Origin of the sequence: Thermodesulfobacterium thermophilum DSM 1276, from assembly GCF_000421605.1 — a bacterium.
Taxonomy (GTDB): domain Bacteria; phylum Desulfobacterota; class Thermodesulfobacteria; order Thermodesulfobacteriales; family Thermodesulfobacteriaceae; genus Thermodesulfobacterium; species Thermodesulfobacterium thermophilum.
Map to the genome: position 1 here is coordinate 57,672 of NZ_ATXI01000006.1, position 53,728 is coordinate 111,399.

Below are 53,728 nucleotides of genomic sequence, written 5' to 3' on the forward strand. Positions count from 1 at the left end.
GATTTAACACCGAAGGATGCTCAAAGGAACTCACCAAAATATGACCCTTTCCTTTTGCAAGGGCTACTCCTAACAAAGCGAGATGGTTAGACTCTGTGCCTCCTGAGGTAAAAATTATTTCTTCAGAGGAGACATTTAAGAGGCTTGCTACCTCTTCTCTAAATTTTTCAAGGGCTAACTTAACCCTTTTACCTAATACATGAGCAGAACTTGGGTTAGCGAACTCTTCTGAAGAATAGATGTTAAACGCATCTAAAACTTCTGGCAAAACTGGAGTAGTAGCGTTATAATCTAAATATATCTCTTTTGAGTATTGCATAAAATTTAGTTTAAACTATTTTATAAGGATTACAACCAAAACAAACCTACCCTTGTTCCGTGTGTTTTTAGTAAATAGCAGTTTAAGAGAAAAATTTTAAGAGGTGAAAAATGCTTTATTTTTTGGAAAATGGGTGCCCTAACTGTAAAGGGATAGTCTCAGATGAAAGACTTGGTAAAGGAATTCCTTGTGAAAACTGTCTTCCCGAAGGAAAAATACCTTCAAATCCCTCGATCTTAAAGATTTGTGAAATTTTAGAGAAAGAAAAAACTTTAAAACAGTTAAAGATCTTTGGAGAAGTAGAAAAACAAGTTTCTAATTTTAGTAAGTTGTTTAAAGAAATCATCGGGGCTAAACCTTCTTCTTTACAGATAAACTGGGCTAAGAGGTTATTTTTAGGGGAATCTTTTGCTATCATCGCCCCTACAGGAACTGGAAAATCAACCTTTGGTCTTATTAGTGCTCTTCTTACCCCCAAAAAAGCCCTTATTATCGTACCTACCAAAATGCTGGTCAATCAGATAGAAACCAAGCTAAACGACTTTATAGATAGAACCTCCTCCCTCGCTTTAAAGAAAAAAAGAATTCTAGCCTATACCGGGCAAAAAAAAGAAAAAGAAATCTTAGAAAAACAGAATTTTGATGTGTTTATCTGTACTTCCGCCTTTATGCATAAAAACTTTGAAATCCTTAAATCTTTAGACTTTTCTCTTATCTTCGTCGATGACGTAGATTCTTTTTTAAAAAGCAGTAAAAACGTAGACAACTTGTTTTTATTACTGGGGTTCTCTGAAGAAGAGATAAAGCTGGCTTTAAAGAGAGATAAAACCGAGGAAGACTATTCTGAGCTTTTAAAAATCAAAAAAAACCATCGAAGTACTCAAAAACAGCTCATCATCTCCTCTGCTACATTAAAACCAAGAACCAACCGAGTCCTTCTTTTTCAAAACTTGCTTGGGTTTGAAATAACACGTTTTGTCTCCACCCTAAGAAAGGTAATCGACACCTATCTTGACGTCGGAGAACCAAGAGATATACAAAGACTTTCTGAAGAAGCGGTAAAATTGATAAAAGCCTTAGGTAAAGGAGGGCTTGTTTTTGTAGAAGAATCTTATGGAAGGACTTACGTAGAGAAGTTTACAGAACAGCTCAGAGAAAACGGTGTAAAAGCGATTTCTTACTTGGAGGTCAGTGAAGAAGACCTTTTAAATAAGTTAAAACAAGGAGAGGTAGAGGTTGCAGTAGGGTTATGTCATCTTGGCAACCCTCTGGTCAGAGGATTGGATTTGCCTGAGATTTTGAGATACGCAATCTTTTTAGGGGTACCTAAGCACGTTTTCCCCCTTACTAAAAACGAAGAAAGTTTTTCCCTCTCTTTCGCCCCCCAATTTTTGTACAGTTTGCTTTTATCTCTTATGCCTCTTTTTAAAGACGACGAACGGATAACCGCCTTATCACATGTAAACTACCTTAGAAGATTTTTAACCTTAAGAGAAGAAGACCTCCCTAAGTATGAAGGGTTGTATAAAAAGGTATTATCGATCAAGGAATTTATAGAAGAACGGCTCAAAAACCCCGAGTTTATAGAAAAACTTAAAACAAACGAAGAAGTCTTTTTAGAACGGGATGAAAACGGAAATTATCATCTTATCGTAGGAAACGCTTCTTCTTACCTCCAGGCTTCAGGAAGGGTTTCAAGGCTTACTACTAAGGGTCTTATGCCAGGTCTTTCAGTTATCTTGGTAGACAGCTTTAAAGCTTTAAACAGCCTTAAAAAAAGGCTAAAGTTCTATTTAGGTGATGAGGTGGAGTTAAATGAGGTGACCTTTGAAAAAATAATCGAGCTTGATACCCGCATAAAACAAGAAAGAGAAAAAATTTCAGCTGAAAAGATAGATTTTAAGAACTACCTTCTTATCGTAGAATCCCCTCATAAAGCCAAAACCATAGCTAGCTTCTTTGGAAAACCCTCGGTTAGAAGGTACACCAACCTATGGGTTTATGAAATACCTATGGAAAACACCCTACTTTCTGTATGTGCTTCTTTAGGACATCTTTATAACCTTTCCAGAAAAAAGGGCATATTTGGGGTTTTAAAGGATAACGGAAATTTTTATCCTGTGTTTAACACCATAAAATTAGACAGAGAAAAAGGAGAACAATATGTGGATGAAGAGGAGATAAAGGATAAAGAAAACATCTTTGACAAAGCTGATATCATAGATGGACTTAGAATCCTTAGTTTTTGTGCAGATCAAACCTTTATTGCCTCAGACCCTGACTCAGAGGGAGAAAAGATTGCCTATGACCTTTACATTAACCTGAAACCCTTTCAAAAAAACATAAAAAGACTTGAGTTTCACGAGGTTACGTCAAGGGCCCTCAAAAAAGCCTTTGAAAATCCTCAAGAAATAAACCTTCCTCGGGTTAAAGCCCAGTTAGCCAGAAGGGTGGCAGATCGTTGGGTAGGGTTTTCTCTTTCTCAGGAATTATGGAAAGTTTTCCACAAAAACTATCTCTCAGCAGGTAGGGTGCAAACCCCGGTTTTAGGATGGGTAATAGAAAGAGAAAAACTAAGTAAGCAACACAAATATCGAATAAACTTTACGATAAATGAATATCCCCTTTTTATCGAGGTAGAAGAAAAAGAAATTGCAGAGAAATTAGAACAACACCTACCTCAGGCTAAAATTACCTTAGAAGGCCAAAAAGAAGATGAACTTTCTCCACCTCCTCCTTATACCACAGACACCATACTGGAAGAAGCCTATAATTTCTTCAGGTTTTCTACCTCCTATACCATGTCTCTTTTGCAAGAACTCTTTGAACTCGGTTTAATCACCTATCATCGAACAGATTCAACTCGAATTTCAGACGTAGGACGGTTTCAGGTAGCTAAACCTTATATCTCAGAACATTTTGGAGAAGAGTTATTCTATCCGAGAGAATGGTTTAGTGAAGGAGCCCATGAAGGTATAAGGCCTACCCGTCCCTGGGATGTAGAAGAGCTAAAACTAAGGGTAGCTCACGGGTTGATTTCTTTTAAAAAATATAGGGATAGTTTCAGACTTTACGATCTTATTTTTAGAAGATTTATAGCAAGTCAGATGAGAAAAACCAAGGTCTTAAAAAAGAACCTTAAGGTAGTTCTTTCCTCTTTAACCTGGGAAGAAGAGGTGATAGTAGCCATACTATCAAACGGTTATGATTTAGTTTGGACCAAGCCCCATCTCTTTCCTGTTTCCTCTTCTTTTACCATAGACAACATTAAGTTACAAAAAATACCTAAAGCTTTTCTTTTTAATCAGGGATCTCTGATACAGGAGATGAAAAAAAGAGGTTTAGGTAGACCATCTACTTATGCAGAAATCGTTTCTACCCTTCTTAATAAATATTATGTTTATGAACTGAAAAACGGAGGACTTGTTCCTACAGCCTTAGGAAAACAGGTATACGAATATCTAAGGTCAAGGTTTGAAAACTATGTATCTGAAGAGTTTACCAGAAAACTTGAAGCCTTTATGGACGAGGTAGAAGAAGGTAAAAAAGATTGGGTAGAAATTTGTTATACCCTTTTGCCTCTTCTAAAAGAATTGAACATCATCTTGTAAAATTTAAAAATGTTATTAGGTTGTTGTTTTTTTTGTTTTTTTAAGTATACTTTTTTTAAACTATAGCTTTCCGGGAGGAGCTTGATGAGATTTAAAAATGTTATTTTTGGTTTTTTGTTAGCCATAATCTTGTATATAGCTATTTTCCGAACTTTACTTCCAGAAAACAGTTTAGTTTTTAGTTTAGCCACTTTTGTCTATTTTGTTGCGGCTTTAATTTATTTTATACATTGGGTTTTTAAGTGGGATTGGGGAGGATTTGTAGGTTCTACCATTGGTTGGGCTGGGTTGTTTTTAAACCTCGCGGCTTTTTTTATTAGATGGTATCAAACCCATCAAGCTGGCTTTGGCTACGTTCCTCTTTCCAACCTTTATGAATCTTTGGTCTTTTTTGGACTATGTATTGCATTAATTTATCTTGTTATGGAGTTTAAATTTCCTTCTAAAGCCTTAGGAAGCATTACCTTTACTTTGACTGCTTTTATCATGGCCTATGCCTCTCTTAAAGCTCCTGCTGAAATCAAGCCACTTCTCCCAGCCCTAAAAAGTAATTGGTTGATAGCCCATGTAGTTACCTGTTTTTTGGGATATGGGGCTTTTGCCGTTACCTTTGGTCTAAGCCTGTTTTATCTCATCGGAGCTAATAAAACTCTCTCAGCCTCTTTGCAAGTTTCTTTAGAACATTTTATATATAGACTGATGCTTTTTGGTTTCTTTTGGCTTTCCTTAGGTATTATCACCGGATCTGTTTGGGCGGAGCAAGCTTGGGGAAGCTACTGGAGCTGGGACCCTAAGGAAACCTGGTCTTTTATCACCTGGCTTATCTATGGCGGAGCCATCCATCTTCGTTTAATAAAAGGTTCTAAAGATTGGGGTGGAAAAAAACTTGCCTGGCTGAACATCATTGGGTTTGCCTCTGTACTTTTTACTTATTTTGGAGTAAACTTTTTATTATCAGGATTACATAGCTATGCAACTCCAGGCTCATAAAACTGGAGGGGATTTAAGATGTTAGTAAAAAAATGGATGACTGAACATGTGATTACTTTAGAAGAAGAGGAACCTATAACCAGGGCTATTCAACTTTTAAAGGAACACCAAATACGAAGGATTCCCATAACCAGAGGAGGAAAACTGGTAGGAATTGTTACCCAAACAGACATAAAAGAAGCCACCCCACCTCAATTTGCAGGGGTTGACCTAAAGGAACTATATGACCTTTTTTTAAGCCTAAAAGTAAAAGACATCATGACCCCAGACCCTATCACCGTATCTCCAGAAGATACCATAGAAAAAGCTTCTGTCCTTATGCTTGAAAACAAAATCTCTGGACTTCCGGTAGTTAATGAAAATAATTATGTTATAGGGATTATCACTCAAACAGACATTTTTAAACTTTTTGTTCAACTAACTGGGGCTTATTTCAGTCCTTATCATGTAGCCCTTTATGTAAGCTCACCCTGTCAACTTCCTGAGATTTTAGAAATTTTTAAGAATTTACAAATAAATATTTATACCATTTTTTGCTGGAGAGACGAACTTTGTATAGATGATACCTGTAAAAAAAGAGTTTTTATTCGTTTCCAAGCGGTTGAAGAGGCTAAAATAAAGGAAGCTTTAGAAAAACTTGGGGCTAAGTTTGAAATAGCTGAGTTTAAAAAGGATGATATAAAAGATATACCCAAAAAACTGAAAGAAGAAAAAGAACTATTGATTTTCTAAATTTTCTAAATTTTCTTGATTTTCTAAATTTTCTTGATTCTGGGGCTCTATATATACAAAGAACCCTTGAGGTTTATGACTGGTTCCTTTCATTACGCTTAACCAAACAGGACAAGCAACCCTTCCTCCTGTTTCCCCTCTTTCTAACGTCTTACCTGAATCATAACCAACCCAAACACCACAAGTATAGGTAGGTGTAAACCCCACAAACCAAGCATCTCTATATTCCTGGGTAGTACCGGTTTTTCCAGCTACCGGCACACCCAATCCCCTGGCACAAGTTCCTGTTCCATAAAGAACTACTGCCTGTAGGAAATCATTCATTATAGAAGCAGTGTAAGGAGAAATTACCGGTTTAGTTACCACATCAGTCTTGTAAATAGGGGTTTTAGCAAACAAACTATCTCTCACTTCTTCTATAAACTTAGGTTTTACCATACGACCTAAGTTAGGGAAAATGGTAAAGCTCCTTGTGAGCTCTATCGGAGTTAATTCATAAGAACCAAGGGCTATACTATAATTAAAATCTTTAGGGATGTTAAGTTCTAACTTCTGGACCATATCATAAATCTTTTCTCTTCCTAACATCAAAGCAAGCCTTACTGCTACTACGTTTCTTGACTTGGCTAAGGCATCCCTTAAGCTTATAGGACCTAAATACTGCCCATCATAATTTCCAGGTGACCAATCTTTGCCCTGGTCGCCTCCAGGAAGAGTTATAGGTTCATCTGGAATTAAATCCTCTGGAGAGACTACTCCATCTTCAATAGCCTTAGCCCAGATAAAAGGCTTAAACGCAGACCCAGGTTGTCTTTTAGCTAGAATAGCTCTATTATAAGGAGAAGCCAAATAGTTTCTTCCTCCGATAAGAACCCTTACTCCTCCGTTTTTGTTTTCCATACAAACTACTGCTATCTCTGGAGGTTCTCTGTTCGTAAACATACGACTAAGAGTGTTCATAAGGTTTTTATATGCCTTCTTTTCCCATTCTAAATCAAGGGTGGTATAGACTATCAGCCCACCCTTATCTAAAACCTCCGATGGGAATAATTTTTTAAGTTCTTCTTTTACCACGTCTAAGAAGTAGGCTGCATAAACAGGAATGTTAACATTTTTAGGGTTTAAATGTATAGGTTGAGATGAAATAGCCTGAGCTTTTTCAGGAGAAATAAAACCTACCTCTGCCATTCTTTTAAGCACATAGTTTCTTCTAGCTATAGAAAGATTATAATTTTGAAGGGGATTATATTTAGAAGGGGCTGCCGGTAAACCTGCCAAAACCGCTGCCTCGTTTAAGTCTAACTCCCAGACATGTTTGTTAAAATAAGTAAGGGCAGCAGCTTCTACTCCATAAGCCCCTCCCCCTAAGTAAATATGATTCAAATATATGGTTAGAATCTGATCTTTGGTTAGATGCTTTTCAATTTGCCAGGCCAAAAACATCTCTTTGATTTTTCTTCTAAGCGTCCTTTCAGGAGAAAGAACAAGGGACTTAACTACCTGTTGAGTAATGGTACTACCGCCTTGGACTACCTTACCATGAACGATATTTTTGTAAAGTGCCCTTAATAAACTCCAAAAATCTATCCCTTTATGTTTATAGAAATTAGCATCTTCTGCAGCTAAAAAAGCTTGGATTACATGAGGAGGGATTTTATCTATAGGTACAAAAACACGCCTTACTGGACCGATAAAACCTACCAGATTTCCGTGAATATCATATACTAAATTTGTTTGTTCTGGTTTGTAGTTTTTAAGTTTAGAAATACTTGGAAGACTAACCTTAAGATAAATAAAACCAACAGCTAAAAATATAGAGAAGGAAAGAAAGATCGATAAAACCAAAATACCTGTCAACTTAAAGACAGAATTCATAAAAATTTATTATACCTTGATTTTTGATTTTGAGAACTTTTTAAAGATTTTTAAAGATGAAATATAGGTATAAAAATAAAAAAAAAATCCCGGGCACCGACCTACTCTCCCAGGGAGGTAACTCCCCAGTACCATCGGCCCTGGAGGGCTTAACTTCCGTGTTCGGAATGGGAACGGGTGTGGCCCCTCCGGTATAGGCACCCGGGAAATTCTAATATTTTTAACAAGTGAATAGGGTATCCTTTGGAACTTTTAAGCTGGTACTGCAGTCAAGCCGCACGGGCGATTAGTACCAGTAGGCTCCACCCATTGCTGGGCTTCCACCTCTGGCCTATCAACCAGGTGTTCTCCCTGGGCCCTTCAGGGGGTGGGTTGCCCCACCCACGGGAGGCCTAATCTTGGGGTGGGCTTCCCGCTTAGATGCTTTCAGCGGTTATCCCTTCCGCACATGGCTACCCGGCTGTGCTCCTGGTGGAACAACCGGGACACCAGAGGTGCGTCCACCCCGGTCCTCTCGTACTAGGGGCGGATCCCCTCAAGCCTCCTACGCCCGCGGTGGATAGGGACCGAACTGTCTCACGACGTTCTGAACCCAGCTCACGTACCCCTTTAACGGGCGAACAGCCCGACCCTTGGGACCTGCTCCAGCCCCAGGATGGGATGAGCCGACATCGAGGTGCCAAACCGCTCCGTCGATATGAACTCTTGGGAGCGATCAGCCTGTTATCCCCGGGGTAACTTTTATCCGATGATCGACGGCCCTTCCACTCAGGACCGCCGGGTCACTAGGCCCGGGTTTCCCCCCTGCTCGGCCTATCGGCCTCGCAGTCAAGCCCCCTTATGCCCTTACACTCAACGGTGGATTTCTATACCACCTGAGGGGACCTTTGGGCGCCTCCGTTACTCTTTAGGAGGCGACCGCCCCAGTCAAACTGCCCGCCAGGCACTGTCCCTCGGAAGGCTTTCTTCCGCAGGTTAGAACCCTGAGGCAGGAAGGGTGGTATCTCACCGGTGGCTCCACAGGGACTGGCGCCCCTGCTTCACAGCCTCCCACCTATCCTGCACATCCTACCCCAAGGTTCAATGCCAAGCTGCAGTAAAGCTCCACGGGGTCTTTCCGTCCCACCGCGGGTACTCGGCATCTTCGCCGAGACTACAGTTTCGCTGGGCCCCTGGCCGAGACAGCGCGGCAGTCGTTACGCCATTCATGCAGGTCGGAACTTACCCGACAAGGAATTTCGCTACCTTAGGACCGTTATAGTTACGGCCGCCGTTTACTGGGGCTTAAGGGCAGAGCTTCGCGGAATTAATTTCCGCTAACCCCACCCCTTCACCTTCCAGCACCGGGCAGGCGTCGGGCCCTATACGTCCTCTTACGAGTTAGCAGAGCCCTGTGTTTTTGGTAAACAGTCGCCACCGCCGTTTCCCTGCAACCCGCCTCGGCTTCGACCGCAAGGATCTACACCTAACGCGGGCACCCCTTCTCCCGAAGTTACGGGGCCAATTTGCCGAGTTCCTTAGCCAGGGTTGCCCCACGCGCCTTGGCAGATTACTGCCCGCCCACCTGTGTCGGTTTGCGGTACGGTCACCAGAGCTTCAACGGCCACGAGGTTATTTCTTGGCAGCGTGGTCCGAGCTCCTTCCCGAGAGCCGTAGCTCTCGGTTACTTACTCCCCCTCACCCTCCGGACCGGGATTTACCTCGGTCCATCATCGGGCTAAAGGTTTGGAGGGCCAACCATACAGCCCCGGAGCCCTTCCCTTCTGCGTCACCCCTTGACCTCCACCCTGGTGGCGGGGGAATATTAACCCCTCTTCCCATCCCCTACGCCTTTCGGCCTCAGGTTAGGGGCCGGCTAACCCTGGGCGGACGACCCTTCCCCAGGAAACCTTGGGCTTACGGCGGGAGGGATTCTCACCCTCCTTATCGCTACTCGTGCCCGGATTCTCTCCTCCAGAACCTCCAGCAGCCCTTACGAGCTACCTTCATCGGCAACTGGAGTGCTCCCCTACCGCTGAAAGACGCAAAGTCTTTCAGCCCGCAGCTTCGGCGCCTGGCTTAAGCCCCGAGTAATTTTCGGCGCACCCCCGCTCGCCCAGTGAGCTGTTACGCACTCTTTAAATGATGGCTGCTTCTAAGCCAACATCCTGGGTGTCAAAGCAGAGGCACATCCTTTCCCACTTAGCCAGGACTTAGGGGCCTTAGCTGGCGGTCTGGGTTCTTGCCCTCTCGTCCTAGGACGTTAGCGCCCTAAGACTCACTCCCGAGCTGCACTTGCCGGTATTCGGAGTTTGCCTGGGTTTGGTAGGCTGGTAAGCCCCCTAGCCCAAACAGTGCTCTACCCCCGGCAGCGACCACTCGAGGCTGCACCTCAATGCATTTCGGGGAGAACCAGCTATCACGGGACTCGATTAGCTTTTCACTCCTACCCACAGCTCATCCGAGGAGTTTTAACCCTCCACCGGTTCGGGCCTCCAGTGGGGATTAGCCCACCTTCACCCTGGCCATGGGTAGATCGTCCCGATTCGGGTCTGCCGCCAGCGACTTAACGCCCTATTCGGACTCGCTTTCGCTCCGGCTCCGCCTCAACGGCTTAGCCTCGCCACTGACGACAACTCCCGGGCTCATTATGCAAAAGGCACGCCGTCAGGAAGGATTGCCCTTCCCTCCGACTGCTTGTAGGCTAGCGGTTTCAGGTTCTATTTCACTCCCCTCCCGGGGTTCTTTTCACCTTTCCCTCACGGTACTAGTGCACTATCGGTGTGCGGGTAGTATTTAGCCTTGGAGGGTGGTCCCCCCTGATTCACACGGGATTCCACGTGTCCCGTGCTACTCGGGATCTACACCCAGGGAGACTACCTTCTTTTCGCCTACGGGGCTTTCACCCTCTATGGCGGGCCATTCCAGGCGCCTTCGGCTAAGAAGGTAGTTTTGTAACTCCCCGAGAGAGTCGTGGCTCTCTCCGGTGTAGTCCCACGACCCCAGACAGGCAACGCCCACGAGCTTTTACACCTGCCTGGTTTAGGCTCCTCCCCTTTCGCTCGCCGCTACTCAGGGAATCTCGGTTGATTTCTTTTCCTCGGGGTACTGAGATGTTTCACTTCCCCCGGTGTCGCCTCCATAGGCTCTTAACCCATGGATGACTGGGTATTACCCCAGCCGGGTTTCCCCATTCGGGCATCCCCGGATCAACGCCTGTTTGCGGCTCCCCGGGGCTTATCGCAGCTTACCACGCCCTTCATCGCCTCCCGCACCCGAGGCATCCACCGCTAGCCCTTAGTAGCTTGACTACAGGAACCAGCTTAAAGATGCCAAAGGATACCCATATTCACTTGTCAAAGATCTAATCTTTCCACCACTTGTCAGTAAGTGGTGGAGGTGAACGGATTCGAACCGTCGACCTCCGGCTTGCAAAGCCGGCGCTCTCCCAACTGAGCTACACCCCCACGCCTTCCTCCTAAACCCATCCTCTAACCAAGAGAATGGGCCTAGGAGGATTCGAACCTCCGACCTCACGCTTATCAGGCGTGCGCTCTAACCTGAGCTGAGCTATAGGCCCGCAATCCGCTCACCAAACTTTTTCAAAGATCTAAAATTTATATAGAATAGCGTCCGCAAGGCACTCCTTAATTCTCCTTAGAAAGGAGGTGATCCACCCCCACCTTCCGGTAGGGGTACCTTGTTACGACTTCACCCCAGTCACCAGCCCCACCGTAGGCGCCCCCCTCCAGGCAAAGCCCGGTTAGGGTAACGACTTCGGGTGGAGCCAGCTTCCGTGGTGTGACGGGCGGTGTGTACAAGGCCCGGGAACGCATTCACGGCGGCATGCTGATCCGCCATTACTAGCGATTCCGGCTTCACGGGGTCGAGTTGCAGACCCCGATCCGAACTGAGGAGGGCTTTCTGGGATTAGCTCCCCCTTGCGGGTTCGCAACCCTCTGTACCCCCCATTGTAGCACGTGTGTAGCCCTGGGCATAAGGGCCATGAGGACTTGACGTCATCCCCTCCTTCCTCCGGGTTATCCCCGGCAGTCCCCTTAGAGTGCCCGGCCGAACCGATGGCAACTAAGGGCAGGGGTTGCGCTCGTTGCGGGACTTAACCCAACATCTCACGACACGAGCTGACGACAGCCATGCAGCACCTGTGCTAGAGCGCGTAGAGATAAACCCTACGCTCCCCCGATGTTTCCACCAGGGTACAACCCTAGCATGTCAAACCCAGGTAAGGTTCTTCGCTTTGCATCGAATTAAACCACGTGCTCCACCGCTTGTGCGGGCCCCCGTCAATTCCTTTGAGTTTCAGCCTTGCGGCCGTACTCCCCAGGCGGGGCGCTTAACGCGTTAGCTACGGCACAGAGGTTTTAACCCCCACACCTAGCGCCCATCGTTTACGGCGTGGACTACCCGGGTATCTAATCCGGTTTGCTCCCCACGCTTTCGTGCCTCAGCGTCAGGATCCGTCCAGCTGGCAGGCTTCCCCACCGGTGTTCCTCCCGATATCTACGGATTTCACCCCTACACCGGGAATTCCGCCAGCCTCTCCGGCCCTCAAGCCAGACAGTATCATAGGCTTTTCCGGAGTTGAGCTCCGGGCTTTAACCTATGACTTATCCGGCCGCCTACGCACCCTTTACGCCCAGTGATTCCGGGCAACGCTCGCCACCTGCGTATTACCGCGGCTGCTGGCACGCAGTTAGCCGTGGCTTTCTCCTGGAGTACCGTCAGTTCAGATAGGCTGTTCACCTATCTGAAGTTCTTCCTCCAGAACAGGGGTTTACGACCCGAAGGCCTTCTTCCCCCACGCGGCGTCGCTGGGTCAGGCTTTCGCCCATTGCCCAAGATTCCCCCCTGCTGCCTCCCGTAGGAGTCGGGCCCGTGTCTCAGTGCCCGCGTGGCCGACCACCCTCTCAGGCCGGCTACCCGTCGTAGCCTTGGTGAGCCGTTACCTCACCAACTAGCTGATGGGCCGCGAGCCCCTCCTCAGGCAGGAGCTTGCTATGCAGAGGCCCCCTTTCATCACCGAACTTGCGTCCGGTGACTTTATCCGGTATTGTCTACCCTTTCGGGTAGTTATCCCAGACCCGAGGACAGGTTACTCACGTGTTACTCACTCGTCTGCCGCGGTACTAGGGCCGAAGCCCTTTCCCGCTCGACTTGCATGGGTTAGGCGCGCCGCTAGCGTTCGCCCTGAGCCAGGATCAAACCCTCAGGGAAAATTTGTCCTGACCTACCTGTTAACCAACAGGCTGGCCGCAATCTTCAATCTAATTTAAAAAGGAATTGCGGAGCCCTTGCGAACGCTATTCAATTTTCAAAGAACACTTCTAATTAAAAAATAAAACAGCTTTTAAATTTGTCAAGAGCTTTAAAAAAGAAATTTTTAAAAGACAAAGCTTATTATATCACTACCTGTCTTTTTGTCAAGAGGCCTAAGAGCCTCCCAAACAACAACTTCTGCCCTTAACCTTTAACAAAGAACAACTTAGCACAAGAGTTAAATTTAACACAGCCCTGTAAATTGTCAAGAGGCTTTTTAAATTTTTATTTTCAATTTTTTCTTATCTCTTTTAACAAAGAACAACCTTAAGCTTGATAAAAAGAATACCCTAATTTTTTGGGTTGTCAACCCCTTATTCAAAAAATTTATATTTTTAAATTACATGGCTTCAAGATTCGACAACTACACAATTTTTACCTTGTTTTTTAGCTTTATAAAGATTGTTGTCTGCGATGATAAGCATCTCTCTTAAACTGCTTTTAAGCTCAAGTGCCCCTCCGATAGAAATGGTATAACTGATGTTTTGACCCTGTAGATTTAAAGGAGTTGAGGCAATTTTTTTCCTGAAATACTCTATAAAATCTAAAAAAGCTCTTTTATCTGAATAAAGGATCAAGGCTACGAATTCTTCCCCGCCAAACCTGGCTACTATGTCTTCTTCTCTTCTAAAGGTTTCTTTTAGTTTTTCAGCCAAATCTTTTAATACTAAATCTCCTACTTCATGACCGTAAGTATCGTTGATTTGTTTAAAGTTGTCTATGTCTATCAACAAACAAGCCAGGTTTAAGTTTTTTCTTTTGGCTATACTTAGAAATTTAGGGGCTTCTTCCATAAAATATCGTCTGTTATAAAGCCCTGTAAGCGGGTCATGATAGGCTAAAAACTCAAGTTCTTGTATTAACTCTATGAGGTCCAAGGTGTTGTGAACTCTTACCATAAATTCTTCTTGACTAAAAGGTTTTCTCAAAAAATCATTGGCTCCTGCCTTTAGTAAAACAGGTATCATCTTGGTTTTTACTATGCCTGAAACGACGATAATCCCTAACGCACTTTTGGAATAAATCCTCCTAATCTCATAAAGAAACTCCAAGGTATCTTCTTCAGGAAAATAATAATCAAGTATCAACAGTTTAATTTGAGGGTCTTCTTTAAGTATTTTTTGAGCTTCCCTAAGGCTTGAGGCTTCTACAACCTGAAAAAGCATATTTTTTAAAATGTTTGAGATAATCTTTCTATCAACAGGCATGTCTTCTACCACTAAAACTTTAGTCTGAGAATTTTTAAAAGCCCTTTTTATAATAAGGATCAATTGTTCGGTAACGTTTGGTGTTCCTTTTACTAAATAGTCTACTACCCCTTTATCCAGAATAGCTTCTCTTAAGTTTTCTTCATATGAAGCGGTTAAAACTATCGTAGGGACCTTATGAGACAACAAAAAATCGATAGCCTCCCCTTTTTCTGCATCTGGGAGATGGTAATCACACACCGCAAGCCCGATGTTTTGCCTTTCCTTTTTCAAGCATTTTTGGGTCTCTGATAGGTTTTCTGCAGTAATTACCGGTAGAGAAAGCCTTTGAGAAATAAGCTTGGAGACAGCCTTTAATATAATCCTATCATCATCTACTAAAAGGATCTTGTTCTTTTGACAAGGCAACGTATCTTGCATCGTATAAGTTTTTTATTATTAATATTTAACAATTTTAAACAACGAAAGGGGGTTGTCAAGTTCGAAAGTTTGTCTTAAAAATTTTAACAAAGAAAAGTTAGGGATATAAACTCTAACCCAAACTTCTTGTTTTTTTATTTCCATCTCTGTGCCTTCTGGAAAGTTAAGAGTAGCAAACCTATTTAACCAGAGTTCTTTTTCTGTTAAAGGTTCGATTTTGTAGACTTTTTCCTCTCTTTTTAAACTTGGTTTTTCTTGTCCTTCTACTACTTTAACGATACGGAGACCTGGGTAAAACTCTAATCCTTGCAATTTGGGAGAAAGACCTGGCTCATACATGGCTAAACCGATGGTTTCCCTCTCAGCAAAAACACCTATAGGTAGGGCATCCTCCACGACTATTTTAGGATGTGGGTGAAAACCTGAGGTATAAACCAAGGGAAATCCAAGTTTGTTTAAGACCAACACAAAGAGCCTTATCACCTCAAGCTGAGAAAGAAAAACAGCCTTATCTTTTTTGGTATAATAAATCTCATACCAACATTCTTTAAGCTCTTTAGATGTAGAGGGAAGTCTGCTCTCCACATCTAAATCTAAATCTTCGAGGTCTTTTTTACTCAATAAATTTGTAATTTCTTTATTACAAACCCCGCACTTACTGCATCGATCAAACCTACAATCTTTAGTAATTTCACCTTGGTAAGCCTTAGTTCTTTCTTTTATTAAAAACTCCTTAGAAATTCTTAGGTCTATATGCTCCCATGGGAGAATTTCTTCTAAAGACCTTTCTCTTAGGTAGGTGTTTAGGTCAACCCCAACCTCTTTAGCAGCCTCAATCCAAAGACTTAAGTTAAAAAAGTCTTTCCAGCTATCAAACCTTGCCCCTTTCTGATAGGCTCTTTCTATCACCAAACCTATGGTTCTATCTCCTCTGGCAATCACTCCCTCGAGAAAACTTTGCTCAGGGTGATGGTACCGAAGGTTCTTCCCTAACCTTCTTTTTAAAAATTTAATTTTCTCATAGGTTTCTTCTAAGGAAATCTGTCTTTCCCATTGAAATGGAGTATGGGGTTTAGGAATAAACGTTGAAACTGAGACAGTTATACTAACTTGGGGGACTTCTTTTCTAAGGGTTCGAAAAAGCTGATAGATGCCTTCTAAATCTTCTTCTTTTTCTGTAGGAAGGCCGATCATAAAATAAAGTTTTACCTTGGTCCAACCATGTTTTTTGGCAAGTTTTATGTCTTCTGTAAGCTGAGCAATATCTATATCTTTATTTATAACCCTTCTCAGCCTTTCTGTTCCTGCTTCTGGGGCAAAGGTAAGGCCGGTTTTTCTTCCAAGTTTTATAAACTCTAACAGTTCGTCATCGATACTACCTACCCTTAAAGAAGGAAGAGAAAATGAATACTTTCTACAAGGTGTGTTTAGATAAAACTCTTCTTTTAGTTTTTTTACCAACGTTTTAAGTGCAGTATAATCTCCAGCAGAAAGGCTCATTAAAGAGGCTTCTGTAATCCCGGTAGTTAGAAAATTTTTCTTTATCTGGTTTATCACATAAAACGGGTCTTTTTCTCTTACAGGGCGATAGTAAAAACTTGCCTCGCAAAAACGACATCCCCTGGTACAACCTCTTGAAATTTCCATCGGGATTCGGTCGTGAGAAAGCTCGATTACAGGGATACCAAACTCCCAACTTAAGGTTTCTAAGTTTAAATCCTTTAAAATCCTTCTTTTCACCTGGTTTCTTATCAGAGGAACATAAACTCCCTCTATTTTGGTTAATTCTTCCCAGAGGGTGGTACGAGGTTTTTTACTATTTTTCCAGTTTTTATAAACCTCAAACACCTCAAAAATAGCCTCTTCTGCGTCTCCTATGATAAAAGCATCAAAAAACTCTGCTACAGGCTCTGGATTCCCACAACTTGGACCTCCCCCTAAAACCAAAGGGGCATCTCTTTTTCTATCTTGAGCCTTTAAAGGAACTCCGGCAAGGTCTAATATCTGTAAGATTCCGGTAGCTGAAAGCTCATAAGCATAGCTTATTCCTATGACGTCAAAATCTCTGAGAGGTTTTCGGTAGTTCCAACTTAATAAAGGATAGCCTTTAGTCTTTAAGGCATTTTCTAAGTCAGGGGCTACAGCAAAACCTAAATCTGCTAAATATTGTTCTTTCTGGTTGACCAGATAAGCTAAAATGTTAATTCCTAAATGGGAACGACCTATTTCATAGAGGTCTGGATAGCAAAAGCAAACCTTTAGAACTGTATTTTCCCAGTCTTTCTTTTTAAAAAAAGGTTCTTCTCCTAAGTACCGAGAAGGTCTTTTAATGTTTATAAGTATTTGATAAGGATAGTCAGTCATTTCCACTTTTCCTATTTAAAGTTTATTTTTAAAACTTACCACAAACTTTTAAAATTAAAAAAAAGTTTTAAAATTTATAAAACTAAATTTAAAGAGGTAAAGGAGATGTTAGCAAAATTTTTTAGTTGGTTTTCTAAAGATATGGCTATAGATTTAGGGACTGCGAACACCCTTATCTACCTAAAAGGCAGAGGGATCATCCTTAGTGAACCCTCTGTAGTAGCGGTTAAAGAAGATGGAAGGTTTAAAAAGGTAATAGCTGTAGGAGAAGAAGCTAAAAAGATGGTGGGAAAAACTCCTGGAAGCATTAAGGCTATAAGGCCTTTAAGAGAAGGGGTTATAGCGGATTTTGAGGTAACAGAAGCGATGATCAGATACTTTATTCAGAAGGTGCACAACAGGGGATATTTTGTAAAACCAAGGATTATCATAAGTGTACCTTCTGGGACCACCCAGGTTGAAAGGAGGGCGGTAAAAGAAAGTGCAGAAACCGCCGGGGCAAGAGAGGTGTATCTGATAGAAGAGCCCATGGCAGCAGCCATAGGGGCAGGACTTCCGGTGACTGAACCGGTGGCTAACATGATAGTAGACATCGGAGGAGGAACAACCGAGGTAGCCGTTATCTCCCTTGGAGGAATAGTGGTCAGCCATTCCCTTAAAGTTGCAGGGGACAAAATAGATGAAGCCATCGCAAGTTATATCAAAAAGAAATATAACCTTTTGATAGGAGAAGCTACAGCAGAACAGATAAAAATCAACGTAGGAGATGTTTTACCTGAAGAACCTTATGCTACGATGGAAATAAAAGGAAGGGATCTGGTAACAGGGATACCCAAAACCATAACTATTACCTCTAAGGAAATACAAGAAGCTATCAAAGAACCTGTAGACATGATAATCCAGGTGATAAAACAGGTGTTAGAAGATACTCCTCCTGAGTTAGCGGCTGACATGGTAGACCGAGGAATTGTTTTAAGCGGAGGGGGAGCTCTTCTTAAAAACTTAGACAAACTTATTCAAAAAGAAACCGGGCTTAACGTAAGTATAGCAGAAAATCCTCTTCATTGTGTAGCCTTAGGAGCAGGCAAAGCCCTTGATGAGATAGACAGGCTAAAAGAGGTGATGATTCAGGCTTAAGAAAGGTTCTTGGTCTTAGCTAAAAACTTTTCTGCACAGGCTTTAGAGCAAAAATAATAGATTTTACCTTGAATCTCTATCTTTAAGGCCTCTTCTTTTTTTACGTAGGTCTGGCAGGCTTCGTCAAAAACCAAGTCTGCCACCTTTTTTTTATCCTTTAAACTTACAGTCTTTTTCCGTTTTTTAAAATAAAGATAATAGACTAACAAAACTAACACTAATATCAAAAAAAGTTTCATTGTAGTACACCTATCTTTTTTACGTTTTTTGCAAAAAGATTTCTTTTTTCTTCAAAAATATCTTCTAAAGTTTTTCTTAACACAGGATGAACCCAATCTGGAACAAGTTCAACCGCTGGTACCATAACAAAATCTCTTAAGTGTGCTAAAGGATGAGGAAGGGTTAAAACGTTTGTCTCTAAGTTTAGGTCTTCATAAAAGATAAGGTCTATGTCGATAAAACGATCCTGGTAATCTCTTTTGGTGACCTTGGGGATCTTTCCCAAAGTGGCCTCGATCTTTTTGACCTCAAAAAGAAGGGCAAAGGGGGATAAAGAGGTTTCTACTAAGGCGATCAGGTTGTAAAAAGAAAAGGGGGTTTTAAACCCCCATGGTGAGGTTTCGTAAATATTTGAAATAGCCTTAATTTTTATCCCTATCTGTTGTAAACAAAATATCGCTTGTTTTAGATTTTCTCGTCGGTTACCTAAATTTGACCCCAAACTAAGAACCGCCTTTTTTAAAACTTGAGGGTAGCTAACCGCTCTGCTGCCTCCTTTAACTTCTGAATATCTACTGTAAGGGCTACTCTAAAATAGCCTTCTCCAGCAGAACCAAAACCTACACCAGGGGTTACCACTATTGCTAAATCCTGTAAAACCTTTTTACAAAACTCTCTTGAATCCATCCCTCCCGGAACTTTTACCCAAAGATAAAAGGTAGCAGAAGGCTTTTTTAACTGATATCCCAGGCGTTCAAGTTCTGCACATAAAAAGTCTCTTCTTTCCTTAAATACTTTTATCAAAGAAGGAGTTATTTTTTCAAGATTGTTTAATGCATAAGCCCCTGCTTCCTGGATGGCTGTAAAGGCTCCTGAATCTATGTTACTTTTTACCTTAGCTAAAGCTGAAACCAAGGTGACATTACCTACCGCAAAACCTATCCTCCAACCTGTCATACAAAAGGTCTTAGATAAACTGTGGAATTCTATAGCTATCTCTTTAGCCCCTTCAACTTCAAAAATGCTTATAGGAGGCTCTTCATAATACATTTCTATATAAGCGGCGTCATGAGCCACGATAAAATTGTATTTTTTAGCAAGGGCTATAACCTCTTTGAAAAACTCCTTAGAAGCCGTGGCACCGGTAGGATTGTTAGGGTAGTTTAACCATAAAATTTTAGTTCTTTCTAAGATCTGTGTAGGAACTTTGGTAAAATCTGGCAAGAAATCGTTTTCCCAGGTAAGAGGAAGAAAAAAAGGTTCTCCGTCGGTAAAAATAGCCCCTAAGTGATAAACCGGATACCCCGGATCTGGGCAGAGGACTATATCACCTGGATTTACAAAGGCTATCGGGAAATGGGCTATACCTTCTTTAGACCCGATAAGGGTGGTTACTTCGGTTTCAGGGTCAAAATCAAGCCCAAAACGTCTTTTCATGTAATCTGCACAGGCTTTACGGTAAAAAAATGCCCCTGCGTTTGAGGGATATTTATGATGCTCTGGTTTTTCCAAAGCTCTTTTGGCTACCTCTACGATTTCAGCTGGAGTAGGTAAGTCAGGGTCTCCTATACCAAGGTCTATCACATCTGCCCCTTCTTTAAGCTTTTCTGATTTCAGGCGATCTATCTCCACAAAAAGATAAGGAGGAACTTTTTTTAGTCTGTTAGAAAGTTCCATTTTAAACCTCCTTTATTGTTCTCTTTTCCCTTCGATAAATTCTAAAACCATCTGTCTGGCTATATGGTCAGGGAACTGTTTAGGAGGATGTTTCATCGTATAAGCAGAGATGGAAAGTAAAGGACCTCCTATACCTCTATCTTTGGCAAGCTTAGCACATCTTATCGCATCTAAGGCAGATCCTGCAGAGTTTGGAGAATCTTCTACCTCTAACTTAACCTCTACAGAAAGAGGAACCCCTCCAAAATGTTCCCCTTCAAGCCTGATATAGGCAATTTTTTTGTCCTTTAACCAGGGAACCCAGTCTGAAGGACCTATATGCACGTTTTCCCACCCTATGTCGTAAGGCAGAAGGCTGGTTACAGCCTCTGTCTTAGAGATCTTTTTAGTTTTTAAACGGTCTCTTTCTAACATGTTTAAAAAATCGGTATTTCCACCAAAATTTAACTGATAGGTCCTTTTTAAAGGAATACCTCTGTCTACAAAGAGCTGAACCAACGTTCTATGTAAGATGGTTGCTCCAAGCTGAGATTTTATGTCATCTCCTACCGCAGGGATGCCTTCTTTTTCAAACTTTGCTCCCCATTCAGGGTCTGAAACTATAAAGGTGGGCATGGCGTTTACAAAAGCAACCCCTGCTTTTAAACAAACCTCGGCATAAAACCTGGCTGCCTGTTCAGACCCTACTGGCACATAGTTTATTAAAACGTCTGCCTGGGTTTCCTTAAGAACAGCCACCATGTCTTCCAAACTGTCTTCTTTTTCTGGAGAAACTTGAAAACTTTTATCTTCAGGGAAATTAGACATATGGTTAGCAACTCCGTCTAAAACCTTACCTTTCCTTACTTTCACGTTAAGCTTGGGAACGTCTCTGTAAAAAATAGCAGTACAATTAGGAAGGCTAAAAATAGCCTCAGATAAATCTTTTCCTACCTTTCTTGCGTCTACATCCCAGGCAGCCACAAATTCTATGTCTGAAGGCTTATAATCTCCTATTTTAGCAAACATGATACCATGAATCTTCGAAAGATCTGCCTCTTTATAATAAAAAACCCCTTGAACTAAAGAACTTGCACAGTTTCCTACCCCAGCGATAGCCACCTTTACAGTCTTAGACATTATATAGTCCTCCTAAAACAATTTTTCGACTTTATAAAAATATCATAAACCATGATAATATCAATCCAACAGTATTTATTCAGTTTAAATTTCTTAAATTTTTTCTTCTATCCTTATCGGAGTTATTCCCATCACTATTTCTCCAGGCAACAACGTTATAATCCTTACTCCTTTGGTAGACCTCCCTTGTTGAGGCACATCTTGCGAAGAAATCCTTATTGCTTTACCAGAACTTGAAAAAACCACAAAGTCTTCTTTTTCAAAAGTAGCTACCCCATCTGCTAAATATCCTGTTTTTTCGTTTACTCCATGAGCTATGATACCCTTTCCTCCTCTTCCTTGTAGCCTGAACTCAGTAAACGGGGTTTTTTTACCAAAACCTTTTTCTGTGATCGTAAAAAGATATCCTTGGGAAGAGGTCTTTATCAATCCTAAAACTTCATCGTTGGCGTCTAACCTAATACCTATTACCCCTTCAGCCTGCCTTTTGGTAACACCAAGTTCCTTTTCCTCAAAATGAAGGCTCATCCCTTTCTTGGTCAAAAAAAGCAGACGATCGTTACCGTTGGTAATCACACCTTTACAAAGTCTATCTCCTTTTTTTAGACTTATCACTATAAGCCCGTTTTTCCTTAGGTTTTTTAGTTCTTCTATCTCAAGTTTTTTAACGATACCTTTGGCTGTTGCCAAAACTAAAAACCCTTCTTCAGCAGGTGGAAGTACAAAAGACACAGGACTTTCCAGGTTAGGGAGCAAATTTTTGATATGAGTTCCTTTAACCGTTTTTCCAGAAAAGGAAAGCTCTCTAAGGTCAAGTGGGTATACCTTCCCGTCTTCTGTAAAAATCCATAAAAACGCTGTAGCCTCTGTTTGTATGGCAACTTTCAACCTCTCTTCAGAGGTAAAAGCCAAACTACCATTCCCCCCTCTTTTTTGAGGGCTAAAAAGGTCTAAAGAAAGCTTCCTCACGTACCCTTCTTCACTTATCAAAAACAAAACTTCTTCCGAAGGTAACTTCTCTTCCTGGCTTACCTCATCCGAGTCATCTTCAAAAATGATCTGAGTTCTTCTTTCATCTCCATATTTTTCTTTTATTTCTTTCAATTCTTCTTCTATTACAGCCAAAAGTGTAGGTTCGTGAGTTAGGATTTTCTCATAATAACTTATGGCCCTTTTGATATCCTCATATTCCAGGAGTATCTTTTCTCTTTCTAAGGCTGTCAGCCTTTGAAGTCTTAGGTTTAAAATCTCTTGAGCTTGTATCTCGCTAAAATCAAACCTTTTTATAAGGGCTTCTTTTGCTTCCTTAGGAGTTTGAGATTTCTTGATAAGTTCTATAATTTCGTCTATATGAGAAAGGGCCTTTAAAAAACCTTCTAAAATATGAAGTCTTTCCTTAGATTTCCTGAGGTCATATTGCGTCCTTCTTATAACAACCGTCTTTCTCCAGTTTAAGAAATTCTGTAAGATATCCTTAAGAGTAAGGACCTCGGGTTTACCGTTAACCAAAGCCAACATGATCACACCAAACGAGGTCTGAAGAGGAGTCATCTCGTAGATCTTTTTTAAGATGGTATAAGGAGCATTTCCCCATTCCTTCTTCAGTTCAATTACAATCCTTATACCCTCTCTGTCAGACTCATCTCTTACTTCTGCGATCCCCTCGATTTTCTTATCTTTAGCCAGCTGAGCTATCTTTTCTACCACCTTAGCTTTGCTAACCTGATAGGGAATTTCGTCAAAAACTATCCTAACTTTATCTTTTTCTCGTTCTATCTTATGCTTAGCCTTAAGTTTTATACTTCCTCTACCTGTAGTATAGGCCTGTTTTATGCCTTCAGTGCCTACGATATAGGCTCCGGTAGGAAAGTCTGGCCCTTTTATATATTGCATCAAATCTTCTACTGATGCCTCAGGATTTCTCAAAAGGAAAAGCAGTCCATCGATTACTTCAGAAAGATTGTGAGGTGGGATGTTGGTTGCCATACCAACCGCTATTCCTGATGAACCGTTTATCAAAAGATTGGGAATTTTGGAAGGTAAAACCAGAGGTTCTTTCAAGGTATTATCATAGTTAGGTGCAAACTCTACCGTTTCTTTTTCTATGTCTGCTAAAAGTTCATGGGCGATCTTAGCAAGCCTTACCTCAGTATATCTCATCGCGGCAGGAGCATCTCCGTCGACAGACCCAAAGTTCCCCTGCCCATCTATAAGAGGATATCTCATGGTAAAATCTTGAGCCATCCTTACTATAGACTCATAAACAGGCATATCTCCATGAGGATGATATTTACCGATAACCTCTCCCACAATTCTTGCACTTTTTTTGTAAGGCTTATTCCAGTCGTTTCCTGTTTCATACATAGCATAAAGAATTCTTCTTTGAACAGGCTTTAAACCATCCCTTACATCAGGAAGAGCTCTACCTACGATAACACTCATCGCATAGTCTAAATAAGCTTCTTTGAGCTCTTCTTCTAAAGAAACTGCTATTACTTCTGACATACCTTACTTAACCCTCCTTCTTAAGGTGCTCTATCCCTTTTAAAATAGATTCTTTTACCTTTTGAGCTAAAACCTGTTTGTCCCTTAAAGACAAACCGGTAGTCTCTATAGGTGCTCCTAAATAAACCCCTACCTTCCTTCTTTTCCCTACCTTTAACCAAAGGGACCCCTTAGGTAAAACCTCTTTCGTCCCCCACAGAGAAACAGGCACTACCTTCACCTGAGCTTTAATCGGGATTAAAAATCCACCAAGCTTAAAAGGTAAAAGATCCCCATCCTTACTTCTTGTACCTTCAGGGAAAACTACCAGAGAAACCCCTTCTTTTAGCCTTTCTACACAGGCTAAGATACTCTTAAACCCCTCCTTAGGGTCTTCTCTTTCCACAGGAACATATCCTAAAGCCCTTAATCCCCATCCAAAAAAAGGGATGTTAAAAAGACTTTTTTTGGCTAAAAACCTTATGTTATAGGCTTCAAGCACCTTTTCTAAAACCGGGATATCGAGCTGACTCTGATGATTACTCATAAAAACATAATTACCCTTAGGTAAATCTATCTCTTGATAAACCTTGATCTCTATCCCTAATACCTTTAACAACCCTTTGCACCAGATTCTTGCCCAAAAATGTTTTCTTATCAATAAAACTAAACTTCCAAAAACAGGAACGGTTACTAAACAATAGACCCAGCACAAAAAGTTTCTTAGAACCTCAGCCGCCCTTTCCATAGCCTCAATAAACGGTAAAGAAGTTTTTTAAAAGTATCACCCCTTCTGGTAGGTCCTCTTTAGAAAAATCCCAATCCTTAGGGGGTAGAGAATACTTCATCCATCTCTCAAGAGAGGTACCGATAGACTCTGGATGGAACTGTACCCCTTCTATAGGATATTCTTTATGCCTTATTCCCATAATCTCACCGTCTTCAGCCCGAGCGGTAACCTCAAAATACTCCAGCAAGGTTCCTGGGTCTATGGCTAAGGAATGATAACGCATAGCCTGAAAAGGATTAGGAAGTCCGGTAAAAACTCCTTTGCCGTCATGATAAATTTGGGAAACTTTTCCATGCATAAGCCTTTTAGCTTTAACTATCTTCGCCCCAAAAGCATACCCTATACTTTGATGCCCTAAACAAACCCCTAAAATCGGGACTTTACCTGCTGCCTTTTTGATAAGTTCCACCGAAATTCCTGCCTCCTTAGGGGTACACGGACCTGGCGAAATCACTAAATAATCTGGCTTTAACTTAAGCACCTCTTCCGTAGACACAACATCATTTCTAAAAACCTTTATCTCTCCTCCCCAAAGTTTTTCGAGCATAATCCCGATAAGTTGAACTAGATTATAGGTAAAAGAATCGTAGTTGTCAATTACGATTATCCTTTTCATTTTTTTAACAAAACTCTCCTAAGGTTTCTATAGCTTTAAAAATAGCTTTAGCCTTGTTTAAAGTTTCCTCATATTCCTTTTCAGGGTCAGAATCAGCCACAATCCCTGCTCCAGCCTGCAAATAACAAACATTCCCTTTTTGAAAAAGAGTTCTTATGGTAATGCAAAAGTCCATGTTACCTGAAAAACCAAAATAACCTACCGCACCTGCATAAGGACCTCTGACCGTTTTTTCAAGCTCAGAGATAATCTCCATCGCCCTTATCTTAGGAGCTCCAGACACAGTACCTGCAGGAAAGGTAGCAGCAAACACGTCAAACATATCTAAACCTGGTAAGACCTCTCCTTTCACCCCAGACACAAGATGCATCACATGAGAATACCTTTCTACCACCATCAACTCATAAACCTCTACACTTCCATACTTACAAACCCTACCCAGGTCGTTTCTCCCAAGGTCAACCAGCATGATATGTTCAGCAAGCTCCTTTTCATCTCTTTTTAAATCCTCTTCTAACTCCTTATCTTCTTTTTCGGTTTTACCTCTTCTTCTTGTCCCAGCAATCGGGCGAGTTTCAACCAAACTACCTTCCATCCTCACTAAAATCTCTGGAGAAGAACCGATAAGCACCTCATCATCAAGCTTTAAAAAGAAAAGATAGGGAGAGGGGTTTATCTTTCTTAACGCCCGATAGAAAAGAAAAGAAGGCCCCTCAGACCTAAACCTAAACCGTTGAGAAAGCACCACCTGAATGATGTCTCCTTCTAAAATATACCTTTTAGCCTGCTCTACCATCGAACAAAATTCTTCTTTTGTGATCTCAGGTTGAGGAGAAGAAACGTTAACTTTTTCAACAGACTGACCGTTTGAGCAAAAACCTGAAAGGCGATGTTTTATTTCACTTAACTTGTGGATAGCTTTTTGATAGACTTCAGAAGGCTCCTCGTTTAAGTCTATCTTTGCGTTATATACAATTTTCAAGGTATGTTTAAACCTATCATAGATTAAAACCACTTCAGGAAACATAAAATGTAGGTCAGAAAAACCAAGCACATCTTCCCCTACAGGGATCTTTTCAAAAAGCCTGACCACTTCATAACCTATAAAACCAACAGCCCCTCCAAAAAACCGGGGTAATCCATCTAAAACAGCACAATCTATCTTTTTGATAAATTTTCTTAATTCATAAAAAGGATTATCACTAAAAAATTCTTGTTTGGAAACTAACCTATCCCCTTGTTTTTCTAAAAGGTTTATCTGATTTCCCTTGCTTTTAAACACTAAGTAAGGGTCTATTCCTATAAAACTATACCTTGCCCACTTTTCTCCTCCTTCTAAACTCTCAAGCAAAAAGGAATAAGGGCCTTCTCCTATTTTATAAAAAAGAGAGATAGGTGTGTCTAAATCACAAGCAACTTCTGTGTAAACGGGAACAAGGTTGTGCTTTTGGGCAAGGTCTATAAAGACCTCTTTCTCTGGAAAAACCTTTAAGCTCATAGACTATCCCTTTATCTCTTTAACCACTTTCGCCACAAGGTCATCTAAACCATCAAAACCTATCTCTTTCTGGGCACTTTTCTTTAAATCTCTAAAAACAGCTCTTTTCTCAGTCCACTCCTTTTCTCCTAAAATCAGGACAAACTTAGCCCCAAGTTTATCCGCATTTTTTAGCTGCGCTTTTAAAGACTTTTCTTCATAAGTGGTCTCACATCTTAGCCCTTTTTCTCTAAACCTCTGAGAAAGGATTACTCCTTGTTTTATCAAAGGTTTACCCAAGAACACCAGATAAAGGTCAGGGCAAAGTTTTTCTGTAAGTGTATTAGGGTCAATAAGCCCCTTATTTTCTTCGTCTCCGAAAAGTGAAATAGCCCATCTTTCAAGACCTATAGCAAACCCTATAGCCGGCAACTCCGGTCCACCAAGTTCTTTAACGAGATAATCATATCTACCGCCAGCACACACCGTATCCTGAGCCCCTAAACCTTTAGCCTTAATCTCAAAGATAGTCCTCACATAATAGTCTAAACCCCTTACCAACCTTGGGTTTAGAGAAAACTCGATGTCTAAGGATTCCAAGGCCTCCTTAAGCTCCTGAAAGTGTGATCTACAGTCTTCGCATAAGAAATCTGTAATCAAAGGACTTCCTGAAACGACCTTTTTACAGCCTTCATTTTTACAATCAAGCACCCTTAAAGGATTTCTCTCGATCCTCTCCTTACAGGTCTCGCAAACCTCATCTTTATGCTCTCTAAGAAAGGATAACAGTGCCTCCCGATATTTAGGTCTACACTCAGGACAACCGAGGGTATTTAATTCTAAAGCATAGAGCTGATCAGATTCTTCAGACAAAGGACTTCTTAAAATCTTTAAGGCAAGAAAGATAACTTCTGCCTCTAAATAAGGATTCAACTCTGAAAAAACCTCAAGGTCTATCTGAAAAAACTCCCTTAATCTTCCCTTTTGAGGGCGTTCGTGACGAAACATCGGGCCTATGGTAAAAAACTTCAGAGGCTTAGGCCTTACATACAAACCATGCTCTATAACCATCCGACAGATCCCTGCTGTAGCCTCAGGACGTAAGGTCAACCAGTCTTTGTTTCTATCTTCAAAAGAATAGGTTTCCTTTTGAACGATATCGGTGACCTCTCCTATGGACCTTACAAAAAGCTCTGTTTTTTCAAGTATAGGAATTTTAATCTCTTTAAAATTAAACAGCTTACACCATAGCCGTGCCTTTTCTATCAAATATTCATACTTTACGAAATCTTCAGGCAACCAATCTTTAAAACCTCTTACTGCCTGCAGCTTCATCTAACATCTTCTCCCCAGGATTTAGCAAGCACAACCCCACCCATAGGCATAAACACCCTGTCATAACCTTCGGCCTTTAACCAGCGGACCACCTCATAAGACCTTGTTCCCACACTGCAAACCACCACTAAGTCCTTATCCTTGGGAAGGGTTTTTATCGCTTCCTTTGCTCCTTGATAGGGAAGGTTAATCCAGTTGGGATACCTCTGTACCATCTCTTTGGCTTCTTCTGGGGTTCTTACGTCTACTATCAACAAATCTCGGTCCCTTTCCCTTAATCTTCTTAAAACCTCCTCCCACTCTATCGGTTTAAACCTTTCAAAAATCAAATTTTCTGCCACATGTCCCACAACGTTAATCGGGTCAAGGGCTGTGTTAAAAGGTGGTGAATAGGCCAACTCAAGCTCTACTAAATCTGCAACCGAAGGCTTTTGTAAAAGCAAGGTAGACATAGCATGCACCCTTGCCAAAGTACCATCAGTATAGGGCCCTACAGACTGAAAACCCAAAACCTTACCTGTCCTTTTATCAAACACTAAGTTATAGTAGGAACAGCCTATAGAAAAGAAATGAGCCCTTTCGTGCTGGATGTTAAGGGCATAGGTTGCATCTCTAAACCCCTCTGCTTTAGCTACCCCTAAACTAATCCCACAGCCACCTATAGACATATCAAAACACTTTAAAATAAAAGCACCGATGGTGCCTTTAAACCTGGCATATCCTCCTGCAAGATTAGTGCCTATAACCCTTCCTTGTTTGTTAGCCAAAGAACCTTGGGGCATGAGCATCCTCTTACCGGTTATCAAATGGACTACCTCTACGCAGTCTCCACCTGCATATATATCTGGGTCTGAGGTTTGCATCCTTTCGTTAACCACGATCCCACCGGTAAGAGGAGAGACCAGAAGACCTGCCTGTTTAGCAAGGTCAGTGTTAGGGATGACTCCTGTAGCTAAGAGAACCAGGTCTGCAGGATAAAACCCATCTTCTGTCCTGACCCCTACTACCTTCCCGTTTCCCCCTACGATTTCTTTAATCCTGGCATTTAAAACTACCTTAACCCCCTTTTTCCTCAAGTGATTTTCTACAATCCTTGAAAGCACAGGATCGATAAGCCTTGGCAACACCTGAGGAAAGTATTCTAAAAGGGTTACAGGAAGCCCCCAGGACTCTCCAAAAGCCTCTACTACCTCAAGCCCTATAAAACCAGCCCCTATAACCAGAGGGTTTTTAACCTCTCCCTTAACAAGTTTTTCTTTAATCCTGATAGCATCATGGAGATTAGAAAGGGTATGCACCCCCTCAAGGTCAACCCCAGGAATAGGAGGAACCTTTGGTTTAGTGCCGGTAGCAAGCACCAGTTTGTCATAACCTATCTCTTCGATCTTACCTGTGTCTAACCATCTAACTTTTACCGTCTTTTTTCTCCTGTCTATCTCTTCTGCCTTAACCCTTGTTAAGACCTCTATGCCTTTAGCTTCTTTAAAAAACCTTTCGTCTCTTATAGCATGAAAGGTAGTTCTTCTTAATTCATCTATGTGAGATACATCTCCAGTAAGATAATAGGGCATACCGCAACCACCATAGGAGATGTACTGATCCTGGTCTATCATCAGGATTTCTGCATCTGGACGCAACCTCTTAAGCCTGCAGGCAGCTCTCGTCCCACAAGCTACAGCCCCTATCACTAAAACTCGCATTTAAGTCTTCCTCCCCAAGAGTGTTCTTATGCATTTTAACATAAGATGAATTATTTTAAACCAACCTGAAAACAAGAAAAGCAAGCACCCAGGCCAAAACAAAACTATACACCAAGAAACCCAACGCAAACCTCACATTACCCTCTCTTGCCATCGTAATAACAGTAGCAGCGCAGGAATTATAGATCAGCACAAAGACCAGCAACGACAGAGCCTGTTTAAAATTCATAAGTCCCTTTATTTTTTCTTTCAAAGAGCCTTCTTCCTCTTCTACAGAAAAAGAAACAGGGAAAAAACTAAACAAAGAGGTAAAACTCTGTTTCAAAGCCTCTCCCAGTTTAAAGAACTCCTCTTTGGCTTTTTCCTTTGGGTCTATCTTTTCTAAACCATCTTCTTTCTCTTCAGACACGATAACCCCTAAGTTACTTAAAATAGCCTCTCTTGCTAAAAAACCTGAGACAAGAGAGGTGCTAATCCTCCAATCTCCAAGCCCGACAGGAGAAAGAACATAACTCAAGGCTTTACCAAGCTTAGCAGCATAGGTATTTTCTATGTTTTTCTCACCTATCGGAAGGTTTAAAAGCAACCATACCAAAACTGAAACCCCAAAGATCACCGTCCCTGCCCTATAGAGGAAATCTTTGATATAAACCTTGGTGATGTTAAAGACTGTCTTCCACGCAGGCATCCTGTAAGGAGGAAGGTCCATCACAAAGTGAGATAGTTCCTTCTTTAATAAGGTCTTTCTCAAAAGGACCCCTGTCAACACGGAAAAAATAATCCCTAAGAAATACAATCCCAAGATAACCGCTACAGGGTTTTGAAAGAACACAAAAGCAAAGAAAGAAAAAACCACCAGCCTTGCAGGGCAAGAAATAAAAGGCACCATAGCTATGACTAAAAGTTTATCTTTAGTTTCTTGAAAAGTCCTTGTAGCAAGTATAGCAGGGACGTTACAACCAAGTCCAAGGATAAGAGGGATTACACTTTGGCCATGCAACCCTATCTTATGGGTAAATCTGTCCATCAAAAAAGAAACCCTTGGGAGATAGCCTGAGGTTTCAAGAAGGGTTAAGAAAAAGTACATAACCGCAATTAAAGGTAAGAAGGAAAGCACCACTCCTACCCCACCAAAAACCGCGTTTGCTATAAAACTTCTTAAAAACTCAGAAACACCTAAATCTTCTAAAACCTGAGCACAAAAAGGTGCCAAAAACTCCTGCAAAAAACCATCTATCCAGTCTATGATAGGTTTAGAGAAATCAAACGAGGTTTTAAAGAATAAATACATGATAAAGCCAAAAGATAAAAAACCAAAAAAAGGATGCAATAAAAATCTGTCTAACGTTTCAGTAAGACTTTCCTTTGGGATAAGTTTGCGTTTAACTACCTCGTTAGCTACTCCTCTGGTAAAACTAAGCCGTTTTTCTTTTATAATCCTGCTTAACTCTTGGGCCTCACTTTCAAGTAAACGTAGTGTTTCAAATTTACTCAAGTTTTCTCCCGTAGACTCTCTAAACGCCTTAACCTTCTCCTCTAACTCAGGGGGATAAGAGATCTGAAACGGTATAGTCTGTTTCTCATAAGCCTCAACCACCGCAGGCAAAAGTTCTTTTACCCCTTCTCCAGTTCTACCTACAGTTTTTACCACCCTAACCTTTAAAAGTTCTGCCAACCTCTCTACATCTATAGAAATCCCTATTTTTTGAGCCTCATCTATCATGTTTAAAGCTAACACCATAGGTTTGCCGAGGTCCAAAAGCTGACAGGTAAGATAGAGGTCCCTTTCTATCCTTGGGGTTTCTATCACGTTAAGGATTACGTCATAGTCACCAGAAAGCAAAAAATCTAAGGCTACCTTTTCGTCTTCAGACACCACCTCTTCCAGAGTATAAACTCCTGGAAGGTCTACAAAATAGACCTCATAATCCTGAAAAAAGGTTTTTCCCTCTTTCTTTTCAACAGTAACCCCAGCCCAGTTTCCTATCTTAAGATTTGCCCCTACCAAATGGTTTAAAATACTTGTTTTGCCTACGTTAGGATTACCTATCAAAGCCACCTTGATGGTTTTCATCCATTTCCCCCTGTATTTTAAAGCGTTATTAAATCTAAAGAGGCCTCAGAAACGATCTCGCCTCCCCCCCCCTCTACAAACACCATATTTTCAAGCCTTATCCCAAAGTTATCCGGAAAATAAAGCCCTGGTTCAATCGTAAAAACCATGCCTTCTTCGATCCTTAGGTTTGGATCTACCGTGTAAATCACCCTTGGTGCTTCGTGCACCTCAACCCCTATCCCATGTCCTGTAGCATGGATAAAATACTTAGCAAGGTCCTTTTTAGCAAGAAATTCTCTTATGGTGCGGTCTATCTCACTAACCTTTTCTCCAACCTTTACCTTTTCAAAACCTAAAAACCACGCATCTTTAAGGATGTTGTAAAGTTTAACAAACTCAGCAGGAGGATCCCCAAGATATATCGTGCGGGTAAAGTCAGTAGCATAACCTTTCCACACCATCCCAAAGTCTAAAAGCAACACCCCATTTCTTTCGATAAGAGCTTCTGAAGTCTCCCAATGAGGAACAGAACTATTTTTTCCAAAGGCAACTATAGCAGGAAAACTTTCTCCCCTTCCTCCTACAATAAACATCTGCGACACTAAAAAACCTCTTATCTTAAGCTCTGAAATGGGATAACCTTCTGCAAAAGATCTTTCTATCTCCTGTAAAACCTTGTTAAAAACCTTGTCAGTCTTTTTAACCCCTTCTTTTAAAACCTCGATTTCTTCTTTAGATTTAATCATTCTTATCAAACCAAGGGGGTCAACCACCCCCACCAGTTTGAATTTATTACTTCTAAGCTTTTCCTTAAAAGCACAGCTTACCTTATCCTTTTCAAAACCTAATCGCTTAACCCCTGCCTTCTGAATAAACTTCTTAAGAAACCCTATCGTATCTCCCTTAATCTCAACTACCTCCCAGGAGGCAAGCTCTTTTTTAGCCTTTTCAATATAACGAGAATCTGTCAGAAAACAGACGTTATCCCCTGTTATCAAAACATAGGCATTGGTTGACCTAAAGTGAGAAAGATAAAACACGTTGGCCTGAGAAGAAAAAAGAAAACCATCAACCCCCCATCTCTCAAAACAAGCCCTTACCTTGGTTAACTTTTGTGCTATCTCGTTTGTCATTTCAACCTACCTTTTATCAAAATTGATTTTCAATCTAAATTAAAAAGATACTACAATTTTAGGCTTTTACAAGAAAAATCTAACTGAACTCAAAAATTTTTGTCTTTTTAAGGGTTGTCTTATAAAAATTTTTATATATTATATAATTAATAAGTGGTTATTATGTCTTTGACAAGTGAATAGGCTACGGGGCAGGGGTGGAAGTTAAGTTGTTAGTTTTTTAAGGGGATGATATACCCTTTTCAAGGGTGTGTGTACATATATTTAGCAAATAAATGGATAATTTTTACCCCTCCCTACAAGCAAGATTTGATGCGATATAGAGAAGGGTATTTTTAGAGGTATTTTATTGAGTCTCATTTGCAATCAAACCTGCCCGAAAGTATCTTTGTAAGTTATTGATTTTATGTAAGAAATTTTTGTTATCCCTGACTCTCAAGCATAGATTTCATCAAGGTTTCAAGGGGTCATTTTTAAAAATTTAGTTTTATACTAAACTTTAAAAAGTTAGATTTTATCAGGGTTTCAAGGGGTAAGAGTAGAAACCTGCCCTACTTCAAAAGGGATTGCGACCGTGACGTGGAAATCATTTTCAGATTTGTGTTTTTGTAGAAACCTGCCCTACTTCAAAAGGGATTGCGACAATTGACAAAACATAGATTATTAATCTCAAAATACCTTACTGTAGAAACCTGCCCTACTTCAAAAGGGATTGGGATGTTAAAGGCTTGTGTCTGGATAAACAACCGTCCTAAACAATGGACTTAGAGAATGCCGCCTGTGGTTCTTGCAATTTATTTAATTTAGGCTATGATTATTTTTTAAATTCCTTTAAAGGTGAGGTAAATGAGCACAGGTAAAATAGTTAATCTGGAAAACAAAAATAAACCTACCGAAAACTTTAAACTTTCTCCTTTAGAGGAAATCACCCTCAAAACCACCAAAGAAATCGTCATCAAATTTATCGAAATGGGACGCTGCTCCCCTGCTACCTTTGAAGAGGTTTTTACCCAGGTCTTTTCTGTTATCAAAAAAACCCTCACCAAATAGATGCAACTTTTAGCCATTCACTCAAGCCCAAGAAGTCAGGGCAATTCTGAAATTTTCCTTGATGCCTTCCTCTCTACCCTTAATCACCAAAAAATAAAAACTGAAAAGATAAAACTTACGGAACTTAATTTCTCCCCTTGTGTTGAATGCGAAGGTTGTGAAAAAGACGGAACGTGTATTCTAAAAGATGACCTAACCGAAGTTTACCCTAAAATTCTTAAGGCTAACTTTCTGGTGGTAGCAACCCCTATCTTCTTTTATTCCCATCCTTCTTTTTTGCAGGCCTTTTTCGAAAGATTTCAAGCCTTCTGGGTCTCTAAATATCTTCTTAAAGCTCCACCTCCCTCTCAAAAACCAAAAGGTATCCTTCTTGCTTTAGGTGCAACCAAAGGCAAAAAAGTCTTTGAATGTTTAGTAAGAAGTTTTAAATACGTGCTTGATACCATAGACGGAGAATATATAGGAGGAATTTTTTTAAGAGGGATTGATAAAAAGGGAGAAATACTTAAACACCTTGAGGGTTTAGAAAAGGTTAAAACTTTAGGAGAAAAACTCTCTATCCTCGAAAAAAAGGACTTAACCAAGTCTAAAGAAGAGTTAGCTCAATTTTTAGGGCTTGACTTAGACCCTACTCCTTAACCCCTTATTCAAAAAGTTTAGCATAGGCTCTTGCTTTTCCTTCTATGTCGTTATCCTTCCATAGGTCGCTTATAACAGCTACCATGTCTGCCCCTAATTGGACAAGCTCCTTTGCTCGCTCTAAGGTTATGCCACCTATAGCACATACAGGAATTTTTAGAGTCTTTTTAGCAAGAGGGATCAAGGTTTTATCTACTACGGTTGAGTTCGGTTTGGTAGGAGAGGGGTAAAAACTCCCAAAGGCCACATAAGTGGCTCCCTGTTTTTCTGCCTCCATGGCTCTTCTCAAGTCTCCATAACAGGAAACCCCGATGATAGGGCCTTTAAAAATCTCTTTAACCTGGCTAAGAGGCTGATCGTCTTTACCTACATGCACCCCGTCTGCCAGCACTTTGGCTGCCAAATCTACCCTGTCGTTAACGATAAAATAAGCACCAAACCTGTGGCAAAGCTTCTTTAGTTCTATGGCTATGTTTGTTAAAACCTCTAAATCTGAGTTTTTATCTCTTAGTTGAACAAACTTAGCCCCTCCTTTTAACGCCTTTTCAACCATTCGAAAGATTTCTCCGTCTTGATAAGGGGTCAAAACCTCGTCGGTTATCACATAAAAACCTTTTAAAACCATCTAATATCTCTTTACTATAGAAACCTCTGGCAATCTTTCTTTTAAATAAGCATCTACTCTGTGGTAAAATTCTGGGTTTACCTCCCCCACCAGGTCTTTTTTTAACGTGTTTTCCGGGACAAACTTCTGCAGGGCTATTCTCTTAAACCACGCAAGATAAGGAACCATCTTTTCTAAGTCTTTTTCTGTTAAAAGGGGAGGATACATGGTAACTCTTATCTCTACCCTATCTGCGATGTTTTTTAAAACCCTAAAAGTTTGCTCAACCAGAGCAAAATCCCCTCCGAGTTCAGCATATCTATCAGGGGAAGTCTTAAAGTCTATGGCAAAAAAATCTACCAAGCCAGAAATTACCAATTCTTCTACCAGCTCTGGAGAGCTACCGTTGGTATCAAGCTTAACAGGAAGCCCGGTTTGAGAGCGAACTTCTTCTATAAAACTGACAAGCCTTTTTCCCCAAAGGGTAGGCTCTCCTCCGGTAATCACCACCCCTTTAATAAAGCCCTTTCTCCTTTTTAACTCCTCTATAACCCAGTCTTCAGAAAGGTTTTTTAACTTTTTATACCTTTCAGGCAGGACCAAATCAACATTATAACAGAAGGGACATCTATAGTTACACCCATAGGTAAAAATCACCGAAGAGATCTTCCCCGGATAATCTACCAGGCTTGTACCGATAAACCCTTTAATCATCAACCCCACCTATGGATAAACTTTACCCAAAATATAAACCTTCCTGAAGGAGAAACAAGAGCAATACACTTTTATCCTATGTTAAAAATTTTAGGAAGCCTTTTAAACAAACTTAGCTTTTCTGTTTCTCCTAACTTTGCTTTTCTTAGTATTTCTTCTAACTCCTGGATGGTCGTATCATAAAGTTTTCTGTTTAGTCTATAGGGATGTCCGTCTTTGCCTCCGTGGGCATAACTATAAACTACCGGATCTTCTCTTGAGGCCTTAACCTCATAGATAAGCTCTGAAGCTAAGGTAAGAGCTCTTAAGGTTTTGGCCCCCATACCTTCGGTTAACAGTAATGACTGAAAATCAGACGGAGGGTTTTCATAAACCTTTTCCCAAACTTTCTTCAAGGATTTAACCGATAGGTCTTTGAGGGTTAAGGTATGGTCCTCTTTAAATATAAGATGCACCTTCGGAGTTAACTCCTTTATAACTAAACTTAGGTCTTCTGTTAGCAACCTTACCAACGAATTTTGTACAGGTTTACTTTCCTTAGCCACCAGATTAAGTACGTTTTCTTTTTTGACAGAAGAAACAATTCCTGTATGGGGGTTTTCGCAAAGGTCTAACACCTTTTCGCTATACCATTGATACCGTCTTGCATAGGCAGTTTTTTCATCCATACCTTGTTGTATTACCCCCCATTGGCCATCTTTGGAGAACAGAAAAAGATGAAAATAAAGTTGAAAGCCATCTTGGATGGCGTTGTTGTCTATCCTTGCGGTAAGTCTGCTTAAGGTTACAAACTTATAGGCTTGTTTAGGAAGTCCCTGTTTTTCTCCCCAGAAGATAATTTCCTGAGGGGTGTTTAAAGCCCTCTTACCTTTTCCTCCGCAAACATAGATTCCTAAGTCGTTAAAATAGGGTTTCAAAGCCTCTTTTATAGCACCACCAACGGTTGTGGTGAGGCCTGAGGAATGCCAGTCAAAACCAAGCAAACAACCTAAAGCCTGAAACCAAAAAGGGTCAGACAACCTTTTGATCAATTCCTTAGCCCCAAACTCCTGATACACAAGCAATAAAATAGCCCTGCTTAACCTTACCATCCTTTCAAAAAGCCAGGGAGGGCATTTCCCTCCATGCAAAGGCAGGTCTACTATACTTCTACTAACCATCTTTGTCCCTTTTTAAAAAGTTATTATGAAACACCTCACATTCTGGGCATACTCCCTGATATTCAAACTGTATGGTTATATGATGAATATCAAACTTTTTTAACTCCTCTTGGATGCTTTGCAAAACTTTTGCCGTTTCACTTATGTTCATGTCAGACTTTAGGTTAACATGGCCCTCAAAAAAATGGGTTTTATCGTCAAGACTCCACACATGTATATGATGGACATCTTGTATATCTTGAATTTTCAACAGTCCCTCTACTATCTTAGGGATTTCGACATGAAAAGGGGTTGCTTGCATGATGATGTCAACTGACTTTAACAAAACCTCTAAACTCTCTTTAGCAATATAAAAGGCTATTATTATACTGATAACCGGATCAACTCTTAACCACCCAAAATAATAAATAAAAACTGCCCCTGCTATCACAGTCAAAGAGGATAAAGCATCTCCTAACATGTGGAGATAAGCACTTTTTACGTTTAGGTCTTCTTTGGCAGAACCTTTTAAAAATTTCAAACTCAAAAGATTACCTAAAAACCCTATACTTCCTACCACAAACACGGTTTTAACGTCTATAAGAGATGGGGTAACCAGTCTTTCGATAGACTCCTTAATCAGGAAAAAACATATTATTAACAGCGTAACCGAGTTAAAAAGACTTGCTAAAATGGTTATGCGTTTATAACCAAAGGTCTTTCTCTCGTTAGGATTTCTTAAAGAAATCTTATGGGCAAAATAGGTAATCACCACAGACATTACATCACCTAAATTATGAAAGGCATCAGACAAAAGAGCCATACTTCCTGAAACCAAGCCACCGATAAACTCAAAAACAGTTATCAAAAGGTTTAAAAGGGCTACGTAAAAGAGATTTTTCCCTCTAATCTCAGTTTTTTCATCATGGCCATGATGATGGTGATGCATCGTCTCCAACCCTCTTAAGTTTTATACTAAAATTCCTCTTTTTCTTGGTTTGTCAACCCTAAGAAGATCCTTTTATGGGTTATGCCCTTGATTTTACATTTTAAGATTTTAGATTAAGCTAAAAATATGACCTCCCAAAAAGACAAAATGAAAATTTATTTAAAAAAACCTCTCTTACCTTTTATGTTTTTAGGGATCTCTCTGTTAGCCGGAGTTTTTTTCATTCTTGCTGCAGTCTCTAACTATCAAAACATCCGTAAGACTTTAGATACAGGGTTAAAACTTCAGGCCATAGGGGTAGAAATTACCCTTAAAAGTCTGATCAAAAACTTTGGTTTAGACCTGATAAAAAAGGAAAAAAACTTTTTTGCTTGGCTTCTTTTAGGAGAAGAATGGGAGGGAGTGGCTTATGTAGCGATCTATGATACAGAGGGTAAAATATTACTTCATTCTAACCCAGAGCTTATAGGGACAAAGATTCAAGATAGGGTTTCCTTTAATGTTACCTTTCCTCGAAGTTTTTATCAAACTACTCTTACTGAAGAAAAGTTGTTTGTTTACGAAAATCTATTAAAAACAGAAAAGCAACAGGCGGTCCTGAGGGTAGCACTCCACATATTTCCCGTAGAGGAAATTTTAGGTTATGCTAAAAAGCATGTTTATTTAGAGTTTTTTCTTGGGTTAGGGTTCTTTGGATTAGGGGTCATTGGTTTTTGGTTTTTTAAACGGTCTGAAAGGTTGATACAGAGGATCGAAGACCTTGAGAGATGGAAGTTTATCTCTCAGGTCCTTGCTCATGAGATGAAAAATCCTTTAGCCAGTATAAAGGGTTTTACCCAGTTAATTCTTAAAAAAACTCCAGAAGAAAAGACCCAAAAGGCCCTTAATCTTATCCTAAAAGAAACCTTAAGGATGGAGAAACTTTTACAAACCCTAAATTCTTATACCCATCCCCAAAAGCCAAATTTTTCTTCTTTTGACTTATACAGCCTCTTAACAGAGGTTATCGAAACCTTTAAACTTCTTTATCCTGAGGCAGACTTGAGAGTAACTCTTGAGGGAAAAAACTTTATGGTAGTTTCTGACCAAGATAAACTAAAAGAGATACTGATAAACCTTTTGGAAAATGCCTGGCAAGCCTCTCAAGAGGCAGGCAACTTAAGGGTGGATTTAGGTTTAATTTCTGAAAAGACTTTTTATATTATTTACATAAAAGATTTTGGAAAAGGGATTCCTCAAGAGTTGATACCTAAAATTTGGGAACCCTTTTTTACCACAAAAGCCAAAGGCATGGGCCTTGGTTTGACTATAGTCAAAAACCTATGTGAGGAACTAAATTGCAGGATTGAGCTTAAATCAGAACCTTCTTCTGGGACAGAGGTATGGATAAAAATCCCTCGATAGTTATCGTAGAAGACGATACCTCCTTTGCAAGTTTCTTAGAGATGACCTTTCAGGAGGAAAACTATAAAGTTTGGGTTTTTCATAACCCCGAAACTGCTTTGTTTCACCTTCCTGAACTCAATCCAGATATCGTAATCACCGACCTTAAAATGCCAGGTCTTGACGGCATCACTTTTATCAAAAAAGCTAAAAAAATCCTTCCGGAAACGGTTTTTCTTGTTATTACAGCTTTTGGCACCATCCCTTCAGCGGTTGAGGCCATGAAAGCAGGAGCTGTGGATTACCTTACCAAGCCTCTTTCTTCCCCAGAAGAACTTTTAGCTAAATTAAAACTATACCTTAAAAAATTTAAAAAATCCCCCTCCTTTTATCCAGCAGATTTGCCCCCACTTGAGGTTGTTTTTGCAGGGATGGAGGACCTTTATGAAAGGCTGATCGAAATTGCCCCTACAGATGCCACCGTCTGCCTCTTAGGAGAAACAGGCACCGGGAAAAGTTTAATCGCCAAGATAATTCATGTTTTAAGCGGAAGAAAAGGGCCTTTTGTAGAAATAAACTGTGCTGCTTTGCCTGAAAATTTAGTAGAAGCTGAACTTTTTGGCTATGAAAAAGGGGCTTTTACCGGTGCTATAAAGACTAAACCTGGTAAGTTTGAACTCGCAAGAGAAGGCACCCTTTTTCTTGACGAAATCTCGGAGATGAGCCTTACCGTGCAGGCTAAATTCTTAAGAGTGCTTCAAGATAAAGCCTTTGAAAGATTAGGAGGCCTTGAAACCCTGAAAACAGACGCAAGATTTATCGTAGCCACCAACAAAGACTTAGAAAAACTTGTAGCTGAAGGGATTTTTCGAGAAGACCTATTTTACAGGATTAACGTTTTTTCTTTTTATCTTCCTCCACTTAGGGATAGGAAAAAACATCTAAAAACCATCGTCCAATATCTCTTAGAAAAAATCTGTCAGAAGCTGGGGAAACCTTTAAAACCACTAAGTCCATCTTCCTGGGAAAAACTTGAAAACTACTCTTTCCCAGGAAACATAAGAGAACTTGAGAACATTCTTGAAAGGGCAGTGATACTTAGTAAAGGAGACATGATAGAAGTAGAAATCCCCTTTAAAGCAAAGGACCTGTTTCAAGACAAGACGACCCTAAAAGATGACTTACAGATTAAAAACTTAGAGAAAAAAGCCATACTTAAAGCCCTTGAACTTACTAAGGGAAACAAACCTGAAGCAGCCAAACTTCTTGGGATATCCCTTAAGACCCTTTATAACAAACTAAAAGACTTAGGCTTGAAAGAATAATTTATTCCCACACCGGTTTGTAAGGTGCTACAGGACTTCTAAAAAGATATAGTTTACCTGTGGTTAAGTTTTTAACATGTCTTGCCATAAAAATGATGCCATACTTAGGAAAATAGGTTTTAGCCCCAGTAACCTCTACCTGATGCCCTGCGCTAAAATCAGGATTTAGGAAACGATAATAATGGACTGGACACAAAAAAACCGTATAGGCTTTACCTTCTCTTTCTACTTCAAGAGAGGCTAATCCTCTGGGAGGAAGATAAACAGACAAAATCTTACCTTTAAAAGTAATCTCCAAATTTGGGTCATAGGGAAGTTCTTGAAAAAACTTAAATTGATGAGCATTTAAAGAGGGAGTTAGAATAAGTATCAAAAAGAAACTTAAGAATATCCAAAAACCCGGGCCAAAAGCCCGGGACTTAACCTTCATCTTACCAACCGCAGTACCTTCTCCAGTGACCATGCTTACCAAGTGGCAATCCTTTCTCGTGTCCTTTCTTCATTATTTCTACACGGATTTTAGCAAGTTCTTGTTCTTTTGCAAGAATAGTATCCCAATTAGGGTTTGGCTGAAGAATAAGAGAACGAGCCTCTGCCCTTAATTGAGCCTCTCTTTGATAGAGAGGTTGTACTTCCTTGCAGAATTCCTGTAACTTAGCTTGATCAACCGGTGGAGCCATAGGACGCCCCATCCCCTGAGGTCCCATCCCCTTGTAAGCAAAAACTGGCCCGGTTAAAAGAGTACCCAATCCTAACGCCAACGCTAAGGTCTTCTTGATGTTCATACCACACCTCCTGGTTTTGTTTTGTAGTTTTATTAATCATTTAACAAAATCCGTGCCTGTTTATCGCTCTTCCAAAATCCTCAAAAATCTTTGAGAACTGGACTTCTTTTAACGATAAAAAAGCTTGTCTTTTGTAATGTTTACAAAAATTTGCTGGTAAATTTTACAAAAGGTAAAAAAACTATTTTTATAAGGCTTGAAAAACGGTATAGACCTGATAACATTAGTAAGTAAGTACTTTACTACAAATTTATAAAGAGGGGGCTTGGTATGACTTGGGAAGAGGTGAAAAAGAATGCTAAAGAAAAACTAAAAGGATTTTGCAGGGTTTGTCCGGTGTGTAATGGAGTTGCCTGTGCAGGTGAGGTGCCTGGGATGGGTGGACTTGGAACTGGGTCTGCCTTTAAGGCTAATTTAGAGGCCTTAAACCGTTATAAATTTAACCTTACTGCAATTCACGAGGTTAAAACCCCTTCTACCGAAACGGAATTATTTGGTCAAACCTTAACCCTTCCTGTTATGGCAGCACCTATAACCGGGACTACCTATAACATGGGAGGTGCTATCACCGAAGATGTTTATACCGAAGAGGTTATAGCTGGGTCTCTTATGGCTGGAACCATCGGATGGACAGGAGATGGTGCAGACCCGTTGATGTATTCAAGTGGTATAAATGCCATTAAAAAGTTTGATGGCAAAGGTATCCCTATCATCAAACCAAGGTCTCAAGAAGAAATAATCAAAAGGATCCGTATGGCAGAAGAAGCAGGCGCTTTAGCAGTTGGGGTAGACATAGACGGTGCAGGGCTTATTACCATGGCTTTAAAAGGACAACCTGTAAACCCTAAAACTCCTAAGGAAATCGAAGAGTTGGTAAAAGCTACCTCTTTACCCTTTGTACTCAAAGGTATCATGACAGTAAAAGATGCTGAGATTGCTTATAACTGTGGGGTTTCGTGTATAGTGGTTTCTAACCATGGAGGAAGGGTTTTAGACCATACACCAGGAGTGGCTGATGTTTTGCCAGAAATCACCGCAAGGTTTAAAGGGAAAATGACCATCATCGCAGACGGTGGGGTAAGAAGTGGGGCAGATGTGTTAAAACTACTTGCCCTTGGGGCTGATGCGGTGCTTATAGGGAGACCTGTTGTCATAGCTGTTTTTGGTGGGATGAGAGAAGGTCTTAAGATCTACTTTGATAAAATAAAAAACGAACTTATTCAAACCATGTTGTTAACTGGAGTAGCTTCAGTAAAGAACGTGCCATCAAACATCTTGGTAAAAATTTAAAAACTTATTCAGGTCAGAGGTGCCATGAAGGGCCTCTGACCTGAAATATCAAAAATTAAGGTTGCCAGAGATACAAACCTGTTAGCTCGTCAAAACCTCTTTGAAAAGCCTCTCCTTCAAACTCTACGATCTCAAACTCAAAGGCAAACACCTCAGAACCTTCAAAAAGATGACCTCCGACGACAGTAAAATCTTCTTTACCTAAAACTACGTGAAGATGCACAAAAGAGGTTCCGTCTTTAACTGAAACGTTTCCTTTTAGACTTAGAACCTCCATAGGTTGTTCAAAACTTTTTATCACATATTCCCTTTTTATTTGGTCATAGTATCCTATCGTAGCCCTGGTTACAGCCCCAATCCCTGAAACCATACCGGCTTTAATACCCAATTCGTTAACTTTTTGGGTTAACCACCTGAAAAGATCCTCTCCTTTGGGAACCCTTCCCTGAAAAATTCTCTTTACTCTGTATTCTTTTATAATTTCCATGGTTTACAACCTCTCTGCAAGAACTTCTAATGAATGTTTTACCTTAAAGGCTAACCCTTTTTTATCAGCCCCACCCCTTATCTGCATGATACATCCAGGGCAGTCAGTACATACAAGATTTGCCCCTGTATCCTGTATGTTTTTCAGTTTTCTTTCAAGGATTTTTACCGAGATCTCTGGAAATTTTAAAGAATAAGAACCTCCCATACCACAGCATATATCTGACTCAAACATCTCTTTGAGCTTAAGCCCTGCTTTTTGTAAAGATTCCCTTGGCTCTTGCCAGATGTTTAACGAACGCTTTAGATGACATGGATCATGATAGGTGAATTCCTCTTCTAAAGGCTTACTAAAGGTGATTCTACCTTCCTTGATAAGCTTATGGATAAAATATGAAGCATCTATCACTTTTTCTGCCATTTTTTCTGCCTTTGCGATAAGCTCCGGAGAAACTTTTTGATTCCTTAGGGCCAACAAGCCTTTCTTCTTTAAAACCAGAGTACAGGTGGGACAGGCTGAAAGGATAAAATCTGGATTTTCCTGTTCTAAAGCCTTTAAGTTTTGCAACATGTTGTTAGCAGCAACATCCATAACGCCGTTATAAAGGGCAGGTGCCCCACAACAGGTTTGTTCTTGAGGGAAAATTACTCTAATACCTGCCCTGTTAAGTAGCTTAACCAAGGCCTCTCCTATCTCTGGATAGGCAAAATCTATGAGACATCCTGCAAAAAAGGCTACCTTTTCCTTGCCCTCTGGCTGTTTTATCTTTTTAACCTGGTCCCTAAAAGGTTTGTCTGCTATGGCAGGAAGACTTCTTTCTTGGGTAAGTTCGGCAAAAGCTAAAGGCAGGTGCCTTATAAAAGGCCCTTGTTTGAAAGGTTTTTGTAGTTTTGAGGCCATCCTTAAGGCTGTATGAAAAAGTTTGCGGTTGTTTACCACAGAATAAATAGCCTTTACCTTTAAAGGCAACCCCTCTTCTTCGGCAAGCCTTCTCCTTATCTCCAAGATCAGGTCAGGGATGTTTATCTTGCCTGGACATATTTTTACACAGTTGCCACACTGGATACAGAGGTTTTGAATATCTTTCGTAGCCTTAAGGCCTTCAGTCCAGACGGTAAGGATGGTTCCGATTCCTCCGGTATAAACCCTTCCGAAAACAAGACCACTTATCAGCCTAAAAACAGGACATACGTTTAAACAGGAAGCGCATCTGATACACTGTAAGGCCTCTTTAAAAACAGGGTCTTTTGCCATCTCAGAACGACCGTTATCAAAAAGGATGATGTGGACCTCTTTTTTGGTCCCATCCCAGTGTTCCCTTTTTCCGGTGATAAAAGACACATAGGTGGTGATAGGTTGTGCGGTTGCATTTCTTGGTAAGGCTTTAACGATAGGATCTATGTCCTCAAGCTTGTCTACCAGTTTTTCTATACCGACTACTGCTATATGAACTTTGGGTAGGGTTAAAACCAGCCTTGCGTTACCTTCATTGGTAAAAATTACAATACTTCCTGTCTCTGCTACAGCAATATTTGCTCCTGTAATCCCCAGGTCTGCTTTGAGAAATTTGTCTCTCAAGTTTTTTCTGGCAAACTTTACCATCTTTTTTATGTCAGGCTCAACGGCATCTACCTTTTTTGTAAAGATGTCTGAAACCTCATAACGGGTAAGGTGAATGGCAGGTAAAACCATGTGAGAAGGGCGCTGACCTGCAAGCTGGATGATCCACTCCCCTAAATCTGTCTCATAAACCGCTATTCCAGCCTCTTGAAGATGTTTGTTAAGATGGATCTCTTCAGTAGCCATGGATTTTGATTTCACTATGGTTTTTACGTTATGAGCCTTAGCTACCTCTAACACATAGTTTATAACCTCTTTTGGGTCTTTGGTGTAAAAAACCTTAGCCCCTCTTTTGGTGGCTTGTTCTGTAAATTTTTTTATCAATTCGTCAAAATGTTCTGCGGCATAGCTTTTTACCCGAACTATCTCATTTCTTATCTCCTCAAAATCAAGCCCTGTATAAGCCTTTTCTCGAGCAACTACATAAGCTTCATAAAAATTCGTAAGAGCCTTAGAAATAACCGGATGTTCTAAAGCCTTTTTGATTTCTTCTTTAAGCATAATAACAACCCCGCCTTTTTATTTTTATAAATAATTTTAAGTCAATAATTAAATCAAAATAAATCTATAAATTTTCAACGCAAACAATTATCACCCTTTCTGGACCGTGAACCCCTATGGTTAACACCCTTTCTATGTCTGCCGTCCTACTGGGGCCGCTGATTAGGGTTACATAAGGAGTATTAGTCAAATTAAAAGAACGAAGGGCGGTTTTAAGGTCTGGGAAGATCCTGCTTTTAGGAAGGATAGCTATGTGAATCTCTGGTAAACTTGAGACCAACCTTTTCTGTATGTGGTTAGAAACCTCTATCAAAGAACCAGACTCAGCTATAGCCCCGTCTACTTCGTTTATCCCGATTTTAGCTTGACTTGCTATTTCTGGGGTAAATTCAAAGGTAATCTGAGGGAGGTCTGCTAAAAGGTCTTCTTTTCTCTCCCCATCCAAAAACCAGGTATCATACCAAACAACTGATTTTTTGTCCTCAGATGAGGTGTTTTCTTTTATAAATCCTTTTATAAACTCTAAAGCTTCTTTTCGGTTTTTAAAAGAATATACCTCTGCCATCAAAGCAGAAGCTTTTTCTTTAAAAAGTTCAAACATTATGATTCCCTCCTGTAAGCCTCTGCAAGCAGGCTTATTACATGTTTTACCTTTGCGTTAACCTTATATCTTTGAGTACCTTCTCCTAACTGCATCATACAAGCCGGACATTCTGTGGCTACCACCTCTGCTTTGGTATTTTTTACGTCTTCCATCTTGGACTGAAGTATCTTTAAGCTGGTATCTGCGTAAGCTAAGTGATAAGAACCACCGCTTCCACAACAGGCATCTGGTTTTTTCATCTCGACCAACTCAACCCCTGGAATAGCTTTTAAAATTTCTCTTGGCTCTACCCAAACCTTCATAGATTTTTTAAGATGACAAGGATCATGATAGGTTACCTTAAGCTTTAACTCTGCCTTTGGCTTTTTAAGCTTGATAACTTTTAAAAGAAAACTGGTAATATCGTATACCTTTTCAGCCCATTTTTTAGCTTTTGTCTCGTATTCTTGATCACCTTCAAAGATCATAGGATATTCGTGTTTTAGAGCACTTCCACAAGAAGCACATCCTGTTATGATATATTCTGGGTTTATCCTTTCAAAAAGGTCCAAGTTGTTTTTAGCCAGCTCCTTTGCCTTTTCTATATCTCCGTGCACCATAACTGGCATACCACAACAGTTCTGCCCCTTAGGGATTAAAGTTTTTATTGCATTTTTCTTTAAAACAAAAAGAATATCATCTCCTATTTCTGGATAAAGATAGTTTATAGAACAGCCGGTGAAAAATAAAGCTGTAGCCTGAGGGTTGGAGACCTCTACCACCTCAGGTGTACTATCCCTAAAAGACTTAGAGGCAAACTCTGGAAGCACAAAGTATTCATCAAACCTCTTTCCAAGGGTTCTCAAGAAAGCCCTTGGGGCCCTAAGTTTAGGCCCCCGTTTTTCTAAAAAGAACCCTTGCATTTTAGAAAAAGCTTTTAACCCCTTATCAAAAAGAGATGGATGAGTTAAAGCCCAAAAAGCTAATTTTTTTACCCAAGGTTTACCTAAATCTTTTGCAAGCTTATGTCTTAGTGCCAAAATAATTTTATCGTACTTTACCCCTGTAGGGCAGGCAAGCATGCAGGACTTACATACCAAACAGTTATAGATAAGGTTCATAAGATCCTTATCGCGAATTTTACCTTCTAAGTAGGCCTCTCCTAAGGCAATCTTACCTCTGGCAACTGCACTTTCCTTTACCTCAGTCCCATAAACAGGACAAACAGCCATGCAGTTACCACACTTCATACATCTTATAAGTTCTCTCTTTAAAGCTTCATCGTTTTCAAAGATGCTTTTTCCCACCGTTTAATCCTCCATAGGGACTAATTTTCCAGGATTTAAAATATTATCAGGGTCCAGAGCCTTTTTAAGACGTTTCATAACCTCAATGCCAGAGCTACCGATTTCATTCTTCAGATACTTTTTCTTGGCTACCCCTATTCCATGTTCTCCTGAAAGCGTTCCTCCAAGTTTTAAAGCAGCCTCAAAGATTTCGTCTATGGCTTTATCAAGTCTTGCCATCTCGTCTTTATCCATAGGGTCAACCAAGATGGTGGGATGAAGATTTCCGTCTCCAGCATGACCAAAGGTTCCTATGGTAAGGTTGTATTTTTTAGCGATTTCTTGAATAGCCCGTAGCATATCTACGATTTTTGTCCTGGGAACCGTTGCGTCCTCTAACACTGTAGCTGGCTTTACCTGAGCTAAAGCCGGAAGGGCTGCCCTCCTTGCTGCCCAGAGGTTGTCTCTTTCCTGGTCTGTTTCTGCAACTTTGTATTTTCCTTTATTTTTCTGTATTACCTCTACTACCTTCTTTGCCTCTTCCTCTACCCCATCTTTTCCGTTTCCGTCAACCTCTATAAGCAACAGCGCAGCAGCATCAGTAGGGAGACCTACTTTAGCAAAATTTTCCACAGTCCTTATGGTCATGTTATCCATAATCTCTAAAGTAGCAGGTATAACGTGAGCCCTTATGATGTCTGTAACCGTTTGCCCTGCATCTTCAAGGGTACCAAAAAAGGCTATCATAGATTTTCTGTACTTAGGTGCAGGGATAAGCTTTAAAATTACCTCGGTAATAATACCCAAGGTTCCTTCAGACCCTACAAAAAGTCCGGTAAAATCATAGGCGGTGACGTTTTTAACGGTTTTTCCTCCAAATCTAAACACCTCTCCAGTAGGTAGAACCACCTCCATACCCATTACATAGTGTTTGGTAACCCCATACTTAAGACCTCTTAAACCACCTGCGTTTTCTGCTACGGTTCCTCCGATGGTAGCCACTGCCATAGACCCAGGGTCTGGAGGATAGATTAAACCATACTTAGCCACCTCTGCATTAAGGGTAGCTACTACCACCCCAGGTTGCACCGTTGCGGTAAGATTGTCAGTATCTATTTCCAAAATCTTGTTCATCCTTTGAAAGGAGATTACCACTCCTTTACTTAAGGGGACAGGGCCCCCGCTTAAACAGGTCCCTGCCCCTCTTGGATAGATAGGTACTTTATTCTCTCGACAAAGCTTAACTATTCCCTGTACCTGCTCTGTAGTTTGAGGGAAAAGTACCGCCCCAGGAATTTCCCTGGGGATCCCTGGGGTAGCATCATAACTGTAGGTTATAAGCTCTGATTCTTTGGTTAAAACATTTTCCTCTCCTAAGAGAGAAATACAGGCATTTATAAAGGCATTACTTAACATAATTTGCCCCCTTGCCTACAATTCTTGAAATGATTACCAATAAAATCGAAGCTACAAAGGTAGCTATAAGTATGTTATATCCTTCCTGAACTGCCGCTTGTGCAGCTGAAGCAGCTTTAGCAGTCTCTACCGCCTTTTCCCAGACAGGTATCATCCAAGTAAACACATAGGCCTGTAACATCGCAAGAATTCCCATCAAGAAAGTTAAAATTACAGAATGTTTAAAGGTAAATCTAAAAATATCTCCCTCTTTTCCGCTAAGACCGGTTGCTGCGGTAGCCACAGCTATAGACTGAGGAGAGATCATCTTACCCATAACACCACCGGAGGAGTTGGTAGCTACCGTAAGCACAGGGTCTATACCGATCTGTCTTGCAGTAACTTCTTGAAGTTTACCAAAAAGAGCGTTGGTAGAGGTATCAGAACCAGTCATAAACACTCCTAACCAACCAAGGAAGGCAGAGAAAAGCGGGAATAAAAATCCGGTAGAAGCAAAAGCCAATCCCAAGGTAATAGCCATACCAGAATAGTTCATAAGATAAGCAAATCCTAAAATAATTCCGATGGTAAGGATTGCCCATTTAAGAGAATTAAGGGTTTTTCCTGCAACTCTGATCGCGGTAGAAATAGAAGCACCTACTACAGGTATAGAAAGAATAGCTGCAAAAAGAATAGAGGTTCCTGCGGCGCTAAGTATATTCCAGGTATAAACTGCTGCCTTAGGCTTACCTACATAGTCTATTACCTCTTTGTCAAGTCCAACGATAGGAAATTTTAAGGTCAAAATCTGGTCTAAAGCTACTTTAACTGACTTAACACCCCAAGCAGCAACAAAAATAGAAAGGAGTATAAAAGGTGCCCATGCCCTGAAAACCTGTCCTAAAGTGTACTGAAGTTTAGCCTTTTCTACCACTTCTTCATGTTCAAAGGTCCAAACCTCCTTAGGATGCCAAATCCTTACAAAAATAGCTGTACAGAAGATAGTTACGATAGCAGATAAAATATCTGGAAGATATGGACCTAAATAGTTAGAAACCAAAAACTGTGTAATAGCAAAAGAACCACCAGCAACGAGAAGAACTGGCCAGATTTCTAAAGTCTTTTTCCAACCAGCCATAACCACCGACATATACAAAGGAATCAGCACACTAAAAAAGGGAAGCTGCCTTCCTACCATCTTAGACAAAGCCATCAAATCTACTCCTGACACCTGAGCACCAACCACGATAGGGATTCCAATAGCACCAAAGGCAACTGGTGCAGTGTTTGCCAAAAGGGCTATACCAGAGGCATAAACCGGGTTAAATCCAATACCTGCAAGCATAGCTGCAGAGATAGCAACCGGTGTACCAAATCCAGCCGCACCCTCTAAAAACGCTCCGAAACAAAAAGCTATAAGAATAGCCTGAATCCTTCGGTCGTTACTTATCGCAGCTAAAGAGTTTTTGATGATTTCAAACTGCTTCGTTTCTACAGAAAGGTTATAAAGATAAATAGCAGTGATAACAATCCAAGAAACAGGCCAAAGCCCGAAGAGGAAACCATAAAAAGTAGAAAGCACCGCCAGGTTAACAGGCATCTTATAAACAATAACAGCTATTATTAAAGCTATAAGGACAGCACCTAACGCAGCCCAATGCCCCTTCATCCTTTTGTAAGCTAAAGCCCAAAAAAGGAAAAAAATGGGAATGGATGCTACCAAGGCCGACAACCCAATACTACCTAAAGGATTTACATCCATCTGCCAAGCCATAACCTACCCTCCTTTTGAAATTATTTTTGGTAATCCTTTTTTAAGCTCAACATATAAATCTATTTAAAATTATTGTCAAGTCCAAAATTTTTTAGTATTTTATTAAATTTTTGAAAAAATTAGAGAAAAATATCTCAAGGTCTTTCTTTTTTTTATTTCTCTTTTTCTTTTTTTTCTTTAAACCTTTTCAATAGACAATAAGCTTGGCAAAATTATAAAATAACATCTAATTTTTCCTACCCATTTTTATAAAATTTTTTCCTTCAGCCCCAAAAAGACTTTTTAGACCTACAATATATCAATATATATTTTAAAATTATACAAGATAATATAAAAAAGTATTTAAAAAGTAAACTATAAAGAAATTCAAAAAAAATCAACAAAAAATTTTGAAACTACAAGATTCAAAAAGAAAAAAATTTTTAATTCTAAAATTCAAGATTTTTTCATGGTTGACTTTAAAACCAAGGTGGTTTATTTTTAAAGCGAACTTTGAGGCAAGATACTGTGAAAAAAATAACTTAAAGAGGGGAATAAGATGCTGGATTTTATCTTTAAACCTGAGAGTATCGCGGTGGTAGGTGCCTCTGAAGAAGAGAAAAAGATCGGTCATATTATCCTAAAAAACCTTTTAACCCAAGGCTATGCAGGCAAGCTCTTTCCGATAAACCCAAAACGCAAAGAAATATTAGGACTTAAGTGTTATCCCTCGGTTTCTGCAGTAGGAGAAAAAATAGATTTAGCTGTGATTGTAGTTCCGGCCAAAGTAGTACCTTCGGTTATAAAAGATTGCGGAGAAGCTGGGGTTAAAGGAGTAGTTGTTATTACTGCAGGATTTAAAGAAACTGGAGAAGAGGGAGCCAAACTTGAAAGGGAGATTTTAGACCTCATCAAAAAGTATGGGATAAGGATGGTTGGGCCTAATTGTTTAGGGGTAATAAATACAGAGTTAGGTATAAATGCAACTTTTGCTCCAGAGCTACCTCCTAAAGGAAGGGTTTCTTTCTTTTCTCAGTCTGGAGCCTTAGGGGTAGCTTTAATAGATTGGGCTATAGGTAGTGGTTTTGGTTTTGGAAAATTTGTTAGTTTTGGTAACAAAGCTGACCTAAACGAAACAGACTTTTTGGAGTACTTTGGAGAAGACGAAGATACAGACATTATCCTTGGATATATAGAGGATGTTAAAGACGGAAAACGTTTTATAGAAGTAGCAAAAAGAGTAGCTAAGAAAAAACCTGTTATCCTCATAAAATCTGGTGCAACCGAAGCTGGTGCCAGAGCAGCTTCCTCTCATACAGGGGCTTTAGCTGGATCAGACAGAGCCTTTACAGAAGCTTTTAGAAAGGCTGGAGTTATAAGGGTAGAAGGAATAAAGGAACTTTTTGAGGTAGCAGAAGTTTTTAAAAGCGGAAAGTTTCCTTCAGGGGAAAAACTGCTTATCGTGACCAACGCAGGTGGGCCAGGGATTATCGCTGCAGATACTGCAGAAAAAAATGGATTAAAACTATATCCTATGTCAAAAGAATCTATCGAATACTTAGCAGAAAAGCTACCTCCTACAGCTGCCCTTTACAACCCTGTAGACGTAATAGGAGATGCTACCTCAGAAAGATATATGGTAGTTTTAGAAAGGGCAGTGGTTGATCCTAACGTAGACGGAGTTTGTGTAATACTTACTCCTCAAGCGATGACAGATGTAGAAAATGTAGCAAAGATAATGTTAGAAAAAAGTAAAGAAACAGAAAAACCTTTTGTAGGTTGTTTTATAGGAGGACCCAAAGTCAGAGAAGCAACCTCTTACTTAAAAACAAACAACATAGCTTGTTATGAAGACCCACTAATAGCTATAAATGCCTACAGCAAGTTGGTACATTACGTCAAATACAAACACAGGGAAGAAGATGAATATATAAAATTTCCTATCTCCGAAGAAGTTAAAAAAGAAATAGGATTGATGCTTGAAGCACTTAGAGATGCTGGGGTAAGTGTAATAGGAGAAGAAAACGCTATGAAAATATTAAGTCTTTATGGAATAGAGTTTCCAAGAAGGGGGCTTGCCAGAACTGCCGATGAAGCAGTTAAAATTGCTGAACAAATAGGTTATCCGGTAGTTATGAAAATCAGCTCACCCCATATTATCCATAAAACCGATGTAGGAGGGGTAAAAGTAGGTCTTAAGGACGAAAAAGAAGTAAGAGAAGCCTTTCTTGAGATGACGATAAATGTTAAAAGGGCCATGCCTGGGGCGTATATCAAAGGGGTTAACATTTACGAAATGGTAACTGGTGGGAAAGAGGTTATCTTAGGGGTAACTTACGATAACACCTTTGGTCATATGATAATGTTTGGATTAGGTGGGGTTTATGTAGAGGTGCTAAAGGATGTAAGTTTTAGGCTTACACCTGTAGGTAAAAGAGAAGCTTACGAAATGATAGAAGAAATAAAAGGGAAAAAACTCTTAGAAGGAGTGAGAGGAGAAAAACCCTGTGATAAAGACGCTATAGTAGATAAAATCCTAAGATTATCTCAGCTGGTTGAAGAGTTTCCTATTATAAAAGAGATAGATATTAACCCTTATTTAGTAAAAGAATTAGGAGGTGTAGCTTTAGATGCAAGGATTATCATAGGGTGATACCCGTTGAAGCTTAAAAATCGAAAAAAACAAGGGGGTAAGGAGATGAAAACCATATTTTTGGTATCAAACAGACCGTTTACCGGAAGAAACATCTTGGCCTTAGGCCTTGCTTTAAACCTGAAAGAAAAGGGAAGTAAAGTGGGTTATATGAAGTTGATAGGCAAGGTGCCTGTCAAGGTAGGAGATAAAATTCTTGATGAAGAGGCGATGTTTATCCATAAGGTCTTAGAGCTTGAGGACCCTGTAGAATGGTCCTGCCCGTTTGTGTTTACTTATGATGTACAGTACAAACTGTTTGAAGGAGAAGACATATCAGTAGACCAGCAGATAAGAGAGGTTATAAAAAAACAGGCTGAACTTAAGGATTACCTTTTTGTGGTTGGGGGGGACAACATTTTTGAAGGCTACAGCCTTGGGATAGACAGTTTTCATTTAATAAAAGAATTAAAAGGCAAGGGATTAATAGTTCAGCTTTGGGATGGAGAGACCTCGGTAGACGACATTTTAGGAATCAAAGAGCTTTTAGGAGAAAATTTTGCCGGTGCGGTGATAAACAAGGTCCCTGTTGAGGAATATCCTTATGTAAAGGAAAAGGTGATTCCATACTTAGAGGGTAAGGGTGTAGAGGTTTTAGGGGTTTTCAAGAAGGACAAGTTGCTTGAGGCAGTAACGGTTAGGACGCTACTTGAGGTGGTTAACGGGGGTATTGTGTGTTGTGAGGACAAGCTTGATGAGTTTGTAGAGAACATTACGATAGGTGCGATGGACCCTGAGAATGCGATGAGGTATTTTTTAAGGATACCTAACAAGTTAGTGATAACAGGGGTAAACAGGACAGACATTCAGATTTTAGCTTTAGAGACTTCTACCAAGTGTTTACTTTTGACAGGGGGTTTATATCCAAGCGAGATGGTGGTAAACATAGCTAAGACAAAGGGAGTGCCAGTTGTGGTGACCTCTCTTGATACCTTCTCGGCAGTTGAAAAAATAC

39 protein-coding genes, 2 tRNA genes and 3 rRNA genes (1 of these 44 running past the window's edge) are annotated in these 53,728 nt (G+C 40.4%); 11 read left to right on the forward strand and 33 right to left on the reverse strand.

The features are described from left to right. Positions 1 to 319, reverse strand: partial view of a cysteine desulfurase family protein gene (locus tag H529_RS0103835; protein WP_022855233.1) — the 5' portion only. 800 nt of this gene lie to the left of the window's left edge; the window shows 319 of its 1,119 coding nt (coding positions 1–319); it begins with the start codon at positions 317 to 319; its stop codon lies beyond the left edge, outside the window. Positions 320 to 429: 110 nt separating this feature from the next. Between H529_RS0103835 and rgy the strand changes: the two genes are divergently transcribed. The 3 genes from rgy to H529_RS10035 all read left to right on the forward strand — a co-directional run bounded on the left by rgy (position 430) and on the right by H529_RS10035 (position 5,652). Beyond that, on the forward strand, positions 430 to 3,930 hold the full coding sequence (gene rgy, locus H529_RS0103840; RefSeq protein ID WP_022855234.1) for a reverse gyrase: 3,501 nt from the start codon (positions 430 to 432) through the stop codon (positions 3,928 to 3,930). An 84-nt stretch (positions 3,931 to 4,014) separates the two neighbouring features. Next, positions 4,015 to 4,920: a c-type cytochrome biogenesis protein CcsB gene (gene ccsB / locus H529_RS0103845; protein ID WP_022855235.1), complete on the forward strand. Its 906-nt coding sequence runs from the start codon at positions 4,015 to 4,017 to the stop codon at positions 4,918 to 4,920. A gap of 18 nt (positions 4,921 to 4,938) precedes the next feature. Next, positions 4,939 to 5,652, forward strand: a complete 714-nt coding sequence (locus H529_RS10035) for a CBS and ACT domain-containing protein (protein WP_022855236.1) — start codon at positions 4,939 to 4,941, stop codon at positions 5,650 to 5,652. Here the strand turns inward: H529_RS10035 and H529_RS10040 are convergent. The 8 genes from H529_RS10040 to H529_RS10045 form a co-directional block, all read right to left on the reverse strand. After that, positions 5,638 to 7,527, reverse strand: coding sequence for a transglycosylase domain-containing protein (locus H529_RS10040; RefSeq protein ID WP_022855237.1), 1,890 nt, complete (start codon positions 7,525 to 7,527; stop codon positions 5,638 to 5,640). The genes H529_RS10035 and H529_RS10040 overlap by 15 nt on opposite strands. 88 nt (positions 7,528 to 7,615) lie before the next feature. Beyond that, positions 7,616 to 7,732 (reverse strand): 5S ribosomal RNA (gene rrf, locus H529_RS0103865). A gap of 60 nt (positions 7,733 to 7,792) precedes the next feature. Further along, positions 7,793 to 10,817 (reverse strand): 23S ribosomal RNA (locus H529_RS0103870). Positions 10,818 to 10,897: 80 nt separating this feature from the next. Further along, a tRNA-Ala gene (locus H529_RS0103875) sits at positions 10,898 to 10,973 on the reverse strand. A 37-nt stretch (positions 10,974 to 11,010) separates the two neighbouring features. Then, positions 11,011 to 11,086, reverse strand: a tRNA-Ile gene (locus H529_RS0103880). Between the two features lie 81 nt (positions 11,087 to 11,167). Beyond that, positions 11,168 to 12,741: ribosomal RNA gene (locus H529_RS0103885) — 16S ribosomal RNA — on the reverse strand. Together the 16S, 23S and 5S rRNA genes with 2 tRNA genes alongside form the textbook arrangement of a ribosomal RNA operon. A 452-nt stretch (positions 12,742 to 13,193) precedes the next feature. Next, positions 13,194 to 14,471, reverse strand: coding sequence for a GGDEF domain-containing response regulator (locus tag H529_RS0103890; protein ID WP_028843037.1), 1,278 nt, complete (start codon positions 14,469 to 14,471; stop codon positions 13,194 to 13,196). A gap of 18 nt (positions 14,472 to 14,489) precedes the next feature. Further along, the gene (locus H529_RS10045) at positions 14,490 to 16,835 is read right to left on the reverse strand and encodes a DUF2344 domain-containing protein (RefSeq protein WP_022855239.1); all 2,346 of its coding nucleotides are present in this window, start codon (positions 16,833 to 16,835) and stop codon (positions 14,490 to 14,492) included. A 105-nt stretch (positions 16,836 to 16,940) separates the two neighbouring features. On the opposite strand from H529_RS10045, the gene H529_RS0103900 reads away from it, so the two are divergent. Continuing rightward, complete coding sequence (locus H529_RS0103900; RefSeq protein WP_028843038.1) at positions 16,941 to 17,972, forward strand: rod shape-determining protein; 1,032 nt, start codon at positions 16,941 to 16,943, stop codon at positions 17,970 to 17,972. Here H529_RS0103900 and H529_RS0103905 read toward each other — a convergent pair. The 12 genes from H529_RS0103905 to H529_RS0103960 all read right to left on the reverse strand — a co-directional run bounded on the left by H529_RS0103905 (position 17,969) and on the right by H529_RS0103960 (position 32,578). Then, positions 17,969 to 18,211, reverse strand: a complete 243-nt coding sequence (locus tag H529_RS0103905; RefSeq protein ID WP_022855241.1) for a YHS domain-containing protein — start codon at positions 18,209 to 18,211, stop codon at positions 17,969 to 17,971. The genes H529_RS0103900 and H529_RS0103905 overlap by 4 nt on opposite strands. Beyond that, positions 18,208 to 18,693, reverse strand: a complete 486-nt coding sequence (folK, locus tag H529_RS0103910) for a 2-amino-4-hydroxy-6-hydroxymethyldihydropteridine diphosphokinase (protein WP_022855242.1) — start codon at positions 18,691 to 18,693, stop codon at positions 18,208 to 18,210. The genes H529_RS0103905 and folK overlap by 4 nt, the downstream gene beginning before the upstream one ends. Before the next feature lie 17 nt (positions 18,694 to 18,710). Further along, positions 18,711 to 19,868, reverse strand: coding sequence for an LL-diaminopimelate aminotransferase (locus tag H529_RS0103915; RefSeq protein ID WP_022855243.1), 1,158 nt, complete (start codon positions 19,866 to 19,868; stop codon positions 18,711 to 18,713). Between the two features lie 12 nt (positions 19,869 to 19,880). Then, positions 19,881 to 20,987 (reverse strand): inositol-3-phosphate synthase, encoded by a 1,107-nt coding sequence (locus H529_RS0103920; protein WP_022855244.1) that lies wholly within the window; start codon positions 20,985 to 20,987, stop codon positions 19,881 to 19,883. Positions 20,988 to 21,080: 93 nt separating this feature from the next. Then, entirely contained in the window at positions 21,081 to 23,492 is a 2,412-nt protein-coding gene (gene gyrA, locus H529_RS0103925; protein ID WP_022855245.1) for a DNA gyrase subunit A, read from the reverse strand. Positions 23,493 to 23,499: 7 nt separating this feature from the next. Continuing rightward, the gene (locus tag H529_RS10050) at positions 23,500 to 24,219 is read right to left on the reverse strand and encodes a lysophospholipid acyltransferase family protein (RefSeq protein WP_022855246.1); all 720 of its coding nucleotides are present in this window, start codon (positions 24,217 to 24,219) and stop codon (positions 23,500 to 23,502) included. Positions 24,220 to 24,223: 4 nt separating this feature from the next. Continuing rightward, positions 24,224 to 24,877, reverse strand: a complete 654-nt coding sequence (locus tag H529_RS0103935) for an anthranilate synthase component II (protein WP_022855247.1) — start codon at positions 24,875 to 24,877, stop codon at positions 24,224 to 24,226. Between the two features lie 4 nt (positions 24,878 to 24,881). Then, positions 24,882 to 26,375, reverse strand: a complete 1,494-nt coding sequence (trpE, locus tag H529_RS0103940; protein ID WP_022855248.1) for an anthranilate synthase component I — start codon at positions 26,373 to 26,375, stop codon at positions 24,882 to 24,884. 3 nt (positions 26,376 to 26,378) lie between these two features. Further along, positions 26,379 to 27,689: a histidine--tRNA ligase gene (hisS, locus tag H529_RS0103945; RefSeq protein WP_022855249.1), complete on the reverse strand. Its 1,311-nt coding sequence runs from the start codon at positions 27,687 to 27,689 to the stop codon at positions 26,379 to 26,381. After that, positions 27,686 to 29,389 (reverse strand): FAD-dependent oxidoreductase, encoded by a 1,704-nt coding sequence (locus H529_RS0103950; RefSeq protein ID WP_022855250.1) that lies wholly within the window; start codon positions 29,387 to 29,389, stop codon positions 27,686 to 27,688. Before H529_RS0103950 ends, hisS begins: the two co-directional genes overlap by 4 nt. Before the next feature lie 55 nt (positions 29,390 to 29,444). Beyond that, complete coding sequence (gene feoB / locus H529_RS0103955; RefSeq protein WP_022855251.1) at positions 29,445 to 31,463, reverse strand: ferrous iron transport protein B; 2,019 nt, start codon at positions 31,461 to 31,463, stop codon at positions 29,445 to 29,447. A 17-nt stretch (positions 31,464 to 31,480) separates the two neighbouring features. Next, positions 31,481 to 32,578, reverse strand: a complete 1,098-nt coding sequence (locus H529_RS0103960; RefSeq protein ID WP_022855252.1) for a M24 family metallopeptidase — start codon at positions 32,576 to 32,578, stop codon at positions 31,481 to 31,483. An 846-nt stretch (positions 32,579 to 33,424) separates the two neighbouring features. On the opposite strand from H529_RS0103960, the gene H529_RS0103965 reads away from it, so the two are divergent. Beyond that, positions 33,425 to 33,628 carry a hypothetical protein gene (locus tag H529_RS0103965; RefSeq protein ID WP_022855253.1) on the forward strand — a complete coding sequence of 68 codons (204 nt, stop codon included), beginning with the start codon at positions 33,425 to 33,427 and terminating at the stop codon, positions 33,626 to 33,628. Continuing rightward, on the forward strand, positions 33,629 to 34,267 hold the full coding sequence (locus H529_RS10055; protein ID WP_022855254.1) for a flavodoxin family protein: 639 nt from the start codon (positions 33,629 to 33,631) through the stop codon (positions 34,265 to 34,267). A 4-nt stretch (positions 34,268 to 34,271) separates the two neighbouring features. Here the strand turns inward: H529_RS10055 and thiE are convergent, their stop codons facing one another. The 4 genes from thiE to H529_RS10060 all read right to left on the reverse strand — a co-directional run bounded on the left by thiE (position 34,272) and on the right by H529_RS10060 (position 37,673). After that, positions 34,272 to 34,892, reverse strand: a complete 621-nt coding sequence (gene thiE, locus H529_RS0103975) for a thiamine phosphate synthase (RefSeq protein WP_022855255.1) — start codon at positions 34,890 to 34,892, stop codon at positions 34,272 to 34,274. Further along, on the reverse strand, positions 34,893 to 35,585 hold the full coding sequence (locus tag H529_RS0103980) for an anaerobic ribonucleoside-triphosphate reductase activating protein (RefSeq protein ID WP_022855256.1): 693 nt from the start codon (positions 35,583 to 35,585) through the stop codon (positions 34,893 to 34,895). Between the two features lie 71 nt (positions 35,586 to 35,656). After that, on the reverse strand, positions 35,657 to 36,745 hold the full coding sequence (locus H529_RS0103985; protein ID WP_022855257.1) for a DUF763 domain-containing protein: 1,089 nt from the start codon (positions 36,743 to 36,745) through the stop codon (positions 35,657 to 35,659). Beyond that, entirely contained in the window at positions 36,738 to 37,673 is a 936-nt protein-coding gene (locus tag H529_RS10060) for a cation diffusion facilitator family transporter (protein ID WP_022855258.1), read from the reverse strand. The genes H529_RS0103985 and H529_RS10060 overlap by 8 nt, the downstream gene beginning before the upstream one ends. A 147-nt stretch (positions 37,674 to 37,820) precedes the next feature. Here H529_RS10060 and H529_RS0103995 point away from each other — a divergent pair, with 147 nt between their 5' ends. After that, positions 37,821 to 39,077: a two-component system sensor histidine kinase NtrB gene (locus H529_RS0103995; RefSeq protein WP_162138228.1), complete on the forward strand. Its 1,257-nt coding sequence runs from the start codon at positions 37,821 to 37,823 to the stop codon at positions 39,075 to 39,077. Next, the gene (locus H529_RS0104000; protein ID WP_022855260.1) at positions 39,056 to 40,381 is read left to right on the forward strand and encodes a sigma-54-dependent transcriptional regulator; all 1,326 of its coding nucleotides are present in this window, start codon (positions 39,056 to 39,058) and stop codon (positions 40,379 to 40,381) included. The genes H529_RS0103995 and H529_RS0104000 overlap by 22 nt, the downstream gene beginning before the upstream one ends. Before the next feature lies 1 nt (position 40,382). On the opposite strand, the gene H529_RS0104005 is transcribed toward H529_RS0104000, so the two are convergent. Beyond that, positions 40,383 to 40,853 carry a hypothetical protein gene (locus H529_RS0104005; RefSeq protein WP_158506235.1) on the reverse strand — a complete coding sequence of 157 codons (471 nt, stop codon included), beginning with the start codon at positions 40,851 to 40,853 and terminating at the stop codon, positions 40,383 to 40,385. Next, positions 40,813 to 41,166 carry a hypothetical protein gene (locus H529_RS0104010; protein ID WP_022855262.1) on the reverse strand — a complete coding sequence of 118 codons (354 nt, stop codon included), beginning with the start codon at positions 41,164 to 41,166 and terminating at the stop codon, positions 40,813 to 40,815. Before H529_RS0104010 ends, H529_RS0104005 begins: the two co-directional genes overlap by 41 nt. A gap of 270 nt (positions 41,167 to 41,436) precedes the next feature. Here H529_RS0104010 and H529_RS0104015 point away from each other — a divergent pair, with 270 nt between their 5' ends. Beyond that, a complete protein-coding gene (locus H529_RS0104015; RefSeq protein WP_022855263.1) occupies positions 41,437 to 42,456 on the forward strand; it encodes an alpha-hydroxy-acid oxidizing protein in 1,020 nt (339 codons plus the stop codon). A 55-nt stretch (positions 42,457 to 42,511) separates the two neighbouring features. Here the strand turns inward: H529_RS0104015 and H529_RS0104020 are convergent, their stop codons facing one another. The 6 genes from H529_RS0104020 to H529_RS0104045 all read right to left on the reverse strand — a co-directional run bounded on the left by H529_RS0104020 (position 42,512) and on the right by H529_RS0104045 (position 50,102). Then, a complete protein-coding gene (locus H529_RS0104020) occupies positions 42,512 to 42,943 on the reverse strand; it encodes a PPC domain-containing DNA-binding protein (protein ID WP_022855264.1) in 432 nt (143 codons plus the stop codon). Positions 42,944 to 42,946: 3 nt separating this feature from the next. After that, on the reverse strand, positions 42,947 to 45,064 hold the full coding sequence (gene ldhH / locus H529_RS0104025) for an L-lactate dehydrogenase (quinone) large subunit LdhH (RefSeq protein WP_022855265.1): 2,118 nt from the start codon (positions 45,062 to 45,064) through the stop codon (positions 42,947 to 42,949). A 64-nt stretch (positions 45,065 to 45,128) separates the two neighbouring features. After that, positions 45,129 to 45,665 carry a LutC/YkgG family protein gene (locus H529_RS0104030; RefSeq protein ID WP_022855266.1) on the reverse strand — a complete coding sequence of 179 codons (537 nt, stop codon included), beginning with the start codon at positions 45,663 to 45,665 and terminating at the stop codon, positions 45,129 to 45,131. Beyond that, the gene (locus H529_RS0104035) at positions 45,665 to 46,954 is read right to left on the reverse strand and encodes a (Fe-S)-binding protein (protein WP_022855267.1); all 1,290 of its coding nucleotides are present in this window, start codon (positions 46,952 to 46,954) and stop codon (positions 45,665 to 45,667) included. The genes H529_RS0104030 and H529_RS0104035 overlap by 1 nt, the downstream gene beginning before the upstream one ends. Positions 46,955 to 46,957: 3 nt before the next feature. After that, positions 46,958 to 48,349: an FAD-binding oxidoreductase gene (locus H529_RS0104040; protein ID WP_022855268.1), complete on the reverse strand. Its 1,392-nt coding sequence runs from the start codon at positions 48,347 to 48,349 to the stop codon at positions 46,958 to 46,960. Next, positions 48,339 to 50,102, reverse strand: a complete 1,764-nt coding sequence (locus H529_RS0104045) for an L-lactate permease (RefSeq protein WP_022855269.1) — start codon at positions 50,100 to 50,102, stop codon at positions 48,339 to 48,341. Before H529_RS0104045 ends, H529_RS0104040 begins: the two co-directional genes overlap by 11 nt. A gap of 538 nt (positions 50,103 to 50,640) precedes the next feature. On the opposite strand from H529_RS0104045, the gene acs reads away from it, so the two are divergent. Continuing rightward, complete coding sequence (gene acs, locus H529_RS0104050; protein ID WP_022855270.1) at positions 50,641 to 52,734, forward strand: acetate--CoA ligase alpha subunit; 2,094 nt, start codon at positions 50,641 to 50,643, stop codon at positions 52,732 to 52,734. 45 nt (positions 52,735 to 52,779) lie between these two features. Continuing rightward, a partial coding sequence (locus H529_RS0104055; RefSeq protein WP_022855271.1) for a DRTGG domain-containing protein occupies positions 52,780 to 53,728 on the forward strand: 949 nt, incomplete at its 3' end.

Excerpts from the sequence above, each read along its gene's own strand:
- H529_RS10055 (WP_022855254.1), top strand. The coding sequence starts at position 33,629 with ATGCAACTTTTAGCCATTCACTCAAGCCCAAGAAGTCAGGGCAATTCT.
- feoB (WP_022855251.1), bottom strand. The coding sequence starts at position 31,463 with ATGAAAACCATCAAGGTGGCTTTGATAGGTAATCCTAACGTAGGCAAA.
- H529_RS0103915 (WP_022855243.1), bottom strand. The coding sequence starts at position 19,868 with ATGGAACTTTCTAACAGACTAAAAAAAGTTCCTCCTTATCTTTTTGTG.
- H529_RS10040 (WP_022855237.1), bottom strand. The coding sequence starts at position 7,527 with ATGAATTCTGTCTTTAAGTTGACAGGTATTTTGGTTTTATCGATCTTT.
- H529_RS0103985 (WP_022855257.1), bottom strand. The coding sequence starts at position 36,745 with ATGGTTAGTAGAAGTATAGTAGACCTGCCTTTGCATGGAGGGAAATGC.
- trpE (WP_022855248.1), bottom strand. The coding sequence starts at position 26,375 with ATGAGCTTAAAGGTTTTTCCAGAGAAAGAGGTCTTTATAGACCTTGCC.
- H529_RS0103950 (WP_022855250.1), bottom strand. The coding sequence starts at position 29,389 with ATGCGAGTTTTAGTGATAGGGGCTGTAGCTTGTGGGACGAGAGCTGCC.
- H529_RS0103905 (WP_022855241.1), bottom strand. The coding sequence starts at position 18,211 with ATGAAACTTTTTTTGATATTAGTGTTAGTTTTGTTAGTCTATTATCTT.
- H529_RS0104040 (WP_022855268.1), bottom strand. The coding sequence starts at position 48,349 with ATGTTAAGTAATGCCTTTATAAATGCCTGTATTTCTCTCTTAGGAGAG.
- H529_RS0104000 (WP_022855260.1), top strand. The coding sequence starts at position 39,056 with ATGGATAAAAATCCCTCGATAGTTATCGTAGAAGACGATACCTCCTTT.
- hisS (WP_022855249.1), bottom strand. The coding sequence starts at position 27,689 with ATGAAGCTGCAGGCAGTAAGAGGTTTTAAAGATTGGTTGCCTGAAGAT.
- H529_RS0104045 (WP_022855269.1), bottom strand. The coding sequence starts at position 50,102 with ATGGCTTGGCAGATGGATGTAAATCCTTTAGGTAGTATTGGGTTGTCG.
- H529_RS0103980 (WP_022855256.1), bottom strand. The coding sequence starts at position 35,585 with ATGATTAAAGGGTTTATCGGTACAAGCCTGGTAGATTATCCGGGGAAG.
- H529_RS0103900 (WP_028843038.1), top strand. The coding sequence starts at position 16,941 with ATGTTAGCAAAATTTTTTAGTTGGTTTTCTAAAGATATGGCTATAGAT.
- ldhH (WP_022855265.1), bottom strand. The coding sequence starts at position 45,064 with ATGCTTAAAGAAGAAATCAAAAAGGCTTTAGAACATCCGGTTATTTCT.
- H529_RS0103960 (WP_022855252.1), bottom strand. The coding sequence starts at position 32,578 with ATGACAAACGAGATAGCACAAAAGTTAACCAAGGTAAGGGCTTGTTTT.
- H529_RS0104030 (WP_022855266.1), bottom strand. The coding sequence starts at position 45,665 with ATGTTTGAACTTTTTAAAGAAAAAGCTTCTGCTTTGATGGCAGAGGTA.
- H529_RS0103995 (WP_162138228.1), top strand. The coding sequence starts at position 37,821 with ATGAAAATTTATTTAAAAAAACCTCTCTTACCTTTTATGTTTTTAGGG.
- H529_RS10045 (WP_022855239.1), bottom strand. The coding sequence starts at position 16,835 with ATGACTGACTATCCTTATCAAATACTTATAAACATTAAAAGACCTTCT.
- H529_RS0104010 (WP_022855262.1), bottom strand. The coding sequence starts at position 41,166 with ATGAACATCAAGAAGACCTTAGCGTTGGCGTTAGGATTGGGTACTCTT.
- H529_RS0103935 (WP_022855247.1), bottom strand. The coding sequence starts at position 24,877 with ATGAAAAGGATAATCGTAATTGACAACTACGATTCTTTTACCTATAAT.
- ccsB (WP_022855235.1), top strand. The coding sequence starts at position 4,015 with ATGAGATTTAAAAATGTTATTTTTGGTTTTTTGTTAGCCATAATCTTG.
- thiE (WP_022855255.1), bottom strand. The coding sequence starts at position 34,892 with ATGGTTTTAAAAGGTTTTTATGTGATAACCGACGAGGTTTTGACCCCT.
- H529_RS10060 (WP_022855258.1), bottom strand. The coding sequence starts at position 37,673 with ATGCATCACCATCATCATGGCCATGATGAAAAAACTGAGATTAGAGGG.
- H529_RS0103965 (WP_022855253.1), top strand. The coding sequence starts at position 33,425 with ATGAGCACAGGTAAAATAGTTAATCTGGAAAACAAAAATAAACCTACC.
- H529_RS10035 (WP_022855236.1), top strand. The coding sequence starts at position 4,939 with ATGTTAGTAAAAAAATGGATGACTGAACATGTGATTACTTTAGAAGAA.
- H529_RS0103920 (WP_022855244.1), bottom strand. The coding sequence starts at position 20,987 with ATGTCTAAGACTGTAAAGGTGGCTATCGCTGGGGTAGGAAACTGTGCA.
- acs (WP_022855270.1), top strand. The coding sequence starts at position 50,641 with ATGCTGGATTTTATCTTTAAACCTGAGAGTATCGCGGTGGTAGGTGCC.
- H529_RS0104020 (WP_022855264.1), bottom strand. The coding sequence starts at position 42,943 with ATGGAAATTATAAAAGAATACAGAGTAAAGAGAATTTTTCAGGGAAGG.
- H529_RS10050 (WP_022855246.1), bottom strand. The coding sequence starts at position 24,219 with ATGGAAAGGGCGGCTGAGGTTCTAAGAAACTTTTTGTGCTGGGTCTAT.
- rgy (WP_022855234.1), top strand. The coding sequence starts at position 430 with ATGCTTTATTTTTTGGAAAATGGGTGCCCTAACTGTAAAGGGATAGTC.
- gyrA (WP_022855245.1), bottom strand. The coding sequence starts at position 23,492 with ATGTCAGAAGTAATAGCAGTTTCTTTAGAAGAAGAGCTCAAAGAAGCT.
- H529_RS0104015 (WP_022855263.1), top strand. The coding sequence starts at position 41,437 with ATGACTTGGGAAGAGGTGAAAAAGAATGCTAAAGAAAAACTAAAAGGA.
- H529_RS0103890 (WP_028843037.1), bottom strand. The coding sequence starts at position 14,471 with ATGCAAGATACGTTGCCTTGTCAAAAGAACAAGATCCTTTTAGTAGAT.